Below are 57,671 nucleotides of genomic sequence, written 5' to 3' on the forward strand. Positions count from 1 at the left end.
CTTAAGATGAGAAATTGGAGCGACATATCAGGTTCGAACTGATGACCTATACCTTGGCAAGGTATCGCTCTACCAACTGAGCTAATGTCGCATATCAATTTTATTTTGAAGCTTTTGAAATTGGAGCGACATATCAGGTTCGAACTGATGACCTATACCTTGGCAAGGTATCGCTCTACCAACTGAGCTAATGTCGCATATCAAATCAATTTTAAAATTTGGAGCGACATATCAGGTTCGAACTGATGACCTATACCTTGGCAAGGTATCGCTCTACCAACTGAGCTAATGTCGCACATAAATTTTAATTTGAAAATTGGAGCGACATATCAGGTTCGAACTGATGACCTATACCTTGGCAAGGTATCGCTCTACCAACTGAGCTAATGTCGCATTTTGGTGTTTCAACTTTCAAACTTCAACCTCTTGCAGTAATGACTCTTACTGTAAAAAGTTGAGGCCGCATTATATGTAATATTCACTACACTGCAACCCTTATTTCAAAAAAAAAGTCTGATCGGTTAAATTTTAAATACTTCGCGGCGATAAAACTGCAATTCTTCGATAGATTCTTTGATATCTTCTAAAGCTTGGTGGGTATTCTTCTTAGTCAGCCCATCCATCACTTCCGGTTTCCAGCGCTTGGTAAGCTCTTTAATCGTACTGACATCAATATTGCGATAATGGAAGAACTCTTCCAGCTCCAACATGTACTTGTTCAAAAAGCGGCGATCTTGGCCAATGGTATTGCCACACATAGGTGACGCACCTTTTGGCACATACTGCTCTAAAAAGGCAATCGTCTGTCTAATGGCATCTTCTTCAGTGTATGAACTCGCCTTTACGCGATCAATTAAACCTGATTGTCCATGGTGAGTTTGATTCCATTCATCCATACCGGCTAACACTTCATCTGATTGATGAATCGCAACCACAGGGCCTTGGGCTAATACGTTTAACTCTTGATCTGTCACAATAGTGGCAATTTCAATTACACGATCGACGCTAGGTTCTAGACCCGTCATTTCTAAATCAACCCAAATTAGATTGCTTGAGTTTACAGCCATAATATCTGCCTTATTCTGTCAAAAGCCCATAATTCAGGCTTTTTTATTAAAGAGGGTGTATCATACTGTTTTTTTAAGCGACACAAAAACACCAAATTAATGAAGATTAGCCTGTGAGTAAAAAGAAACCACTTAGCCAAGGTCAAAAGCGCAGAATGCGCGACAATCAGAGTAAACGCCTAAAACGCAAAGACACACAAGATTCTGCTAACGAGTTACAGGATAGTCTACTAGGGCCTGAACAGCAGGGTATTGTTATTTCACGTTTCGGTCAGCATGCTGATATTGAAACCGAAGATGGCACTGTCGCCCGTTGTAATATTCGCCGTAATATCACTAGCCTTGTAACCGGTGATAAAGTGCTAGTGCGCCTTGCCAATGAAACCGATCGTGGTATTGGGGGCATTGTTGAAGCGGTTCATCCACGGATTTCGTCGCTAACTCGTCCAGATTTATATGATGGCGTAAAAATCATTGCTGCCAATATTGATCAAATTTTGATTGTATCGTCGATTTTACCCAGCTTTACCACCCAAATTATTGACCGCTACTTGGTTGCCGCTGAAGACACCGATATTCCACCAGTCATCATTCTTAATAAAATGGATTTATTAACCGATGACAATCGTGAAGAAGTCGAAGTGGCATTAGAGCGTTACCGCCAGATTGGTTACCCCGTCTATATGGTCAGTAGCCATACTGGTGAAGGTGTTGATCAAATTAAAGCCTTACTTGCTGATAAAATTAGCGTATTTGCAGGGCAATCAGGTGTAGGTAAATCATCGCTGATTAATGCCCTGATGCCTGATGCAGAGCTAGCAATTGGCGATGTATCCAATAACTCAGGCCTAGGTCAGCACACTACAACGACGGCAAAGTTACTTCACTTTCAAAGTGGCGGCGACTTAATTGACTCTCCAGGTGTACGAGAGTTTGCGCTATGGCACTTACCTGCCCCGCGCGTAGGCTGGTGCTTTATTGAATTTAGAGATTACATCGGTACCTGTAAGTTTAGAGACTGCAAACATGGTGATGATCCAGGTTGCGCCTTGCAAGCGGCGCTAGCTGATGGGAAAATAACCCAAGATAGATTTAGTAATTACCAGCGCATTATTGCCAGCCTAGATGAACAGCGACATGCTCGCCACTTCCGCGCCGCTGACGAGTAACGTCGCTGACGTACAAATATTAACTGTTATATTATAACAACCTCAACAACTCAAAAGGGTATTCAATTGGACTCTGTTAAAATTGCTTTGCAATACATCTTACCTAAACACTTACTTTCACGTCTTGTGGGTAAACTTGCTGCCGCTGAAGCTGGCGCAATCACCACTGCAGGTATTCGATGGTTCATCAAGCAGTATAAAATTGATATGTCTGAAGCGGCTCAAAGTGAGCCTGAAGCCTATAAAACATTTAATGCCTTTTTTACCCGCGCATTAAAACCGGGTCTTCGCCCAATTGTTGAAGATGCGAAAACAGTCGCTCACCCTGTTGATGGCGCAGTAAGTCAATGTGGTCCAGTACAAGCTGGCAAAATTGTCCAAGCAAAAGGCCATGACTACACCACCTTAGCCCTGTTAGGCGGTCAGATTAAGGATGCTGAACGTTTTAATGATGGCGAGTTTGCAACGATTTATTTAGCACCCAAAGATTATCACCGAATTCACATGCCAATCACTGGCACCTTGTCGAAAATGACTTATATTCCTGGTGATTTGTTTTCGGTTAACCCGTTAACTGCGCAAAATGTACCAGGGCTATTTGCCCGTAACGAACGTGTTGTCGCTATTTTTGAAACTGAAGTAGGCCCACTTGCCATGGTATTAGTTGGCGCAACGATTGTGGCAAGTATTGAAACTGTTTGGGCAGGCACAGTGACCCCGCCTTGTGGTAAGCAAGTCTTCACATGGGATTACCCAACTGAAGGTCCTGAAGCACTGACGTTAGAAAAAGGCGCCGAAATGGGCCGCTTTAAGTTAGGCTCTACCGTAGTAATGTTATTTGCTCAAGACGCTATTGAAAGCTTTGCCGAAGGCGTTGAGCCAACGCAAACCACACGCATGGGTCAAGCCTTCGCTCATTTAAAGTAATCGTTATTGCCCACAACATGGTTAGTTGAACGAGTATGATGCCAACAGGCGCTTTCAAAGGATCGAATCCAAACTCAGGGTTAATTCAATTGCATATCGCAGTACTGCTATTTGGCGGTACTGCACTATTTTCTAAAATTATCCCCCTCAATGCGCTAGACATCACAGTACTGCGTTGTGTTATCGCCTTTTTTGCACTTGGCTGTATCGTCAAATTAAGCAAGAAAAAGCTACAATTACAGCAATTCAAACATTACTTAGTCGCCCTAGGCCTCGGTATTCTTGTTAGCTTGCATTGGGTGACCTATTTCGCCTCAATGCAACTGTCATCAGTTGCCATTGGCATGATTGCTTTTTTCACCTACCCCGTCATGACTGTGCTTATAGAGCCGCTAGTCAATAACACACGGCTTAAATTAGTGGATGTTATTTCAGGTTTAGTGGTATTAATCGGAGTGATGTTACTTATTCCCGAGGCCAACCTCGAAAATGATGTCACCTTAGGCATTGCTACAGGTATTTTATCTGCTGCGTTATTCACTGGCCGCAATTTGCTCCATAAACGCTACTTCAGTGGTTATAGCGGCCCTCAGGCTATGTTTTATCAAACATTCGTAGCTGTAGTCGTGTTAAGCCCGTGGTTAGAAGTGGAATTAGATACTATCAAGGCTGAAATGTGGACAACAATTGTCATTTTAGGGGTATTTTTTACCGCTGCCCCCCACGCCTTATTTGCCTCAGCGCTGCGTCAATTAAGCGCTAAAACTGTCGGACTCGTCTCATGTCTGCAGCCCTTTTATGGCACGGTATTAGCCTTGCTATTGTTAAATGAGCAAGTCAATGTCACTACCACTGTGGGAGGGTTGATTATCTTAGCCACCGCAATTTTCGAAACTCAGCAAAATCATAAAAAAAATAAAGCGTAAACTCAGGTTTTTGTTACCATTGTATTAGTCCCTCTTAAGTAATCATCCAACTATGATACGTATTGCGGTTTTATTGTTCTGTATTATTTCTTTTACTGCCTCTGCAACCTCTCCGCTGCAGTTAGACAAGCGCTTGGGCTTTGCTAAAAATACCAATACAATCGCGGTTGTGGACATTCCAACTCAAATAGACAATGTCCAGCAAAGTATCACAAGGCTGCGTAATGAAGCCCAAAGCTATGATGATCTTGAGTCGACAAGTGCTGGCACAATCAACAGCATTACTGCAAAAATCAATCAGCCCGCAGCGCCAATCATCATCAATGACGATGTTGATATTAGCCAACAAGCCTCAATGGCTTACTACCATTTATCAGAGCAAAAACAATCCGAAAATGATTTAAGCTTGCAGTTAGTTGAGCTTAATAAAAGACAAACAGCCTTACCCACGTTAATACGCCAAGCCAAAGAAGCCTTAAATCAGCATAAGCGTGCCCGACAAGCGCCTTTGGATACCCCTTTAGGCAAGCTGCAAAGCTTACAAGCTGAGTTACTTGAGCAACATATCGCAACCTTATCTTCTGAGCTCTCCAGTGGTCCTAAACAAAAACAAATCGTGCAACTGCAATTACAGCTTTTGCGCTTAGAGCATGCCCAGCAAGAGCGATTAATTGAGCAGTTAAACCAAAAAAACAATCAATATCGCCAACAAAAAGCCGCCAATACCATTGCCAACAACCTGATTGATGAGCAACAACTTGCCGATGAAGCCTCGCAAGAGATAAGCGCACAAAATCAGCAGTATGCTGACGAATTAATCCGTATAAATAATGCCATTTCAGACACCATCGAGTTGCAAGAAAAAGCAGAGAAACAATACCAATCCCATGCGCTACAGCTGGCTAATGTTGAGGAGCAAATCACCTGGGTAGAAACTAACTCTGCATTTGGCGACCGTTTTTTACAGATGCTGCAGTCCTTACCTAAGCCGACAAACCAAGATAAATTACTGGCATCCGTTGCTGACTCACGCCTAAAGCGTTATCAGGCTGAGCAACAAAAAGCGTTAAATAAGCAACAATTGAGCAATCAGAAGTATCTTAATAATACCCAAGTAAAATTACTTACCTCTCAGCAAAGCCTAATCGAACAAGTAGTACAAAGCTATGATGTATACCTCAATGAGCAAGCTAAACTGCGCAATAGTTATGAGCAGCTAACACAGATTTATCTTGATCTTAAAAACACCCTCAATGAACATTTATTTTGGGTTCCCAATGCGGCGGCAATATCCGGTTTGTGGCTTATTGACTTAAAGAATGCCACCGTATGGATGATGCAAACCCAACAAGGGCAACTGCTTAAACAAGCGTGGGCAGAGCAAAATATATATTGGGCTTGGTGGGTGATCACCTTGATATTGTGCTTAATGGCCCAGGATTTATTGACGCCTAAATTTAATAGAACCATTGAACATTATGGTCAATATGTGGGTAACGTAACCCAAGATAAATTCAAATACACCGCTAAAACCTTAGCGCTAAGTTTATGTTATTCGCTAGTAAAACCATTACCGGTACTACTTGCTGGATGGATTTTATTTGCCTCAGAACTGAACTTGGTGCATGCAATTGGGGTTGGCGTGTTATCTGTGGGTGGCAGCTACTTGGTGTACCGAGTCTTTGCATTACTTGCCTGTGATAATGGCATTTTAGTCTGTCACTTTAGAAGACCTGAAACCTTAATTAGGCGCCTTCAAGAAAAAACCCTGCGCTTTATTGTCTTAAGCTGGCCATTAATTGGCATTATCGGTTTTACTGAAGCCCTTGATAGCTCGCTTATTCGTAACAGTATTGGTCGTTTGGCATTTTTCTTATTCACCATCTCGCTATTGATGCTATATAAAGATTTATATGCCTTTATTAATGATTTTCGTGCCAACGCCAATGATGGCAAGAACATGAAATTACTCCATAAAGTCATTTGGGCATTTTTAATCACAGTGCCTTGCGCCAGCATTGTTTTCGCCCTAATAGGTTACTATTTTAGTGCCTTTCAAGTATTACTGCAGCTGCAATTAGCCTTATTGCTAGGCTTAGGCTTTTTATTGTTGTACCAACTACTAAAGCGTTGGATGCTAATCGAGCGCCGTTTAATTGCCTTTGATCGCGCTAAAACCAAACGAGCAGAAAGACTGGCGCAACGTGAGCGTGGCGAACTAAATAATACCCCCGATGTCTCTGAAAACTATGAAGAGCCCAAAGTCGACCTGGAAACTATCTCGAGTCAGTCGCTGGGGTTAGTACGTTCGCTACTGATTTTAGCCTTTTTTGCTAGTTTACTTGGGCTTATTTCTCAAACCCATACTGCACTGTTTTCTTTCCTTGATGGCATTACCTTATGGAGCACCCATTCGGTAGTTAACGGTATAGAGCAGCAAATTCCGATCACCTTAAAGTCAATTCTGTTTGCCTTTATCACCGTTGGCTTTTCCGCCATGATTGCTAAAAATCTGCCGGGTTTACTAGAGCTGACCATTTTACAACGATTAGAGCTATCGCCAGGTACAGGGTTTGCTATCACCACCGTAAGTAGTTACGTGGTGGTATTTCTTGGCATGTTAATCGGGTTTTCCACCGTCGGGGTTGAATGGTCGAAATTACAATGGCTTGTTGCAGCGCTATCGGTGGGCCTTGGTTTTGGCTTACAAGAAATTTTTGCTAACTTTATTTCTGGTTTGATTATCTTATTTGAAAAACCGATTCGAATAGGCGATACGGTGACCATTCGCGACTTAACCGGCACCGTCAGCAAAATTGAAATTCGAGCCACAACCATTGTCGATTGGGACAGAAAAGAGATTATTGTCCCCAATAAAGCCTTTATTACAGAACAACTGGTCAACTGGTCGTTATCTGATCCTATTACCCGAGTTATCGTTTATGTGTCAGTGCAGCGTGATGCAGATCCATCAAAAGTTGAAGCCTTACTCCATCAAGCAGTAAGAGAATGTGACTTATCATTGACCTTCCCTGAGCCTGAAGTCTGGTTTGCAGGTTTTGGCCAGCACACCCAAGATTATGAAGTCAGATCCTATGCTAAAGACATGAACGATCGTTGGCCCTTAAGGCATAACCTTCACAAACGTATTTGTAAAAAACTAAAAGAAAACCAAGTTGAATTGGCGTACCCACAAATGGAAATCCATATCAATAATGGTCAGAGTCGTGAATTGAATAAAATTATCAAAGGTTAAATAAATGCTGATTTTTGCTCACCGCGGTGCGAGTGGTTATGAAGTAGAAAACACCCTTGCGGCAATGGAAAAAGCACTGGCGTTAAAGGTTAGTGCCATTGAACTTGATGTTTATAATGTGGAAGGGCAACTGATTGTATTTCATGATCGCCGCCTAGAAACCAAAACCTCAGGACAAGGGTTAGTGCATCTAAGTAGCTTAGACACTATCAATAATGTGACTATCAAGCAGCATAAACTACCGACGCTATGGCAAGTCATGGGCCTGATTAAAGGTCGCTGTATTGTCAATATTGAGCTTAAAGGCTATCACACCGCCGCGCCTCTTATTGCTTGCTATAACGACATGATTGAGCAGCTTGGCTTTAGCCCAGATCAGCTACTGATCTCATCATTTAATCAGCCTTACTTACTCGAGGTTAAACAACATCTCCCCCATGCTAGAGTGGCACCCATTTTAGCGGGCGTGCCGCTAAACTATGCTGAATCAGTATCAGCCCTTGATGCCTATTCTATCCATGTTGATATACATTTTGTCACCCATAAAATGGTCAATGATGCCCATCAACGCGGCGCTAAAATTTATGTCTACACCGTCGATAATGCCGAAGACATTCAAGCTTTGAACGCCATTGGCGTAGATGGGATATTCAGTAACTATCCCGATAAAGCCGCCGAAGTAATCCAGCAATTAAATCAACAAGACACTGATTCTCAAGCAACTGACCACCATTTATACTTTGGCTAAATACCCCCTAAAGCAACAGGCAAGTGACACCGTTAAACTTGCCTGTTTCGTTGCGCCCAAGCGCCAACAGCAAAAAATGCCACCAGTAGCAGTAACAGCATCCATTGTGAAGGCATTGATTTAAGTTGCCTAGCTAACCACGGGCTAACGCTGACAATCCCTAAGCCGTAACCAAAAGCATTCACCAATACAAATACCCAAGTTCGGACAAAAAAGCCCTGACCCGATAACGCCTTGCGTAATAGCCGATTAATATCGGTGGCAAACACCACAATACAACAGGCCACTAACGCAGTGGCAATTTCACTCATCCACGGATGAAGCATTGCGCCAAGCTGGGCAATAAATGCTATTATTTGATCCATTAACTTCCTCAATTTAATCGACTTACAGGGATTTTATGGCACACAAGTTATTATTGTTAACCCAAGATAACGACAGGTTTCGTCAATTATTAGCGGCTCACCACCTCAAGGATCTGACAATTTTAGGCGATGAGCCTAGTAGTATTACTGAGGCTGATATCTGGTTTGCAGAGCCACATCTTGCGGCGCCATTACTTAACTTAGGTCGCAACTTAACTTGGATGCAATCCACTTTTGCTGGTGTTGATCGCCTTACAGGTTCTAGACAACGACGGGATTACGTCCTAACCAATATCAAAGGGATTTTTGGCCCTTTGATGAGTGAATATTTATTTGGTTATTTACTTGCCCACCAGCGAGAGCATGCAAAATATAAACAACAGCAGCAACATAAGCAATGGATCCCTGGTAGCTACAGAACCTTACAAGGCCAAGGCTTACTGTTACTCGGTACCGGCTCGATTGCCCAGCATATTGCTAAAACGGCGAAGCATTTCGGCATGACGGTTACCGGCCTGAGTCGTAGCGGCGAGCCAAAGGCGCATTTTGACCATGTTGATACTATTGAGCACTTAGCTAACTATTTGCCTAGTGCACACACCATCGCCAGTACGCTACCTAGCACCTTAGAAACTGAGAATGTATTAAGCAAAACCATGCTGGCATTACTACCTGATGAATGTGTGCTGTTCAACCTTGGCCGCGGAAATGTGCTCGATTTAGATGCCTTAGCTGCGCAATTACTCAATAAGCCACAACAAAACGCAATCCTTGATGTCTTTAATCAAGAGCCATTGCCCGCAGACCACCCTATTTGGCATTGCCCTAATGCCATTATCACCCCCCATATTGCCGCCCCAAGCTTTCCTGAACAAGTGGTAGAAGTGTTCGTTGAAAACTTCCATTTATGGACAACACAGCAACCTTTAAAGCATCTGGTCGATTTTTTTAAGGGCTATTAATCTTTATTATTAACCGCCAGCATAATGCCTAACAATTAAGTCATACTGTAATTTAAATCTCATGGATGAGCTGATATTGAATAAAAGTAACCCCCTCTGGAGTCTATATCCTCCCGACTTGAAAACCCTAAGACCTCTTCCTTTTAATCCAATTGATAACGCCGATATTGGCATTAAACTCCCATTGCAGCAGTAATTGTGAGCAAGTTAGCAATTTTTAATAACTAATATTCTTGGCACCAATTAAGAAATTGATAAAAAGTTATTAGCAATGAGAACGGTTTTCATTTAGAATTGCATTATAGTCAACGAGCGATCATCTCTTAGCCTTATGAATTGTCTAAGTTAAGATATGAATCAGATTAATTGAAGAGGCTTTATGTACGTTTGTCTTTGTCACGGAATTACTGATACCCAAATTAAAGAAGCGGTAAGCAAACATGGCGATAGCTCTTTAGCTGACGTTAAAAAACGCTTAGGTGTTGCTGATCAATGTGGTAAATGTGCACGTATGGCGAGCAACATTATTCAGGCTCAAGTTGACGTAGAACCTAAATTTTACGAAGTGGCGTAAGCTGCTGCTAAAAAGCAAGGCTAACTCAAGCCTTAAGTTCATCCTCAGGTTAAAATCAAATTCTCATAAAAAATGCTGCCCATTGGCAGCATTTTTTATGTCTTTCTTTTATGGCTATTCTGCTGCGCGATTAATCGCTTGATGGCTCAATGTCAGCATCCGTTTGCGCACCGAGCTCGATATCAACACTATCGACCCGTTGTAAACCACGAGGTAGTTTCGCGCCTCTACGGCCTCTCTCACCACGATAATGCTCAAGATCAGATGGTTTTAAAGTTAGCTTACGTTTACCAGCCCACAGGGTAACTGACGCCTCTTGTGGAATAACATCAAGATGGATCAATAGCTCTTCTCTGCTCTTAGCGCGATCCGTTGGAATACCAATGATCTTGTTACCCTTACCTTTCGATAACTGCGGCAAGGCATCAACATCAAAGATAAGCATTCGGCCTTCATTGGTTATCGCCATAATTGACTGAGGCACGCCTTTTTTAACCAATTTAGGCACTAAGGACTGCGCATTCGCAGGCAGGCTTAATAATGCTTTACCAGCCTTATTACGACTCACCATATCTGCATAAGAGCCGATAAAACCGTAACCGGCATCACTGGCTAATAAATAGCATTGTGAATCAACGCCCATCAACACATGGCGCATTACCGCCCCTGGCGCTAAATTAAAGCGTGTCGTGATTGGTTCACCCTGACTTCTAGCAGAAGGTAGCGTATGTGTATCGGTTGCAAACGCCCGCCCTGTCGAGTCGATAAACACTGATGGCTGATTACTCTTACCGCTGGCACTACATAAGAAGCTATCACCGGCTTTATAATTTAACCCTTCGCCATCAATATCATGACCTTTCGCGCAGCGTACCCAACCTTTGTCAGATAACACTACGGTCACTGACTCTGCTGGGGTCAACTCTTGCTCAGTTAAGGCTTTTGATTCAATACGCTCAATGATAGGCGAGCGGCGATCATCGCCATAGGTTTCACCATCTTGTATGAGCTCTTTTTTAACTAAGGTTTTTAAGCGGCGCTCAGAACCCAAAATAAGTTGCAGCTTATCGCGCTCTGCAGCTAACTCTTCTTGCTCACCTTTAATTTTAAATTCTTCAAGCTTGGCCAAATGACGTAACTTAAGCTCTAAAATCGCTTCGGCTTGCTTATCTGATAAATCAAACCGTGACATTAACTCTTTTTTCGGCTCATCATTGAAGCGAATGATCTCGATGACTTCATCAATATTTAAGAAGGCAATCATCAAAGCATCAAGAATATGCAGCCTTGCAAGTACCTTATCAAGACGGTATTGCAAACGACGGGTCACGGTTGAGATGCGGTAACTGAGCCACTCAGTTAGCATCTCTTTCAGGCCTTTAACCCTTGGGCGACCATCAAGGCCGAGCACATTTAAGTTAACTCGAAAGCTCTTTTCTAAATCCGTAGTGGCAAACAAATGCGCCATTAACTGATCGCAATCAACACGATTTGAGCGAGGCACAATGATTAATCGTACTGGGTTTTCGTGATCAGATTCATCACGTAAATCTGCCACCATCGGCAACTTTTTAGCCTGCATTTGGTTAGCAATTTGCTCTAAAATCTTGCCGCTACCAGCTTGATGTGGCAAACAAGTAATGACAATTTCGCCGCTATCAATCTCGTAAACCGCGCGCATTTTAATCGAGCCACGACCTGTTTCATAAATCTTGGCAATGTCTTTACTTGGGGTAATAATTTCAGCTTGGGTCGGATAATCTGGCCCTGGTACCAGCTCCATTAGGCGCTCAAGTTCCGCTTTAGGATTATCCAATAACTCCACACACGCAGACACTAATTCACGCACATTGTGTGGTGGGATATCGGTTGCCATACCCACGGCAATACCGGTAATACCGTTTAATAAAATATGCGGTAAGCGTGCAGGCAATGATTTCGGCTCTTTTAAAGTTCCGTCAAAGTTAACGCCCCATTCAACCGTGCCTTGGCCTAATTCAGATAAAAGCACTTCTGAAAATTTTGATAAGGTCGCTTCGGTATAACGCATGGCTGCGAATGACTTAGGGTCGTCTGGCGCCCCCCAGTTACCTTGACCTTTGACTAAGGGGTAACGATAGGAAAATGGCTGCGCCATTAATACCATAGCTTCATAACACGCACTGTCACCATGGGGATGGTATTTACCTAATACGTCACCCACGGTTCTAGCAGACTTTTTAGGCTTAGATTGAGCTGATAATCCAAGCTCGCTCATAGCGTAAATAATACGACGTTGAACAGGCTTTAAACCATCGCCAATATGTGGCAAAGCACGATCCATGATTACGTACATTGAATAGTTTAAATAAGCCTCTTCTGTAAAACGGCGTAGGGGCATTTGCTCTACACCATCAAGGCTTAATTCAATCGCATCACTCATTAGTTAATATTCCTGTGATTATTCTGGCGCTTTATAAAACAAGCGATATACATTGCCTTTTAGGTCATCAGAGATGAACACTGCACCATCGGGTGCATTTATCAGGTCATAAGGTCTAGCAACGGGAAACTCACCGTCTAAAAAGCTGACGACTCTTTCGCGCTTGATAATTTGGTCATCTTCAAGGGCTAACATCACCACCTGATAACCAATTTTACTTGAGCGATTCCACGAGCCATTTTCAGCAACAAATAATTGATGATGGTAACGCTCAGGAAAATTATCACCTTGATAAAAAAGTAGGCTGGTTGGTTTTACATGCGCTGGTAATTCAAATTCTGGTGTTGAAACATTGAGGTTGTCTGGTTTCTTAAAAGAAGGCTCAACAACATTGGTTCCATGAATATAGGGAAAACCAAAATGGCTACCCTTTACGTCTATGCGGTTTATTTCATCGGCTGGCATGGTATCACCCATCCAATTTCGGCCTTGATCAGCAAACCATAATTTAGCGCTGCTCGGCGACCAGTCAAAACCAATAACCCGCCTTAATCCTGATGCCACTTGTTCGGTGTCACCCGTCTTAATATCAATGGCTAACATGCTGCTAAATGGCGCTTCTGCTTCACACACATTACACGGAGAACCAATAGAGATATACAGTCGGCCATCGGGTCCAAACTTCATCCCACGAGCATGTTTGCGCTCAACACTTGGCAGCCCTGAGTACACCTCTTTGGGTCTACCAGGACGCCTAAGGCGGTCTTCAATATCTTGATAACGTAAAATACGGTCTTGATCAGCGACATACAAATCACCGTCATGAAACGCGATAGCTTCTGGGTACTCTAAGCCTTTACCAATTAGGTAGCGTTTGTTTACCTGACCATCGTTATCAGAGTCGACTAAAGCATAAATGGTGCCGCTCTTTTTTGAGCCGACAAACAAGGTGCCGTTAGTGCCCATTGCCATTTGTTTGGCATCACCTAAATCTGAGGCATACAGTGTCAGCCCAAATCCTTTAGTCACAGTAATCATCATGGTGTCGGCTGCAAAAGCTTTAACCACAGTCATTTGTGTTAAAGCAAGCACGGACAACGCCTTTAACGCTGTCTTAGCTTGCTTAAAGTCCATTTTAAATTTTATGTTCGACATCTTAGTAATTTTTGCCTTCATTGTTGTTATAAGCAATTGCTATCAGCAATCGTTATGGGCAATTGTTATGGGCATAAAACTGAGTAAATTACAGCTGAGCTAGATCACCTTTAGACTCTAACCAGATTTTACGATCTGGCGAGCGCTTTTTCGCAAGTAACATATCCATGAGTGCGACTGTGTCTTCATTATCATCAATGGTTAATTGCACCAAACGGCGGGTATTAGGATCCATTGTGGTTTCTCGCAGTTGCAATGGGTTCATCTCACCTAGACCTTTGAAACGAGTGACTTGCACTTTGCCTTTTTTCTTTTCTGCCACAATTCGGTCTAATATACCGTTTTTTTCATCTTCATCTAAAGCATAAAAAACTTCTTTGCCTAAATCGATACGAAACAGCGGTGGCATTGCAATATACACATGGCCTTTCTCGACCAACACACGATAATGCTTCATAAATAAAGCACATAATAGGGTCGCAATATGCAGACCGTCGGAGTCGGCATCAGCAAGAATACAAATTTTGCCGTAGCGTAACTCTGAAATATCAGCACTGTCTGGATCGCAGCCTATAGCGACTGAGATATCATGTACTTCTTGCGAGGCTAATACCTGTGACGCGTCCACTTCCCAGGTATTTAAAATCTTACCTCTAAGGGGCATAATCGCTTGAAACTCACGATCGCGCGCCTGTTTAGCACTACCACCCGCAGAGTCACCCTCCACTAGAAATAGCTCACCGCGCATTGGGTCTTGGCCACTACAATCAGTTAATTTACCCGGTAAAGCCGGCCCTGAAGTAACTTTTTTACGGGCTACTTTTTTAGCCGCTTTTAAGCGTTTTTGAGCATTGTTAATACAAAGTTCAGCTAATTGTTCAGCTTGCTCGGTATTAGAGTTAAGCCATAGCGAGAAAGCATCACGAACAATACCAGAAACAAAGGCAGAGCTTTGACGGCTTGAAAGCTTCTCTTTAGTTTGACCGGAAAATTGTGGGTCCTGCATTTTGATAGATAAAATAAATGAGGCTTTATCCCAAATATCTTCAGGTGAGAGCTTAATGCCTCGAGGCACCAGATTACGAAACTCGCAGAACTCGCGCATCGACTCCAATAAGCCTTGTCTGAAACCATTAACGTGAGTCCCGCCAAGTGGCGTAGGGATCAAGTTAACGTAACTTTCATACAAACTATCTCCACCTTCAGGTAGCCAAGTAATGGCCCACTCTGCCGCGTCCATTTTACCGGTAAAACTACCAATGAATGGCTCTTCAGGTAACAAGACCGAATCTTTTACCGCTTCTTTTAAGTAATCAGTTAAGCCACTTTCGTAAAACCACTCATGTACTTCACCGTTTTGCTTATTGCTAAACTTAATCCGTAAACCAGGGCAAAGCACAGCTTTAGCCCGCAATAAATAAAGTAGCTTAGTAAGCGAGAAGTTACCTGAGTCAAAATAACTGGCATCTGGCCAAAAATGAACTCGGGTACCGGTATTACGACGACCACAGGTGCCGGTAACACGTAAGTCTTCGACCTTGTCACCATTTTCAAATGCCATATCATACACTTGAGCATCACGACGAACGGTAATTTCAACCCGAGTCGATAAGGCATTCACCACCGAAATACCTACCCCGTGCAAACCACCAGAGAATTGGTAATTTTTATTCGAGAACTTACCACCGGCGTGCAATTTAGTGAGGATCAATTCAACCCCAGGAATACCTTCTTCAGGGTGAATATCCACAGGCATACCACGGCCATCATCAGTCACTTCCAATGAATTATCGGCGTGCAATACTACTTCAATTTTTGAGGCGTGACCGGCGAGCGCTTCATCGACACTGTTGTCGATAACTTCTTGACCTAAATGATTCGGCCTGGTGGTGTCGGTGTACATACCAGGACGGCGTTTAACAGGGTCGAGTCCATTAAGAACCTCGATAGCGTCAGAAGTATATTGATTGCTCATAGTCCACACATTTGGTCAATTATTGGCCCAATATTACAGGCCGAAAAGAATACTTGTTATTTAATTTGTAAAAAATCACATATCTTATCTAGCTGATTGTTGTAGCCAATAAAACTGTGGTCACCGTTGGCCTCTAAATGAAGCTGACAACAATGATATTTCGATAATGCTTGACGATAATCTAACACTTCATCGCCAGTTTGCAAAAAAACTAAAAATCTATCTGGGCGACGAATGACTTCAGTATTATATTCAGCAACATCAAGTTTATGTTGCGGTAATACTTGGTAATGTTCATCGGTATAGGGGTTATATTGCGGCCCTAAAAACCCATCAAACAATTCAAAGGGTTTTACTGCAGGGTTTATCAACACTGCTTTACCGCCATATTGTTCAGCTAAATAGCTAGCAAAGTACCCACCTAAAGACGATCCAATGTAGGTTAACGGTTCACCTTTGGCTTTCGCTTGTTCCACAATACCACATAACAAGGTCATCGCCGCTTTAGGTGATGAAGGAAGTTGAGGTTGGTGAAAAGGGTAATCCGGAAAACGTTGTTTTATATAGTCAGCCGTTTCCTTGGCTTTATCTGAAAGAGGTGAACTATTAAATCCATGTATATAGAGCAGCATATTTCCTCTCGCTAAGGTGATATTGAAATTCCAACAGCAGAATGAATATCAAGTTAACCAATAACGAAAAAACGTCTAATAACCGCTCGCATCATTATCTGGAGAGAAGTTTTCGCCAGGCACCCGATAAACATTAGTATGAATGCTACCATTGCTAGCTAGCTCCAGCAAACGATAGCCGGGTTGAAGTCCATCTAGGGCAAAATAAGAAGATTTTGGCTTAAATTGTATACAAGTTGACGGGGTCGCCATTAAGTGAATAGCACCATTGGCGCCTTGATATTCACTATCAATAGCTTGATGCACATGGCCCCATAGCGCGGCTTTCACTTGAGGGTATTCCCCCATGCGCTGTAAAAAGTTATCGCCATTAATCATGCAATGCTGATCAAGCCAGCTGCACTGCACTAAAATGGGATTATGGTGCATAACCAGTAACACGTGTTTCTCAGGATCAGCTTTGATAGCAGCATCAATCAATTTAAATTGATCTTCAGCCATAAAGCCACCCGGTTTACCACGCACTGTTGAGTCCAACATCAATATTTGCCAGTTACCAATGATAATGCGCTGCTGACCAAACAATTGTTTGCCCTGCATATGCAAGCTCATCAAGCGTGGGTCATCATGATTACCCGGTAAATAATGACAAGGCATATCGAGTTTTGTAACTGCATTTGAAAAATGCTGGTATGACTGAGGAGAGTAGTCTTGGCTGATATCGCCAGAGGCCAACATGATGTCAGCTTGCTGATCTGATGCTAAAAAAGTGTCTAGTACCGCCTGAAAACTGGCAGCCGTATTCACCCCTAAAAGCTGCGCTTCTGGATCGGCAAATAGATGAGGATCAGTGACTTGAATCAGCCTGACGACATCCGTTTCAGCGATGGGGTAACTCACTGGCTCTTTTAGCACTAATTAATCCTAGACATAAATTAATTCAATGTAGCAGAACTATGTCGAACATAGATGCTGGGGACGGCATCCAATCTTAAGTAGCTCTTCCAAAAATGCATTAACTTGATATTTCTCATCCGTTTGATGCATATGTACATTTGGATAATCATACACTGCTTTTAATCGATAAATCTGTTGACTAGTTAACACTTCTGCTAATTGAGCATCATGATAGACTCGCACACATGCTTTAGGTGTGGTAAGGAAATCTCCCAAAGGAAAATGCCGCTTTATTTCAATTAGTTGTGTATATTTAGTATTTTCAATAATCGTGATATCTAATAGCCCAAATTGGCCTTTAACAGTCCAAGGCTCATTAATTTCACCATCTTCAGGTAACCATTTCAAAATCAGCGCATAATTACGGCCGCACAATGCTAAAAAAGCACTCACGTTTGGCTGGTACTTATTTTTGGTTACTTGCTGACTCAATTCAAACCTCTTTAATTAGCTTTACATTACGCTTAAATATTGATGATAAGCCGCTTAGCCAGTGTGCTGATTGAACGGCTATGAGGTCACTTTATCTAAGTTTAATGCCAACCATTGTAGACCAATCACGGTAGAGGCATTATCAATACGGCCATTGTTGACCATATCCATGGCGACATCAAAATCGACCACATGCACTTTTATATCTTCATGCTCATATTCAAGGCCGTGTATGCCTTGGGCTTTACTGGCATCAACTTTAGCCCAGTAAAAATAAAATCGTTCAGATGAACCACCTGGTGTCGCCAGAAAGCTATTAACGAAATGCATTTCAGTGGCACTAAGCCCTGTCTCTTCCATTAACTCTCGATGGGCAACCTCTTCGGCCACCTCGTCAGCGGCGATCATACCTGCAACCAATTCAAGTAGCCAAACAGAATTGGTGGTCCCTATTGCAGGTAAGCGTATTTGCTCGATAAGGACGACTTGATGAGTGACTGGATCATAGGGCAGTACCACAACCGCATTACCCCTTTCAAATACTTCACGAGAGACAACCTCACTCCAACCACCGTCAAAAAGTTTATGCTTAAATTGATATTCATCCACTTGAAAAAAGCCTTTAAAAACGGTTTTAGTATCAATGATTTCAACATCTGTTTCAGCGTTAAACTGTGCAAGTATTTCATTATTTTTCATATTTTTTTCTTACAATTTGTAAGCCCTTTAAAATATTTCATACACTATTATACGGTGGTTATATTTAAGCAGGGGATTTTAATAAAGTCTGTTACAACTTGAAAGTTGATATTTGCCTTAGAAATGATAACCTTTTTCACGATATACAGCAGAGTCTGTTGATCTTTCATGGTTATTTTTGCAACAACAGCTAAAATCTATCTAGGTAATTGAGCAATAAATGTAACATTGGCATTTTTCATACCAATTAATGCATTATCCGTAGCAATAAATGTTACTGAAACACTGTAAAATTTAAGCTAGAAAGATGAACAGATCCTCGCTGCATAGCGACAACTCAGGATTTTAAGCAAGTGCGATAGTACTAAATGATGCTTACTTAATAATGAGTACCGTAAACACCAAAATTATTTTTCCTCCATTGATGGAGATATTGTCTAAAAGGGCAGCAAATGAAATTTAAAATTAGTTCAATATACGCAGCGCTAACATTAGCAGTTGCTGCACCTGCGGCAAATGCTGACGATTTACTGCAAATTTATCAACAAGCACTTACCAGTGACACCGTAGTACTGCAAGCACAAGCTCAGCGCGATGCATTATACGAAAGCATTGAAGAAAACCGTGCGCCTTTACTGCCGACTATTAGTGCCAACGTGGGTTACTCAAAGGCATGGAATAAAGAAGATGGTCAGGACACCAACAAGCCAGATGGCTTTACTGGTGGTATCAGCTTAAACCAAGTTATTTATGATCACAGCGCTTGGGTCGGTTTAGATTTAGCTGAAATGGCAGCATCACAAGCTGACTCAGCTTATGCATCAACGTTACAATCATTAATTATCCGTGTAACTGATGCATACTTTGCTGTATTAACCGCAAAAGATAACTTTGAGTTCCAAGGTGCTGAAAAACGTGCGATTGAGCGTCAATTGGAGCAAACTAAGCAACGTTTTGCAGTAGGTCTTACCGCGATTACCGACGTTCATGAAGCTCAAGCGCAATATGATTTAGCCTCAGCCACTGAGATTTTGGCCGAAAATACCTTAGCAAACAGTTACGAAGCATTACGTGAAATCACAGGTATAGATCACAAGTCAATTAACATTCTAGATACGACCCGCTTTTCTGCTGGCGCAACCTCGCCAACAACCTCAGCTGAATGGTTAAAAATTGCAGAAACCAACAGTATTGATTTAATGACCCAACGTATTGGCCGTGATATTGCCAGTGAAACCATTAGCCTTTTTAAAGCTGGCCATATGCCATCATTAAACTTGGGCGCTGGTTACACTAAAGGCTTTGATCAAAACCCAGGTCTTGATTACGACAATGCCAACATTGGCATTACCTTAAGCGTACCGATTTTTGAAGGCTTTAAAGTTTCGTCACAAGTAAAGCAAGCTCAATATCAATATGTTGAAGCCAGTGAACTGCTTGAGCAAACTCACCGTAGTGTGGTTAAAAATGTACGCAATAACTTTAACAATGTCGGCGCGTCAATCAGCTCTATCCGCGCTTACGAGCAATCTGTTATATCTTCTGAAAGTGCTTTAAAAGCCACTCAAGCAGGTTTTGAAGTGGGCACGCGTACCATTGTTGATGTATTAAACCGTACTCGTGATTTATACGATTCAAAGCGTCAACTGTCTGATGCTCGTTACGGCTATATCACTTCAATCCTTGCTCTTAAACAAGCAGCCGGTACTTTAAACGAAGACGATATCATCTCAATTAACAATGGCCTTATTTCAGAATAACCTTTGTTACTGAGTAAGCCCTATTGCTGATGCCTTATTCAGGCAACAAAAAAACCGCCAAATGGCGGTTTTTTATTGGGCATTTATAACGCTTATTCAGTCTTTAGAATGTCAGTTCAACACCGGCAAAGGCACCTTTAAACGACATATTCTGAGTTGTGCGAGAAAAATCATCAACATCAAATTTGAACTCGCGGTAACCCACTCGGATTGCCGTGTCTAAAGCAACACCATCAAATTTCCAACCTAAACCAGCGTTGTAGTCATAAACATTTGACTCATCAATGCCTAGCATAACGTCAGCAAATGCATATAAACCCAGCCCTGGCACACCGACTTCAGCACTACCGTAAAGCATAACAATACCGCTATCAACATCGACTTCTGAAGAAATTGCAGAACCAGCATCGGTAGTGCCATTAATTCTTATTGAACCATGCATTTGCTTGTAGGCAGCACCTAAATCTAAAGCTACTAAATCATTATCTAAAATTTCGTAATAAAGTACGAAATCCGTATTACTTAGATCATTATAAGCAGTAGAAGCGCCATCGATAGAAATATCGTTAAAGAAAAAGTTTGAATCAGTTTGCTTGCCTTTACCTTCTAAACGATTTTCACGAATTTTAACGTTAGGCACTAACGGAATTGGGTGCTCAAAAGCAATCCATACACTGCCCTGTGCATCAGAGTCATAGTTATAAGTTTGCCCTACACCATCGTCACTATTGAATGAGCCGCTGGTGTCAGCTTGCCAATAATCACCACCGACTTTAAAACCAAGCACAGTTGCAGCTTGCGCTGAAGAGATGCTTAATAAACCCAATAAACTGGTGGCAAGAAGTGTCTTTTTCATCATTATCCCTGAGAGAGTAAGTTAGTTAAATCGATTACCGCAGCATTCGCGCGGGAAATATAGTTAGCCATGACTAATGAATGGTTGGCGACTAAACCAAAACCATCTCCGTTCAGCACCATTGGGCTCCAAACAGTTTGCTGAGTGGCTTCAAGTTCACGAATAATTTGTCGTAAACTCACCTCAGCATTTTTCTTTTCCAGTACATCTGCAAAATCAACTTCAATTGCCTTCATGAAATTAAGCAAAGCCCAAGCACTGCCTCGGCTTTCATAAAGCACATCATCAATTTTCCACCAGCTGGTTTTAATTTCTGAACTGGCGAGCGATGGCGTTGATTGCCTTGCAGTAGAATCACCGGCTAAATCAGTATTTAAACGCTCTTGACCAACACTGGCAGACAGCCGTTGTGAGATACTGCCTAAACGTTTTTGCACTTCTTTAAGCCATTCATTGAGGTTGTCTGCGCGGGCGTAAAACTGGGCATTACTGTTTTCGGTATCACTGATTTTAGCGCGGTAAAGTTTCAGTAATTTTATCGCTTCACGGTACTCGCCTTCAGCGCTAGGCACCAACCAACTGGTATGCTCAATATTAAGTTTTGAATGCGCAGCCAGTAAATCGCTATCTGCTGTCGATTGAGATTGTGAGCGACTAAACTCTTTACGCATAATCAGCGCTAAATCGCGAGACTGCTCTAATGCACCAAACTCAAATGCTGGCATATTATCCATCATCACTGATGGCGGCATAATATCGTTGGAAAGCCAGCCACCTGGTTTGTCCAATAAGCTTTCGAGAGTGTCTATCAGTGAAGAAGTTGTCGCGTAGCCAATAACGTGCTCGCCACGTTCATTTTGTAGCGTTTCGGGCTCTAGGATGTCTGGCTCAATGCTCCACCAAACCGCAATGACATAGCCGATTAATAGAATAATCCCTATGACACTAAAAATTTTTTTCCTTGTGATTTGCATCAATACAACTCCTTAATGATGATGGTGATGATGGCTTTCTTGCTGATCAGTACTCGCCTTTTTATCAACCATTAATTCAATATTTAACTGCTGACCATCAGCAAAAGTTAATGTTAATGGTACTTTATCACCGACGGTTAACGGCTTAACCAGTGACAACAGCATGATGTGATCACCCGATGGTTGCAATGTTAAGCTGCCATGTGATTCTATATCAAACCCTTCAACTTGGCGCATTTTCACAATGCCATTTTCTTCAATTAGGGTATGTAATTGGGCTTCTTTTGCCACTGGTGTAGTCACAGAGACTAATGTAGCAGTGTTATCTGAATGGTTCATTAAAGTAAGATAAGCTGCGGTGTTGGGCACACTGGCAGGCATGGCTCTAACATGGCCTTCTGAAAGCATAATGCCCGCAGTGGCCGAAATAGAAAATGTGGTTAAAACTAAAAAACTAAACAGCTGTTTGAATATCGCTTTCAATGTCTTAAACTCCATGTACACCCTAGTCGCTTCCCGAAGGAAAACAGCCTATGAGTCAGATTCAGATAAAGGATGATCAAGGCGTACGTATTATCAGTTTCAATCGTCCTGAAAAACGAAATGCCTTTAATCTTAAAATGTACCAACAGCTTACAGAATACCTGATCCAAGGTGAGCACGACAATGCAATTCGCGCCTTTATGTTACGAGGCGAAGGCAATTGTTTCACATCGGGTAATGATATTAGCGATTTCCTCAACAGCGGCGAGTTAAATGAAACCCATCCCACAGTGCAATTTTTGCATTGTATCCTTGAGATAAAAAAGCCATTGATAGCCGCAGTATCTGGCGCAGCTGTGGGCATTGGTACCACTTTATTACTGCATTGCGATTTGGTTTATGCCGATAACAGCGCTACATTTCAGCTACCTTTTGTCAATCTCGCCTTGGTACCAGAAGCAGCATCAAGCTTGTTACTTCCGCTCATTGTCGGGCAGCAAAAAGCGGCTGAACTTATCTTATTAGGTGAAAGCTTTACTGCCAGCACCGCAAAAGAATTAAATATTATCAACCAAGTGGTTGAGCAATCACAATTAGATGATTTTGTATTATCACAAGCAAAGAAATTAGCAGCTCAGCCACCGTTGGCGCTGCAGGCATCTAAACAGTTATTAAGGCATAACCAAGCTGAAGTGAAACAACAAATGCTTAAAGAGTTAGTGTTGTTTAGTGAAAGACTAAAAAGTGATGAGGCCAAAGCTCGGTTCCAAGCTTTTTTAACGAAGTAGTCTCTGGTTTAAGCATTGATATCATTTACGCTGGGATAAACCAGTAAAATAGTCATTTAACACTGAAGTATGAATGATAATGCTGAACTAATCTTGAACGACAGCAGCGTTCATACTTCAGTTTAATATCTGGATTTTTTCTGGGTCATGATAATGGCAGTCACAAAGTAACCAATGAGTCCGATGCTAGGGCTCATTAAAATTGCCACTAGGGTTAACACTCGGGTCCACAATACTGACCAGCCAAATTGTTTTGCTAATCCGTGTGATGCGCCACATATCAAACTGTCATCGGTTGTTAACCATTTTTCTAAGTCTGTTAAGTTCATTTTTGTTCTCCTGCGATCTCCATTGAAGCCAGTTCAGCAGACATTGCCTTGACGCTATTAAATTGGTACCACTGCAACCCACATATCATTATCGAGCATGCGATAAAGCTAAAAACAGGAAGCAGTAGTAAAGAAGTTAATGGATCAGCTAAATGAAATATCATCATTAAATCCATAAATCAGTCCTCATTGCTTGCTAAAGCAGTGTCTGATTGTGTTGCTATTACATCGTCAGTCATTTCAAGCGAGCTGTTTAACTCAAAAACTTGTTCAGCAATTTGGCTATGTAAGCTCAAGCTAATTTCTTGTCTCGCAGTTTGTAGCATTTCAGTGGTTGCATCAGTCAAACGAGCTTCTAATACCTCTACCATGTCAGCACTATTAAGTTCATTTGCTTGAGCACCAATACTTGCGGTGGCGATAACAGCAATTAATGCCAGTTTCTTAAACATGCGATTGCTTGTTGTAGATGATGAACTAACCACTGAATTTTCATTTGATATTGAGTTAAACATGATGTTTTCCTTTCCTAATGTTGGGTACACCATGGTTATTACAAGCTACGTGCCAAGTTTTAAAAAACAATATAAACGACTGATTAATAGTAGTTATATTAACTTCAAACAAAAACAGGCTCACAACAGTCACTGAACAATAATCAAACAATTAGTCATTTTCACCATCCTGATAGTGAATTTAGCTAATACTTAATTAGCTAAGCTACAGGCATAAAAAAAGCGCCTCAATGAGACGCTATTTTTAACGAATAAAGACTTAATCATTACTCATGTTATTAGGGTAGAAAGTCACATCAGCAGGCGGCCTACTTTGATGCATTTTCTCAACCGCATCCCAAATAACCTCAACACCCGCACCCGGCTTATGAGCGTTTTCACTAAGATATCTACGCCAGCCCCTTGAGCCAGGTAGGCCTTGAAATAAGCCAATCATGTGACGAGTGATGTGGTTTAAACGCCCGCCTGACTGTATATGCTGCTCAATGTAGGGCACCATTTGTTCAATCACTTGCTCACGAGTTAACACAGCTTTGTCGTCACCGTAAATACGTTGATCCACTTCAGCTAATATATAAGGGTTTTGGTACGCTTCACGGCCGATCATCACCCCATCTAATTGCTGTAAATGCACCAATGAATCTTCAATGGTTTTAACGCCACCATTAATACTGATATTTAAATCAGCATAATCCCGCTTTAATTGATACACCCGCTCATAGTTAAGCTCTGGAATTTCACGATTTTCTTTTGGGCTTAACCCTTGTAACCACGCTTTTCTGGCATGGACAATAAAAGTATCGCAACCAATAGCTTTAACCGTATCAACAAATTCGGTGAGAAATTCATAACTGTCTTGCTCATCGATACCAATACGGGTTTTAACCGTCACAGGGATATCAGCAACTTGCTTCATGGCATCAACACATTCTGCAACTAACTTAGGCTCAGCCATCAAACAAGCGCCAAACCGTCCGCTTTGGACTCTATCTGATGGACAACCCACATTTAAATTGATTTCATCATAACCGCGCTCAAAAGCCAGTTTGGCACAGGTGGCTAAATCTTTAGGGTTAGACCCACCAAGCTGCAAAGCAAGCGGATGCTCTTCTTGGTTATAAGCTAAGTAATCAGCCTGACCATGAATGATCGCCCCTGTCGTCACCATTTCGGTATAAAGCACAGTATGTGCAGACATCAGGCGCGCAAAGTAACGGTAATGCCTATCGGTCCAATCAAGCATGGGGGCGATAGAAAGCGAGCGGTTGAGTGTTGTTAGAGCCAAAATGGTACCTTATCGAAGAAAATCAACGATTAATAAAATATGATGCTTACTAAAAAACGAACTAGTGATTATATCATTAACAAACGGCTAATTAATATCAGCAGCCACTAATTTCATCACCAAGAAACTAAAATGCTTGATTAACCATAACCCAAAACTGACTTTCATCACCGCCAGTAACAAAGTCGGTTCTTATCACTATACCTTCAACTTCAAAACGTATGCCTGCGCCGTAGTTAGTTTTCATATCATCATGCAGTTCAGTTAAAGTAAATTCATCAGCCACATTGCCAGCTTCGGCAAATAATACCCACTGCCACCAAGGAATGTTATATAGATTAAACACCGGCAGTGATTGTAGTGGCTGCCATTGAGGTGTGACTCGATACTCTAGGGCATAATTGACTGCGCTGCGGCCAGTAAACTGCTTTGAAGAGTAACCGCGCAAACGATCAAAGCCACCTAATGACACCCCAGCAAAACTAGGAGGCTGCTGAAATTGCTGTTGTTTATAATCTTGCTCCCAACTTGGGGTATCCGCTAAGTAGAAATTAATCCCGAGCACTTGTTGCTCAAACCAACTGTTACTCCCAAAAGACATAAATGCGCTTTGTTCAAATTCCCACATCAACCAGCTTGGATCATCATCGACACTAAAGCCTTTGGTGATGGTTAGATTTGTTTGACCACCCTCGGTGCTATTTAGTTTGGCATCGCGGTTATCCCAATTAAAAGCAAGCTCAACACCACGGGCTTCGTCGGCTAAATAGGCTAATGCTTCAAGCTCTCGATACTTGCTAAACGGGGTTAAGCTGATAGAGCTAACACCTGACTCTAATGGGTTCCAGCTAATTGGTGTGGTGTTTTTCCCAAGCGCGTTTGCAGCGCCATGCTTACCTCTGGCGATGGGTAATACATATTCCATGGTCAGTTTGTTAAAGCCTTCATCCCCGACACTAATGACTCGACTGATGTCATTGGCTTTTGGCTCGTATAGGTCACTATTGGGCAAGTAATATATCCCTTGCTCGTAATGACCACGAAACAATTCGGCACTAAATAACCATTGATCAAGCTCTGGCAATTGATAATGATAAAAACCTGCATAACTTAGCCAACTGTCATTGGCAGAGTATAAGCCAATGCCTAATGCTACGGCTTGCGGTTGACCGGCATGCTTAAGGACACCTGCTGCGCCGAATGTGGTGCTCAAGGTCTCAGTTGAAAAGACAATTGGCACAGCGACAAATTCTGGAGACAGTGCTTTTTCAGAGGGCGTTACCGCAGACGGCTTTTCAGCAGTATTTTGTTGCTGTGACTGTGGGTTTATCTCAGAAATAAGCTCAGTCTCTACAACCACTTCTGTATCAGGGCGATGACTCGTTGTGGTTTTACTGGCAGTCACATACTCTGGATCATTTGAAATTACGGAGTGAATAGCTTCAGACTGGGCGACACTGTCGATACTAAAAAACACGCAATAAATCATAACGACTGATTTATACAACTGCACTTAACACTTCCTATCTATGACTAATTTAAGATTCAAGCTCTAGGCTATAAACCATTAATTAAATTGAGATTAATCTTGTAAATCAACCACGACTCTTGGGGTGAGTTTAGTTACTAACTCATAAGCAATGGTGCCAATGTGCTCTGCCACTTCTTCTACAGCGAGCCCTTTACCCCACAGCTGCACTGAATCCCCGACCTTATCAGTTGCATCAAGCCCCAAATCAACGGTCAGCATGTCCATAGAGACTCGACCAACAATGGGCACTCTGCGGCCATTAAGCAACACGGGGGTACCTTCAGGGGCATTGCGCGGATAACCATCGCCATAACCTATGGCAACCACGCCTAGACGAGTATCTTGTTTTGCAGTCCAATAAGCGCCATAGCCAACACTTTGTCCGGCTTTATGCTCACGTACCGCAATAAGGTTTGACACTAACTCCATTGCGGGAACTAGCCCATGATGAACACCTTTATCACCCAGTACAGGCGATACCCCATAGAGTGCGATACCTGGTCTTATCCAGTCACACTGGCTTTGAGGCCAAAATAACGTAGCGGCAGAATTAGCTAACGTTCGATCGCCAGGTAAATCGTTAATCAACTGCTGAAAAGCATCAATTTGCACTTGGGTTAAGGGATTGTCAGGCTCATCGGCACAAGCAAAATGGGTCATTAAATGAATAGGTTTGGCAACTTGTGGGCAAGCCATTAAGCGTTGATAAACAGCCTTGAATTGTTCAATACCAAAGCCTAAACGATGCATGCCTGTATCAATTTTAAGCCAGACGGTTATGGGCGCAGTAAGTGTCGATTGCTCTAACATCACCAATTGCGACTCATGATGCACCACGGTATCAATTTTATGCTCAACTAATGTGGGTAAGTCAGATTGACGAAAACAACCTTCAAGCAACAGTAGCTTAGCGTTAACACCGCCTTGGCGTAATTCAAGCGCCTCTTCAAGTCGCGCCAGTCCAAATCCATCGGCGCAGTCAATACAGTCAGCGACAGACTCGGCCACGTTGAGCAAGCCATGCCCATAACCATTGGCTTTAACCACAGCCATGACTTTACTGTTGGGCGCAATTTCACGCAGCCTTGCAAGGTTAGCCTGCAAAGCTTTACGACTAATTTCAGCACGGGGAAATGGTTTCAAATAACTAACCTTACTGATTGCTTCATTCAAATAATTGAGCAACACAAGACTAAAAAATGAGCCTCTGCGTTAAAACAGAGGCTTTTCGGTACGACTAACGCAAAGACTAAATACCTATCTGATGAGATTAATCTTCATCAAAGACTTGTGCGCCAGAATAATTATCAAAACGCGAGAACTGGCCTTGGAACGCCAGCGGCACGCGGCCAATCGGGCCGTTACGTTGTTTACCAATAATGATTTCAGCGACACCTTTTTGTTCTGAATCATCGTTATACACTTCATCACGATAAATAAACATGATCAAATCCGCATCTTGCTCAATTGAACCTGATTCACGTAAGTCAGAGTTAACTGGGCGCTTATCAGCACGTTGCTCCAACGAGCGGTTAAGCTGTGATAACGCAATGACCGGGATCTCTAGTTCTTTGGCTAAGGATTTAAGTGAGCGCGAGATTTCTGCAATTTCTAAGGTACGGTTATCTTTTAATGAAGGCACCTGCATTAACTGCAAGTAATCAATCATGATCATTGATAAACCGCCATACTCACGCGCAATACGACGGGCACGACTTCGCACTTCTGTCGGCGTTAAGCCTGAACCGTCATCGATATACATTTTGCCTTGCTCAAGCATAATCCCCATGGTTGAAGAAACACGCGCCCAATCTTCATCATCTAACTGACCGGTACGAATTTTAGTTTGATCAACCCGGCCAAGTGATGCCAGCATACGCATCATAATTTGTTCTGATGGCATCTCTAAACTGAAAATAAGCACAGGTTTATCTTCATTCATGGCTGCTTGTTCACACAAGTTCATCGCAAAGGTGGTTTTACCCATTGAAGGACGTGCCGCCACAATAACAAGGTCACCCGATTGGAAGCCGGCGGTCATTTTATCAAGATCGGTAAAACCACTTGATACACCGGTCACACCGTTATGGGGGTTATTGTATAACTGCTCAATTTTGTCGACGGTTTTTTCAAGGATCGATTTAATCCCTTCAGGGCCTTCGTTGGCATTAGCACGCGACTCAGCAATTTTAAAAACTTTAGTTTCCGCTAAATCCAGTAAATCACTGGAGTTACGACCCTCAGGGTTATAGCCTGCATCAGCAATTTCATGGGCAACACCAATCATGTCACGTACAACAGCTCGTTCACGTACAATATCGGCATAAGATAAAATATTACCCGCACTCGGGGTGTTTTTGGCAATTTCACCTAAGTAAGCAAAGCCGCCAGCGTCTTCAAGTTGATCTTCAACTTCCAGGCGCTCTGATACGGTGATCAAATCAATCGGGTGACTGCTTTCAACCAAACGGCTCATCGCAGCGTAAATCATCCGATGGGAGCGAGAATAAAAATCTTCGGGCACAAGCGCTTCAGCCACTCTATCCCAGGCCTCAGCATCAAGCATCAACCCACCAAGAACCGATTGCTCAGCTTCAATTGAATGCGGCGGTAATTTCAGCGCATCAACTTGAGCATCTTTGAACCTTTCTCTGGCTTTAAAAGGACCTTTCTGTGACATTAAAACTCCCAATTCCCAACCTGTTTGTAAATATGGTATAACACCGAGGTCATGCAAACATGTAGTACAATGATATCGCGTAACATTTATCCCAACACGGATAAACAATCAGAATAAATAACAACAATAAATAATAAAAAATAAGGAAAGAACATGCGTTATGCACTCGTTGCAGCCCTTGTGCTGTCTTCTGGATTTGCCTATGCCGATGAAGGTCAGTGGCAACCCTATCAAATGCCTTCTATTGCAGATAAATTAGCACAACGCGGCATCGATATTCCTGCTAAACAGCTTGCAGATTTAACCCAGTATCCAATGAATGCGGTTGTGGGTCTGGGCTATTGTACCGCCAGTTTTGTCTCTCCCCAAGGCTTAGTTGTGACCAATCACCATTGTGCCTATCGAGCCATCCAATATAACAGCAAAACTGAACATAATTACTTAGCAGACGGCTTTCTAGCTAATACTAAAAAAGAGGAGCCATCAGCAGGCCCTAATGAGCGATTATACATCACTGAGAAGGTAACGGATGTCACTTCTCAAGTGAATGCGAATTTAAGTCGCGATCCTCTTAGCCGTTATGAAGATATCCAATCAAACCGTAAAGCATTAATCAAAGACTGCGAAACCGACGAAAACTACCGTTGTTCAGTCAGCAGCTTTCATAATGGACTTGAGTATTACTTAATTAAACAACTCATTATTCGTGATGTCAGACTAGTATACGCACCACCTGAAAGCGTAGGGGCTTTTGGCGGCGATATTGATAACTATGAATACCCACGCCACTCGGGCGATTTTACCTTCTTACGTGCCTATGTGGGCAAAGACGGTCAGCCGGCAAGTTATGCCGAAGACAATGTGCCTTATCAGCCAAAAAGTTATCTTAAAATAAATGCTGATGGCGTTAAAGCCGGAGATGGCGTGTTTGCCGCAGGCTATCCGGGAGCGACCAGTCGTTACCGCCTAACCAGCGAGTTAGAGTTTGCCAGTGATTGGATGTATCCAACCTACGCTAAGCGCTATCAACTGCAAATCGACACCATTAATCAAATGGCTGCCGACAATAACGCCATTGCGATTAAATACGCCGGTAACCTTGCCTCCATGGCAAACAGAATGAAAAAACTGAACGGGTTACTCGATGGTTTTAAAGCCACAGATATTGTCGGTATCAAACAATCACGTGAAGATAACTTCTTAGCTTGGCTTAAAAAAGACGCCAATGCTAACCATCAATTGATTGGTGAATTAGAAGCATTACTGGCTGAGCAAAATAACCTCATTCAAACTGACTATTATTTTAATAATGCCCAATCAAGTGCAATACTTGCCGCAGCTAAAAAGCTCTATCGTTTAGCCAAAGAAAAACAACTGCCCGATGCAGAGCGTGAGCAAGGGTTTCAGCAGCGTGATATGAAAATGTTTGCCGCTAACTTAAAACGCCTTGATAGAAGTTTTGATGCCAGTGTCGATAAAACCTTGTGGCTACAAGACTTGAACGCTTACATGGGGCAAAATCAGCGCGTTGAAATTCTTGATAACGCACTGAATAAGATCTCTGATGCTGAGGCATTATCAGCAAAATTAGATGCCTATTACGCCTTAACCACTTTAATGGATAAAGAGCAGCGTTTAGCTTGGATGGACAAAGACGCCCAAGCCTTTGAAACCAGCTCAGATCCGTTTATTCGCTTAGCGGTAGCGCTGCACGACACCAACATGGCACAGGAAAAAGCCGAAAACACTTTAAAAGGTAAGTTATCAACCGCTCGCCCTGAATACATGAAAGCCATCATCAGCTATTACAAAGCCAATGACTGGCCTGTGTATCCAGATGCCAATCGCACCTTACGGATCACCTACGGCATGGTCGATGGTTATCAGTCTGCAGATGCACTCTATAAGCAGCCTTTTACCCGTCTCGAAGGCATAGTGGCTAAACATACTGGCGAAGATCCATATAACGCGCCACAAAAGCTATTAACGGCAATTAAAGCCAATGATAACGGTGAGCACTCTGTCGCATCGGTTTATCAAGATCCACGCTCATGGATTTGTCGTTTATTCTCTTGTTTAGATACGCCAGAAGAATTTAACTCAGTGCCGGTTAACTTCTTATCCAGTGTTGACACTACAGGTGGTAACTCAGGTTCACCGGTATTTAACGGTAAAGGTGAGTTAGTAGGTTTGAACTTTGATTCAACTTACGAGGCGATTACTAAAGATTGGTTCTTTAACCCAACGATAACCCGTGCAGTACACGTAGACTTTCGTTACATCCTATGGATGATGGATAAAGTTGATCACGCCCAAAACTTGATTGATGAGTTAGAGCTAGTAAGAAATTAGAGTATCACGCCCCAACTTGTGCAAACGAGCTTGGGGTACCCTGACCACTCTCATTACAGGTAAAGCTGAAGCCTTAAAAGCCTAAAATTAAGACATAAAAAAACACCGCCAATTGGCGGTGTTTTTATTTAAATCAATGAGCTATTAATCTTCTGCAACAACAGAGATTTTAACTACTGATTTAACTTCAGTGTGAAGTTGAACTTCAACTTCAAAGTCACCTAGGTTGCGTAAAGCACCTAAAGGTAGACGTACTTCAGCTTTAGCTAGCTCAACGCCTGCTGCAGTAACTGCATCAGCGATGTCGCGGTTGCCCACTGAACCGAATAATTTACCTTCGTCACCAGCTTTAGAAGCGATAACAACTGACTCTAATGCAGCAAGCTTTTCAGCGCGAGCAGTACAAACACTTAATTCAGCAGCTAATTTAGCTTCTAATTCAGCGCGACGTGCTTCGAAAACTTTAACGTTTTCGTCATTAGCGATAACAGCTTTGCCTTGTGGCAAAAGGAAGTTACGAGCATAACCAGCTTTAACAGCAACTTGGTCACCTAAGTTGCCTAGGTTAGCGATTTTATCAAGCAGAATAACGTTCATTATCTAATTCCTCTGATTTAAATACTGCGATTACTGATGTAAATCAGTGTAAGGCAGTAGAGAAAGATAACGAGCACGCTTAATCGCGCGAGCTAGTTGGCGTTGATATTTAGCACTAGTACCAGTAATACGGCTAGGAACAATCTTACCGCTTTCAGTTACGTAGTTTTTTAAAGTAACGATATCTTTGTAATCAATTTCTGCAACACCTTCAGAGGTGAAACGACAGAACTTGCGACGACGGAAATAACGTGCCATGTTGACAGTCTCCTAAGTTTTCAATTCGACATTTTCGGCATGCAAAACCAATTTATTTTGGCCATTTCGCCCTTGTTGTAAAGAGATAAACCCTTCAACTTGGACCTGCACACCTGCTTTTAATTCTTCTGTTACGCTGTTAAAGCGCTTACCACTTAATATGACTTGGATCAGACAATAAACATTTCTCAACATTTGATCGTCATACCGCTGTGTTTTGTGTTCTAGCGTAATCACCTTATGGGGAATGCCGCTGGGACTATCAAAACGCTTTGAACGAGTTATCGTTCCGGTCAACACTAAGTGATTAATCACAGACTAATTATTCAGCAGTTTCTTCAGCGCTTGCTTCAACTTCTTTTTCAGCAGCTGGTGCAGCAGTAGGAGCACGACGTGAATCACGCTCATCTTTTGCTTTAGCCATTGGAGAAGCTTCAGTAACAGCAGTTTTAGTGCGCATTACCATGTTACGCAGAACAGCGTCATTGAAACGGAAAGCTGTTTCTAACTCTTCGATAGACTCTGCAGTTGCTTCTACGTTCATAAGAACATAGTGAGCTTTATGTAGGTCTTGAATTGGGTAAGCCAATTGACGACGACCCCAATCTTCTAAACGGCTGATAGTACCGTTAGCATCAGTGATTACACTGCTGTAACGCTCGATCATACCTGGGACTTGTTCACTTTGATCTGGGTGAACCATAAATACGATTTCATAATGACGCATTTATTGCTCCTTACGGTTAATTAGCCTCACGTGTGGCTCAGTCAGACCAAGTTGGAGGCAAGGAACGGAATTAAATGACTGATTTAAGCGCGGGATGATACATAAAGCCCGCACAAAACTCAAGCAATACTTGTGTGGTGCATGCTTTATTACCTTTAACTGATTAACTCACTCAAGCAGGCGTTGACAGCAATGACGGTAAATAATGAAAATACCCAGCAAAAAACAATAACCAGCGTGAAATTTAATTTGATATTGAATACACAGATGAAGCCATTGAGCGCTTTGCAGCCACTGCGAATACAGGTATTATGGCGCTTCATCCGTATTTCAGGCATTCCTAATAACTATATAGAAACAACGTAATGAAAAAAGTCTGCATCTTCATATCTTCTTTACTCACTACGTCTTCAGCGTGGGCACTTGTTCCCCCTGACTATAAAGAGCCACCAAGTGACTTTAAAGCTGAAATTGAAGCGGGTATGCAACTCAATACCGGTAACAACCAGTCGCAGAACTTTAATGGCCGAACTTATTTAAATTATGATACTGAAAAAGCCCGTCAGGAATTTACCTTTAAGGTGTATTACGCCGCAGATAAAGACTCTACCACTGCAGAAAAGTATGATGTATTTGCCCAGTCAAGTTATAAGCTAGAAAGCGGCTATATTTTTGGCCGAGGGGAATTTACTTGGGATGATTTTGGTAGTTATACCAAACTGTCGACGGTTTCTACTGGTTATGGTTTTGATGTGGTCTCAAATTATAACCAAAGCCTGAGTTTAGAAGTTGGTCCCGGTTTTCGTTATGACTTACCCAAAGCAACGGATTCGGACCTAAACCCAGCAGCCAACCAAGACATCATTTTACGTACTGCAGCCAAGTACAATATTAAATTGCAAGAATATACCAGTCTTAATGCCGATTTAACCTCAGAAATTGGTGAAGATAACAATACCTTGACCTTGGATGTCAGTTATAGAAATACCTTTTTACAGGATTGGGCATTCAAACTGGGTGTAAATGTGAGATACACAGCAGTGGTACCTGAAGACAGTGTAAAAACCGATACCATCACCACATTTAACTTGCTATATACCTTCCAGTAATCCGCACTAATCTAATATTAAGTGATTAGCGTTGGCTTGGTTTCTCAAACCCCAGATAAACAAAAACGGGCCCTAAGGCCCGCTTCAATATCTGCTTAACCGTTCAGTAAATTACTTTACTAAGCGTTGACGCACTGCTTCAAACAAGCAAACACCTGTCGCTACAGACACATTCAAACTCGAAACACTTCCCGCCATCGGGATTGACACTATTGAATCACAGCTTTCACGGGTTAAACGGCGTAAACCTTTATCTTCTGCGCCCATCGCAATGGCTAAAGGCCCTTTTAAGTCTGCTTGGTATAACTCACAATCCGCTTCACCGGCGGCACCAATAATCCACACCCCTTTTTGCTGAATATGACGCATAGTACGGGCAAGGTTGGTAACTTGGAATAATGGAATCGTTTCAGCCGCGCCGCAAGCAACCTTGCTCACGATTGACGTCAGTCCCACCGAGTTATCTTTTGGTACGATAATCCCTTGTACACCGGCAGCATCGGCATTACGTAAACAAGCACCTAGATTATGTGGGTCAGTGACACCATCAAGAATTAACAAAAATGGTAGGTCTGTCTTTTCTAATAAAGCATCTAAGTCCGCTTCAGCCAAGATTTTAGCAGCTTTAACTCGTGCAACAATACCCTGATGCTGAGTGCTCGATGCTTTGTCATCTAGTACTTTACGACCTGAACTTTGTACAGACACACCAAACTCTGTCGCTTTTTTGATTAATGGTAATAAACGCTCGTCATCACGACCTTGTAATACCCAAACTTCAATGACGCGTTCAGGTGAGTTGCTTAGCAAAGCTTCTACTGCGTGAATGCCAAAAATGATATCTTGTTTTTTCATTTACTTATTTTCTCTTGCGCTTTGCTTTAGTCGATGGTTTTTTAGCAGCCGGTGATGTTACACCAGCCGCTGAACTATTTGCAGCTTTAGCTGCAGGCTTGCGCTTTTTTCCGCCTTTAGTGGCAGATTTTTTCGCTTTGCCCGCTGTGCTTTTACCCGCTTTGCCAGAACGCCCCTTTGCTGGCGACTCTGCAGCTGGCTCACCTTTTGCTGATGCGCCCATTTTAGCGCCTTCAAGATTGGCTCTTTCTCTGGCTGTTAATGGCTTCTTATTGGCTTTCTTACGGCTCTTACCGTGATCACCAATCATGATCAGATCGATTTGACGATCATCTAAGTTAACCGCGGCAACTTTGACATTGACCTCGTCACCCACTTGATAAACCTTGCGGGTGTTTTCGCCAATCAAACGCTGACGCATTGGGTCAAACTGATAATAATCGCTGACTAAGCTTGAGATATGCACTAAGCCATCGATATACAAATCCTTTAAACGTACAAACAAACCAAAATTGGTCACTGAAGCAATGACAGCTTCAAATTCATCACCAACATGATCTTGCATGTATTCACATTTGAGCCAGTCGCTGACATCACGTGTGGCTTCATCTGCACGGCGCTCAGTAGTTGAACACTCTTCGCCCAGTTTATCTAGCTCTTCAAGTAGATAATGGTAGCCACCTTCTGGGGTCCACTTCTGCTTCATCTCACCTTGCTCTGCCGCTAACAAATAACGGATAACGCGATGTAAGACTAAGTCAGGGTAACGACGAATAGGCGAGGTAAAGTGTGAATACTCTTCTAATGCCAAGCCAAAGTGACCGTCATTATCAGGGGTGTATATCGCTTGTCTCATTGAGCGCAGTAACATTACCTGGATCAATTCAGCATCCGGTCTATCTGCAATTTTCAGCATTAAGTCCTGATAATCTGACGGCGTAGGTTCAGTGCCGCCATTCATTGATAAACCGCGTTCTGCCAGAAACTCTTTGAAGTTTGCCAACTTGGTTTCTGAAGGTGACTCATGCACACGGTATAACACTTCACCTTTATGCTTTTTGACGAACTTAGCTGAAGCGACGTTGGCTAAAATCATACATTCTTCAATGATTTTATGTGCCTGATTACGGCTACGGGGCACAATTGCTTCAATTTTACGTTGCTCGTTAAACACAAACTGGGTTTCAACGGTTTCAAACGCAATCGCCCCACGTTCTGCGCGGCGCTCATTTAAGGTTAAATATAACGACTGTAAACACTGAAGATGCGGGAACAAAGCTTCATGCTCAGGGGCAATCTTGCCACCTTCTAGCATGGCTGCCACTTGCGTGTAAGTAAAACGCGCATGTGAGTGCATCACTGCCGGATAAAACTTATAACCCGATAGTTTACCCGCAGCTGAAATGGTCATCTCAGCCACCATACAAAGGCGATCAACATGGGGATTTAGTGAACACAAACCATTAGAGATTTTCTCTGGTAGCATCGGGATAACTTGCGATGGAAAATACACTGAGTTACCACGGGATCTCGCTTCATCATCTAATGCCGAGTCTGTACGCACATAGTGACTTACATCAGCAATAGCGACCCATAAACGCCAGCCACCGCTAGGTTTAGTTTCGGCATAAACAGCATCGTCAAAATCGCGGGCATCTTCGCCATCAATGGTCACTAAGGGTAAATGTCTTAAATCGACGCGACCTTGTTTATCTGACTCTGGGACTTCATCCGGAATGCGCTTAAGTTTTTTCTCAATAACAGCTGACCATTTGTGAGGCAAATCGTAATTGCGCAGAGCAATTTCAATTTCCATACCTGGCGCCATTGTTTTACCGAGCACTTCGGTCACTTTGGCTGCCGCTTTAACAAATCGTCCAGGACGACGGGTTAATTCAAGCACAACAACGTCGCCAGCTCTGGCGCCATTAGCGTCTTCTTTGGCAATCAAGATTTCTTGGGTAATTCGTCTGTCATCGGCAATCACAAATGCCATGCCAGCATCAACATGATAACGGCCGACTAATGGCGCGCTGCGCTGCTGCACTAAACGAACGATACGCGCTTCACGTCGTCCACGGCGATCGGAACCTGCTTTTTGCGCCAACACTTTATCACCGTGAAAATACATCTGCATATCACGATTATTAATAAAGAGATCGTCACCGCCTTCATCAGATTTAAAAAATCCGAAACCATCACGATGGCCGATAATCGTACCGGTAAGCAGATCCATTTTTTCAGGAAGACCATAACTATGGCCACGGGTATAAACCAGTTGCCCATCACGCTCCATGGCGCGCAGTCGTCTTCTTAACGCTTCTAAGTGGTCTTCATCAACCATTTTTAGCGCGGCGGCGATATGTTCTCTGGTGACAGGTGACTTTTGCTCACGCAAATACTCTAGTATGTATTCACGGCTTGGGATTGGGTTTTCGTACTTGTCTTGCTCTCTCTCAAAATGAGGATCGATGATCATTCAATTTCCAAATAATTTACTCCCTCGTGGGAGTCTTAGCGGTTGTGCAGCTGTGGCTGCTGTGCTCGCTCTATTATACTGGCGGGCATTTTAGCGGCTAACATCTGCAATAATGATGTGGCTTTTTTCTGTGTCGCGGCATCATTAAATACGCTGTTATATAACCAATGGTAACCTAATTGATAATCAACAGGGCTACCATAACCTTCGCCGTATAGGCGAACTAACATCAATCTTGCAGGCAGATCGCCATTGGCTGCTGCCGGCATCACATATTGCACTGCTCGATTTTTGTCTTGCACTACCATTTCACCGTGATAGTAATATTCGGCCAGTTTCAGCATCGCCTCAGCGCTACCTTGCTCTGCAGCAGTTTGTAATAACGCCATGCCACGGGAAGCGTGTTTATCTACACACACACCATGGTTGAGCATTTCGGCCCATAAAAACTGATACATGGGCTGCTGGAGTACTTCTGCTCTAGCTTCAATATCTTGCACTAGTTGGCAGTCATCGCGTTTAACTTGCTTTAAATAAACATCATTGCGGATCAATTTAATTAATTGCTCATCACCATAGATATCCACCGCGGTTAATTCAGCAACAGCTAAATTCGGCAGTAAGCACAACACCAACAAACATAAACGCAGCATAACGATTCTCAATGACACTTTAGTTACTCTATGCATCGGCATTATAGCCTATATCTTGAGTATTAACTGCACAAACAACAATATTTAGTGGTTATTTGAATTGCCAAAATGATTTTAAAAAAGCAGTAAAAAGAAGAGAAATTGCGCGGAGTTACAGTTTCAATTTTATCGTCTAAGGTTTGTTAATTCTGCATATTAAAAAGGCCGCTAAATAGCGGCCTTTTTATGTGTTAGTTAAATGGATTAACTAATACGATTGTCTCGTTTCTGTCAGGACCGGTTGATACGATATCAACAGGCGCTTCAAGTAACTCTTCGATACGAGCAATATAATTAAGCGCTGCTTGTGGCAGTTGCTCAATTGAAGTCGCACCAAAGGTAGACTCACTCCAGCCAGGCATAGTTTCGAATACAGGAGTAACCTGTTCGTAACCTTCAGCTGCAAGTGGTGTGACAGTTTCTACAGTTCCATCAGGATACTGGTAACCAACACAGATCTTAACTTCTTCAAGACCGTCAAGAACGTCAAGTTTAGTTAGGCAGAAGCCGCTAACACTGTTGATTTGAACTGCACGGCGCATTGCCACAGCATCTAACCAACCTGGACGACGTTTACGACCAGTAGTTGCACCAAACTCTTGGCCTTTATGACCTAAGTAATCACCGATCTCATTCTCAAGCTCTGTTGGGAAAGGACCTGCACCTACACGTGTAGTGTAAGCTTTCATGATACCTAGAACATAATCTAAGTGACGAGGACCAAAACCAGAACCGGTAGCGACGCCACCTGCTGTAGTGTTTGATGAAGTCACATATGGGTATGTACCATGGTCGATATCAAGTAATGTACCTTGTGCACCTTCAAACAAGATAGGCTCACCCGCTTTACGGGCTGTATCAAGTAATTCAGTAACATCAGTACACATACTCTTAAGATAATCAGCAATTGCTAATGCATCATCAAGGGTAGTTTGATAATCAACTGCGTCACAGTCATAGTATTCAGTCAGCATAAAGTTGTGATATTTCATCACTTCTTTTAATTTAACTGCGAATAACTCTGCATTGAACAAATCACCAACGCGTAGACCACGACGAGAAATTTTATCTTCATAAGCTGGACCAATACCACGACCCGTTGTACCGATAGCTTGATTGCCGCGCGCTTTTTCGCGAGCTACATCAAGAGCACAATGGAAAGGTAGGATCAGTGGACATGCTTCTGAAATAAGAAGACGCTCTTCGACAGGAACTCCACGCTCTTTAAGCATGTTGATCTCTTTCATCAAAGCATCAGGAGCCAATACCACACCATTACCGATAATGCATTTCACATTATCACGTAAAATCCCTGACGGAATTAAGTGAAGTACGGTTTTATCGCCGTCAATTACCAGAGTATGACCAGCATTGTGGCCGCCTTGGTAACGAACTACATATTTTGCCTGTTCTGTTAGAAGGTCGACAATCTTACCTTTTCCTTCGTCACCCCATTGAGTGCCGAGTACTACTACGTTTTTGCCCATCGTCTGCTGCAAGGTTGCGGTATAAAGGCGAATTTTAACAGATTTAGGGGGGTAATATGCAAGTATTTTATGCGAAAATTATTAATAGTACTATGCCGGCAGAGACTAGGCAGCCACCTAACCGCCTGAGATTATTCTTATTTTGCATCGAAAATTCGGCTAAATATTTTTTCCATTGCAGCGGAAATAATAAGGGTCCGATACCTTCAAGTACCAAAACAAGCCCCATGGCAAACATCAACATTTGAAAATTCATGGTCTAGTTCCACTATTTGGTTTACACATTAGCAAAAAACATCGACTACACCATAACGCTTCTAAGCGGTCATCGCATTACATCGAATGACTAATTGGCGTTTTTACCTAAAAAAAGCCAATAAAAAACCCAGCATATAGCTGGGTTTTTTGAATTCTGAAAACGTATTAACGTTTTGAGAATTGTGGCTTACGACGTGCTTTACGTAGACCAACTTTCTTACGCTCAACTTTACGAGCATCACGGGTAACGAAACCAGCAGAACGTAAAGAAGGACGTAGAGCTTCGTCTAACTGAAGCAATGCACGAGTAATACCGTGACGAATTGCACCTGCTTGGCCAGTGGTTCCACCGCCCTTAACAGTTACATAGATGTCAAGTTTGTCAGTCATTTCAACTAGCTCTAGAGGCTGACGAACAACCATGCGAGCAGTTTCACGACCAAAATATACATCTAGTGGACGTTGGTTAACAACGATTTGACCACTACCTGCTTTAGCGAATACGCGAGCAGTTGATGTTTTACGACGGCCAGTGCCGTAGTACTGAGTTGCAGACATTAGCTTACTCCCGTATTAGATATCAAGAACTTGAGGTTGTTGTGCAGCATGGTTATGTTCAGTGCCAGCGTAAACTTTAAGCTTACGGAACATAGCACGGCCCAAAGGACCTTTTGGTAACATACCCTTAACTGCTTTCTCGATAATCATTTCAGGCTTATGATCTTGCAGCTTTTCAAAAGAAATCTGCTTAATACCACCGATGAAACCTGTATGTGAGTAGTAAATTTTGCCTTTAGCTTTGTTACCAGTCACAGTAACTTTCTCAGCGTTAATAACGATGATGTAGTCACCAGTGTCAACATGAGGAGTATACTCTGGCTTGTGCTTACCACGTAAACGAGTAGCAATTTCAGTAGCGATACGACCTAAAGTTTTACCTTCGGCATCAACGACGAACCAGTCACGTGTGACTGTTTCTGGTGTAGCAGTAAATGTAGTCTTCATTTTTACAAAAACCCAATGTTTAAAATTCTGTCTCAATGCTGAATGCGGAATGCAAACAACACAATGACCATTTCAAAGCCCCTTCGAGCTGAAATTGGTTTAAATCGTCCACCCAAATTCGGTGGAGTAACGAGGGCAGGTGGCGGATTATAGACAAAGCTGAGTTAAAAATCACCTAATTTCTGATAGTTTTCTAAAAAACTTCTCTGGTGCTTTAGCTGATTTCATCCCTCAATAACTATTTATGGTAAATGCTCCAACATTAAATAGTCATGTGATTGCATTTCAATCAATCTTGAGCGGCAGCGTCTAAACTCAAAACTGAGTAAACCATCTGTGTAAATATCTTCTAATGAAACTTCAGCAGAAATAATTAACTTCACATTACGCTCATAAAATTCATCTACCATCGCGAGAAATCGCCGAGCAATATCATCACCGGTTGTGGCTGAGCCCATTTGTTCAAGCCCACTTAATAGAACGGTATGGTACAAACGAGCCACTTCCATATAGTCGCGCTGGGATCGAGGGCCGTCACATAAGTCTCTAAAGTTGGCCAATAGCACCCCTTGGGATTGCTGGCGAATATTCACCTCACGGCCTTCAATTTCAATGGCGTCAGTGAATACTTCTGATTCTGGAGCAAGCTGGGCAAAATAGCTTAACAAGTTGGTGTCAGCCTGCTCATCCAGTGGGTAGTGGTAAATCTCAGCTTGCTCAAGGGTTCGTAAGCGATAATCAATACCCGAATCCACATTAAGGATCTCGCAGTTTTGGTTTATTAAGGCGATTGCGGGTAAAAATCTTGCGCGCTGTAAGCCATTTTTATAGAGGTCATCGGGAATGATGTTTGAGGTGGCCACTAACGCGACCCCTTCTTTAAATAAGTGTTGGAACAAGGTGCCCAATAACATGGCATCGGTAATGTCAGAAACAAAAAATTCATCGAAACATATGATGTTATATTGCTGCGCCATTTTGTTAGCAATAGTAATTAATGGGTCCTGAACACCGTCAAGTTCGCCTAAGTCATGGTGTAGCTGGTGCATAAAGCGATGAAAGTGGGCCCGCAGTTTTTTCTCTGTTGGCAGCGCATCAAAAAAAGTATCCATCAAGTAAGTTTTACCACGACCTACTCCGCCCCATAAATATAAACCTTTGACGCTAGGGGCTGATTTTTTAAGGCCGATTGAACCTAAAAGCCGACTCAATGAGGACTGCTGAACATCGGCTGCGATAAGTTCTTCATAAACACGTTGCAATGACTTTACCGCTTGCTCTTGGGCTAAATCATGGGAGAAACCTTCACGGGTTAAATCTTGCTGGTAATGCTGCCAAGGGCTTAACTGCGACACGGGGACTACTCTCTATATACTGCTGAAAATTCCACACAACCATAACATATCACCCTTAGCCGGCGTAACGGTAAACCACATAAAAATTAACCTTTGTTAATGATGGCTGAACTTATTGAAACTTAGAACACTCCGAGGTTATATAGTCAATACAGCTAAACTGAAGTTGTATTTACGCCAGTCACCCATAATATGTGTATAAGCAAAGATTAATTTTCAAGGAGCAAGAAACAATGAAACCCAAATTAACCTTAGTTTCAGCAGCGATATTATCCGCCTCTTTATCGTTAATGCCGGCGTTGTCCCAAGCTGCAATTCCACAAACTGTTAATGGTCAAGCGCTACCTAGCCTCGCTCCCATGCTAGAAAAAACAACTCCCGCTGTCGTCTCTGTTGCAGTCAGCGGCACCCAAACCTCTAAACAACAAATTCCCGATGTGTTTCGATATTTCTTTGGCCCTAACGCCCCCCAAGAACAAGTGCGTGAACGCCCTTTTAGAGGCTTAGGATCAGGGGTCATCATTAACGCCAAAGAGGGTTACATCGTCACGAATAACCACGTTATTAATGGTGCTGATGAAATTAAAATTGGTTTACATGATGGTCGTGAGATTGACGCAAAACTCATTGGCTCAGATCCTGAATCTGATATTGCGCTATTACAAATAGAAGCGAAAAACCTTACCCAAGTGAAACAAACCAACTCTGATGATATCCGTGTCGGCGATTTTGCTATCGCCATTGGTAACCCATTTGGTTTAGGGCAAACCGTGACTTCAGGTATTGTTAGCGCCTTGGGCCGTAGCGGTTTAGGGATTGAAATGCTGGAGAACTTTATCCAAACTGACGCCGCGATTAATAGTGGTAACTCAGGCGGCGCCTTGGTTAATCTTAACGGTGAGTTAATCGGTATTAATACCGCCATTGTGGCCCCCGGTGGTGGCAACGTCGGTATTGGCTTTGCTATTCCGGCTAATATGGTTAACAACCTAATTAATCAAATTATTGAGCATGGTGAAGTTAAACGTGGCGTGCTTGGCGTTATGGGCCGAGACTTAGATAACGAATTGGCCAAAGCATTTGGTCTAGAAACCCAGCATGGCGGTTTTATTAGTGAAGTCATGCCTGATAGCGCCGCAGACAAAGCAGGTATAGAAGCGGGTGACATCATTGTCAGTGTCAATGGTAAGCAGATTAAAAACTTCCAAGCCTTGCGAGCAAAGGTCGCCACTATGGGCGCTGGTGCTAAAGTTAAAATTGGCATCATTCGCGATGGTGATAATGAAACCATTAATGTCACCCTTGGTGAGTCAAATAGCAGTTCAGGCACCAGTGCTGATGCATTACACCCAATGCTTGAAGGGGCTGAGTTAAGTAATAGCCGTAAAGGTATTGAAATTGCTGAAGTGGCTCAAGGATCGCCAGCCGCCAGAAATGGACTCGAGAAAGGCGATTTAATTGTCGGGCTAAATCGCAGTAAAGTAAAAAGCCTTAAAGACTTAAAAGAGCAGCTAAAGACTCAGCAAGGCGCGGTCGCATTGAAAATATTTCGTGACAATAAGCTGCTTTACTTGGTACTGCGTTAAAGCAGCACCGAATAAACCCTGTTGTTTTACCCAATAAGCATCGTAGCCCTGTTACGATGCTTAATTTTTTTAATCATGATAATATCTTGGGTACTTTTTCATAATTTAGTCAGCCAATGAATTTCAAAGACACAATTTTATATTTGACCAAAGCTGTGGCATTTGGATTAGTCATGGCGGCCGCTTTCATATTTGTTACTTCGATAACCAACAACAGTAATTTCAATAATGGCTTAACCACTACCCAGCACCACAATGACTTATCCTTTGCTAAAGCCGTTCGTCGAGCAGCCCCTGCTGTGGTCAATATTTATAGCCTTAGTTTAGATCAAAATAGCCCATTAAATTCAAGCTCGCTTCAAGGCTTGGGTTCTGGGGTTATCATGAGTAAAGAAGGCTACATTTTAACCAATTACCATGTAATTAAAAAAGCCGATGAAATTGTTATCGCGCTACAAGATGGCCGAAAATTTACCTCAGAAGTTGTCGGTTCAGATCCAGTCACCGATTTAGCGGTCCTTAAAATTGAAGGCGATAATCTACCTATCGTGCCGATCAATTTATCCAAACCTGCACAAGTGGGCGATGTGGTACTTGCCATTGGTAACCCTTACAACTTAGGCCAAACCATTACCCAAGGTATTATCAGTGCAACCGGCCGAAACGGCTTAAGTTCAGGCTATCTTGATTTCTTACAAACCGATGCAGCCATTAATGCCGGTAACTCTGGCGGTGCACTTATCGACACCACTGGCGAACTAATTGGTATTAATACTGCGGCATTTCAAATCGGTGATGAAGGTGGCGGGCACGGTATTAACTTTGCCATCCCAATTAAACTGGCTCACAGCATTATGGGAAAGTTGATTAAAAATGGCCGCGTTATTCGTGGCGCGTTAGGGATTTCAGGCGAGCCGTTAAGCCCTGTTATGGCGCAAATCCTCAACTTACCGGATTTAAAAGGCGTATTGGTCACCGCTGTTGATCCCAAAGGGCCTGCGGCAGATGCGAAACTGCGTCCAAGAGATGTGATTATCGCTTATGCAGAAGAGAGTGTTCCTGGGGTTGAAATGCTGATGGATAGAATTGCTGAAACAGCGCCCGGAGATAGCATCACAATGACCATCATCCGCGAAGGTAAGTCTTATGATGTGCCAGTGATTATTGGTGAGAAGGCTGTCGAACCTTAAGCACAAATTACAACTTAACCATTTAATCATAAAAAAGTCAGCTACCTTAGGTAACTGACTTTTTATTCTTTACTATAAAGCTTTGGCAAACAACTTAAGCAATCTACAGCTTATGCAATACGAACCACTTCACCGCCGATGGCTTTAAACTTATCTTCGATATGCTCATAACCACGATCTAAGTGATATATACGATCAACGGTTGTCGTACCGTCAGCCATAAGGCCTGCAATCACTAAACTCGCTGAAGCGCGTAAATCTGTCGCCATCACTTGCGCACCGTTCATGCGCTCAATACCATTAATGATGCAGGTGTTACCCTCTAGCTCCATTTCAGCGCCCATACGGCTTAACTCAGGTACATGCATAAAACGATTTTCAAAAATCGTTTCAGTCACATGACTGGTGCCTTCAGCTAATGCGTTTAACACACAAAATTGCGCTTGCATGTCCGTCGGAAAAGCAGGATATGGCGCAGTTTTAATATTAACCGCTTTAGGGCGCTTGCCTTGCATATCAAGTTCAATCCAATCGTCGCCAGTATTAATCACCGCGCCAGCATCTTCAAGTTTTGCCAGAACTGCTTCTAGGCTTGAAGGATCGGCGCTTAGACAGCGAATTTTTCCGCGCGTCACGGCTGCAGCCACTAAAAATGAGCCGGTTTCGATGCGATCAGGCATCACTCTGTGGTTACAACCAGAGAGTTTCTCAACCCCTTGAATACGCAAGGTTGCGCTGCCAACACCGGTAATTTTTGCGCCCATTGCAATTAAGCAATGTGCTAAATCATTAATTTCAGGTTCGCGAGCGGCATTTTCAATAATGGTTTCACCATCAGCTAAGGTCGCAGCCATCAATAGGTTTTCAGTGGCACCAACGCTGACCATATCCATAAAGATATGCGCGCCTTTTAAGCGGCCATCAACTCTGGCTTTAATATAACCTTCTTTTACCTCAATAGTAGCGCCCATTTGCTCTAGCCCTTGCAAATGCAAGTTCACAGGTCTTGCGCCAATCGCGCAGCCACCAGGCAATGAAACATCAGCGGTACCAAATCGAGCCAGTAACGGCCCTAAAATCAAAATAGAGGCGCGCATGGTTCTAACCAAATCGTATGGCGCACAAAACTCTTTGAGATTAGTGGTTGAGATCCGATATTGGCTATTGCCTAACTCAGTGACATCAGCACCAAGGCAGCGAAGTAATTCACAGGTTGTTTTTACATCGCGAAGGTTAGGTACATTCGAAATATTAAAGTCAGTTTCAGCTAAAACACCAGCAAACAGGATCGGCAAAGCCGCATTCTTGGCGCCAGAGATGGTCACATCTCCGGCAAGGGGCTTGCTGGCTTGTATTGTTAATTTATCCACACTAATTCTCTACACTCAGTATTACGCTTACATATTAAATAATTTTTCACGCTTCCACTGAGTCGGCGTAAAAGTCTTGATAGTAAGCGCATGTAACTCACCACTGGCAATATGTTCATTCAGTGGTGCATAAATGGTCTGCTGCTGCTTCACTTTACTCATAGCGTCGAACATTTCGCCAACTGCAACCACTTTGTAGTGGCTACCATCTGAAGTCACATGTACTTCATCTAGGGTTAACGCCTCTGATAAAATCTGCTCAATTACTTTGCAATCCATGAAATGTGCTACCTTAAATTCAATGCTATTGTTCTATGAAAAAGGACTCTAAATCATACAACTCGATAAGTTTTTTTAGATGCTTACTCGGATTAGCCAAGCTCCTTGGCTGAGTGTTGTCCCCATGACAATGACCTAAACATATTAGTTCAAGCAATAAGGCCACGCCTGCACTGTCAACATACTCTAAAGCAGACAAGTCTAACACTTGAGTCGTATCAGTAAACAATTGTTGTTGATTTGGCCACAATTCTCTGACCTCAACCTGAGTTAATTGCCCTTTTAGGTGACAAATATCACCTTGCTGTGAAAATTCAATCACGCAGCATTGCCCTCGTCCTGATCTAAGCGAATATTTTGGTTGGTGCGCTCATAAAGCATGTCGATGACCTTATCGACGCCTTTTTGGCGAATTAAATTGGAAATTTCTGATTGCTTTGACGCCAGTAAACTCACGCCTTCCGCCACCAAATCAAACGCTTTCCAGCTGTCATCTTTTAGACGTCTGGCTTTAAACACCACTTTAATGGGCGGGCGACCATCTTCAATAATTTCGACGCGGACATCGATCATTTTCTCGTTACTAAAATCAGCAGCCGGGAAAAACTGTACTTGCTGACCAGTGTACTCAGTAAAGGCTTGGGCATAGGTAGCCACTAAATAACCTTCAAAAGCATCCACAAACCGCTGACGTTGTTCAGGAGTCGTGTCACGCAGGTATTGCCCCATCACTTTATACGCGGCGTATTTATAATCAACATAGGGCATAAGCTCTTCGCGAACGATAACTTTTAAATAGCTTAAATCATTGTCAATGAGGGCTTTGTCTTTATCAAAACGCGCAAAGGTTTTCTCTGATACTTGCTGCACCAGCTTGAACGGATCATGGGTATCTATGTCATCAGTCGTCAGCTCTGCAGCACCAAGCTGGCTGATGCTTAACCATAAAAAGACACTTAACATAACGCGAATAAACTGCTTCATATACCGCTCCTACTTATCATCCGATGACATGCTATAGATTAACTGACCGATTAAGTCTTCCAGTACTAATGCTGAGCGCGTGTCATAAATTTTATCGCCATCAGCGAGCATCTCAATATCATCATCCATAAAGCCTGGGGTTAACCCCAAAAACTGCTCACCCAATAAACCTGCAGTTAAAATCGATAAGCTGCTGGTCTCTGGAAATTGATCATATTGCTTATCCATAGTGATGCTCACTATCGGTACAAGCTTTTTGGGGTCGAGCTGAATATCAGTTACCCTTCCGACAACCACCCCGCCCACTTTCACTGGCGAGCGTACTTTTAAGCCACCGATATTGCTAAATTCAGCGTGTAAACTGTAAGTTGCCTGATTAGGCTTAAGCTCAACATTGGCCACATTAAATACCAGCACACAAAATGCCACTAAGCCTGACAATAAGAACAATCCAACCAATAACTCTATTTTCCGTGTCAACATACGACTAAACCACTTTAATTAATGAATGCAAAATTTACCCAACTTACCTCCCGCTAACACTCAGCAGTTAACATCAATTGCCGAACATAATCGCTGTCAGTAAAAAATCGAGCGCTAACACTGCTAAACTCGCCTGAACCACAGTGGATGTGGTCGCTCGGCTAATGCCTTCGGGGTTGGGAATGACTTCATAACCACGATATAAAGATATCCAGGTTACCACTACGCCAAAAAGCACACTTTTGATTAAACAATTTACAATATCTTGGCGCCACTCAACCGATGCTTGCAGAATTGACCAAAAAGAGCCGCTATCAATGCCTTTCCATTCAACTCCCACTAAATGACCGCCGATAATGCCAACAAGACAAAACATCATCACTAATAATGGCAGGGTGATAACCCCCGCCCAAAAACGTGGCGCTATGATTTGGTGTAAAGGGTCAACCGCCATCATCTCTAAGCTTGATAACTGCTCGGTTGACTTCATTAAGCCAATTTCAGCGGTTAATGCCGAGCCTGCGCGCCCTGCAAAAAGTAATGCCGCAACCACAGGACCAAGCTCTCTTAATAAGCTCAATGCCACCATGGGCCCTAGGCTTTCGACCGTGCCAAAATCAGCCAGTACCGTATAAGCTTGTAATGCCAGCACCATACCGATGAACAGGCCAGAGACTATGATGATCACCATGGAGCGAACACCCAACACATAAACTTGCTTGGTGATTAAGCCAATATCTTTTTTAACATTCGGCCAACGGGCAATAGCGCCCCATAACATCAGCCCTGCTCGGCCTAGACCTGAAATAAAATCCAAAGCAAAGCGGCCAATATTACTGATAAAGTTAATCACGTCCACTTAACATCTCCTGTTGATAGTCTTCAGCTGGATAATGAAAAGCCACCGGCCCATCGGGTGCTCCATGAATAAATTGCTCAATTTGTGGATTGGTTGAAGCCCGTAATTCAGCAGGCGTGCCTGAAGCGATTACTTTTTTCTCGGCGATAACATAAACATAGTCGGCAATACTCAATACTGCATCCACATCGTGGGACACGACCACCGAAGTCAGCCTCAATGTTTCAGATAATTCGCCAATCAATTTCACCAGCACCGCCATCGAAATAGGATCTTGACCGGCGAAAGGCTCGTCATACAAAATCATTTCAGGCTCAAGTGCTATCGCCCGCGCCAATGCAACTCGGCGCTGCATGCCGCCGGATAACTCATTGGGCATCATCAGAGCGGCGCCCCGCAGCCCCACGGCTTGCAGCTTCATCAACACAATCTTACGAATAATAGTTTCAGCTAACCCTGAGTGCTCACGCAGCGCAAACGCCACATTATCAAACACATTCATATCGGTAAAAAGCGCCCCACTTTGAAACAACATACTCATGCGCTTTCGCTGCTCAAATAATTGTTGCCGCTTCAGTTGGTGAATGTTTTGCCCAGCAAAAAGCACCTCACCACTATCAGGGGTTAATTGACCGCCGATAAGTTTAAGTAAGGTGGTTTTACCTATGCCACTTGGCCCCATAATGGCGGTCACTTTGCCAGTTGGAATGCTGAGACTGATATCATCAAAGATAACCTTAGTCCCTCGGCTAAAGCCCATGTTCTTAACTTCTACAAGGGCTGACCTAGTGGGCTCTAAACTTGGAGTAGACATGTCTATAGAGGAAATAATAGCCTTCCTAGAGAACGAGATGTAGAGCTGAAGTGTACGAAATTGTGTAAGAACCTACAACAAATCAATCACCATGCGTTACAATCCCTAACAATTTTCGCAATAGCGACGATTTTTGTTAATATCTGACAAAAATATCGCCATAACTCAAATAATTGGAACAAGATGCTTTTTAATATCATGATGCTCATCGTCGGATTGGGCGCATTAGTTTGGAGCGCAGATCGCTTTGTTTACGGAGCTGCCGCCTTTGCTAGAAACTTAGGCCTGCCACCAATGTTAATCGGTTTAACCATTGTGGCCATGGGCAGCTCAGCGCCAGAAATGCTGGTTGCTGCCACCGCATCAATGGAAGGCATGAGCGATACTGCAATTGGTAACGTGCTCGGCTCAAACGTGGCTAACATCACCTTGATATTAGGGGTTACCGCATTGTTTGGGGCTATTTCAGTTCGCTCAGAAACCTTAAAGCGTGAAATTCCAATCATGATTGCGGCAACCGTATTAGCTGGCTACCTTATTCACGATGGCATGCTCACCCGTGTTGAAGGAGGGGTATTATTAATCGCATTTTTCGCCTTGATGGGCTATTTCATTTGGAGCGCGATGCGAAATAAGAAAAAAGATGTCCTAGCTGATGAGTCTGACGCAGAGATCCCTAAAAATGTACGCACATTACATGCTATTATCTGGATCATTGTTGGTATGGTGTTATTGCCACTCTCGGCAGACTGGATGGTGACGGGCGCGGTAGGCATTGCCAAGACATTTGGCTTGTCAGATCTGGTCATCGGCTTGACCATTATTGCCATTGGCACCAGTTTACCGGAACTAGCAGCATGCATCGCTGGCGTCCTAAAAAAAGAAGACGACCTCGCGATTGGTAATATTGTTGGCTCAAACATTTTTAATATTTTAGCAGTGCTGGCCATTCCAGGGCTGATTGCCCCAGGTGAAATCGACATAAATGCAAGCGGTCGAGATTTTTACATGGTACTAGCAACCAGCACCGCATTAGCAGTACTGGTATTATCGAGTGGCGCTAAAAAGCAGCTTACTCGCTGGCATGGAGCCCTTTTATTAATCGTCTTTATTGCGTACCAAGTTGTCTTATTTCAATCACAATAATGGGGCATAAAGATGTGTGACTCACCAAAGCGTAACCCGAAATCGCTTTGGACAATAGAGAGATACATATGACAGAACAAACACAATTGCGCCAATGGGGTCGTCAAGTCATTGATATTGAAAAGGCAGCATTAGATAACCTTTATCAATATGTAGACTCAGACGAGTTTGGCCAAGCCTGTGAACTCATTTTAGAATGTAAAGGCAAAGTCATTGTCATGGGCATGGGCAAATCTGGCCACATTGGCAATAAGATTTCTGCCACACTCGCCAGCACAGGCACGCCTGCATTTTTTGTTCACCCTGGCGAAGCAAGCCATGGCGACTTAGGCGCTCTGGCAAAAAATGATATTATTTTAGCCATATCAAATTCTGGTGAAGCCAGTGAAATTCTCACCTTAATGCCCGTTATACAGCGCATGGGGGTCCCGGTAATCGCGATTACGGGTAAACCAGAATCCAATATGGCCAAGCTATCTAAACTGCATTTATGTATTGAAGTGCCTGAAGAGGCCTGCCCATTAGGGCTAGCACCAACATCAAGCACTACCGCAACCTTGGTGATGGGTGACGCCTTGGCCGTAGCATTATTGCAAGCGAAAGGCTTTACCCGTGATGATTTCGCCCTATCCCACCCTGGTGGATCTTTAGGTCGTAAACTATTACTTAAAGTCAGCGATGTAATGCACAAAGGCGCTGATATTCCACAGGTGAAAAGTGAGCTCTGCATTACTGAAACCCTATATGAGATCTCAAATAAAGGTTTAGGTATGACTGCAGTGATCGATAATGCAGACAAGCTAGTCGGGATCTTTACTGACGGTGATTTACGCCGCGTCATCGATGCTGAAGTGAACCTGCGTACTACCGCTATTGCCGATGTAATGACAACCAACTGCATTACCATCAGCCCAGGTATTTTAGCCGCGCAAGCATTACAGATTATGGAAGAAAAAAGTATTAACGGTTTAATTGTCGTAGACGAGAACCAACGCCCAGTCGGCGCACTTAACATGCTCGATATGGTTAAAGCTGGAGTCATTTAACATGTCATTACACGAAACACTGCACCAAGGTTTTTACGGCCCAATCTCTGATGATGTTTGGCAAAAAGCCAAAAAAATTAAGCTGCTTATTTGCGATGTCGATGGGGTATTTTCCGATGGCCGTATTTATTTAAGTAATGCAGGGGAAGAGTTAAAAGCATTTCATACCCGTGATGGTTATGGCATTCGCTCTATTTTAACCAGTAATATTCATGTTGCTGTGATAACCGGGCGTAAATCTGCCATTGTGGAAAATAGAATGACCGCTTTAGGTGTCACTCATATTTATCAAGGTGTTGATGATAAACTAGTGCCTTACCAAAGCCTGTTAGATACCTATGGCGTTAGCCCAGATGAAGTCGCCTATATTGGTGATGACATGGTTGACTTACCTGTGATGAAACAGGTTGGCCTTGCAGTTTGTGTGGCTGATGGCCATCCTTATGTTAAACAACATTGCCATATGACCACCACCATTAACGGCGGAAATGGCGCATTACGTGAACTCACCGATTTGCTATTACTTAGCCAAGATAAGTTTGAAAATGCCCACGGAATGAGTATATGAGCCGAGTGACCTTCGCTATTATCGGATTTTTTGGCGCAGCCTTAGTCCTTTATTGGCAAGTACAAATTAAACGTAGTCAGATGGAGGCAAGTAAATTGCCTGCCCCTGCTCGCCCTGATTTTATCGCCAATGACTTACGCACCACTGAATTTAATGAGCAAGGTTTAGTGCAAAGCCGAGTCTCAGCGAAATACATGGAGCACTTTCAGCAAAGTAATGAAACCATGTTTACTGAGCCTGTCTACCTTATTTATCCTGAAAATGGTGAAGCCGAATGGCAATTAAGCGCAGATTTAGGCAAGCTGAATAATGAAACAGGCAAAGTAGTTTTAGAAAATAATGTTATTATTGATGCAATAAACATCGACGAGCCATTACAATCTTTGACAACCACCATGTTGGCACTCGATATGAACACCATGATTTTGACCTCAGATAGACAAATTTTTGTTACTGGGTCAGATTTTAATATACAAGGTTTAGGCCTGTATGCTGATTTAAATGCTCAAGAACTTGAACTTTTAAGTCAAGTAGAAGGAACGTATGAAGCAAAGTAAACTTTTGATTGCCTCACTACTCAGTGTAGTCAGTATTGCCAGCGCCTATGCAAAAGAAGGCGATTTACAGCAAGAGCTTAAAGTCGCAGCTGTGAGCCAAAAAGCTGACATAAAAAACAATCAGGTCATCTTCTATGGCCCAGTTAATGTGACTCAAGGGTCGATTAACATTAATGCCGACGAATTACGCGCATTTGGCACCGAAAGCGGCACCCAAAAAACCATGATTGCCACAGGTAACCCTGCGACATTTTCCCAAGAGTTAGATGATGGCCGTATTGGTACTGCCAGTGCCGATGAAATTAAATATGAGCTTGCCACTAGCATTTTAACCTTAACGGGTAATGCTAAATTGGACCAAGCTGGCAGCCAGGTTACTGGTAACCTAATTAGCTACAACATTGAAAAGCAGCAGTTAATTGCTGAAAGCACCGGTACTGGTGAAGATCGGGTTATCACTATTTTTCAACCAGAAAGTCACCCAGACTTGATTGATTCTGAAAAGAAAAAAGATGAGCAACCACATTTACCAGACAGCGCTAAACCCGGTGATGACACGCCACCAGCTATAATTGAAAACAACAATTTATCTGCTGTAGAGGCTGTGAACTCAACTGAAACACCCGAAGTAACTGAATCACTTAACGCTGAGGCGCAGGCGACATTGTCAGCCCCAGCAGCTGAGCAAAATGACTAATGACCCAAATTACGTTAACCGCTGAAAATCTCGCTAAGAGTTATAAAAGTCGCCAGGTAGTAAAAGATGTCAGCCTGACGGTAAAAACCGGCCAAATTGTTGGCTTACTTGGCCCTAATGGTGCGGGTAAAACCACCACCTTTTATATGGTCGTAGGCCTAGTCAAAAGTGATAAGGGCCGCATTCTGATCGATGAAGATGATTTAACCGCAGATCCAATGCATTTGCGCGCCCGAAAAGGCATTGGCTACTTACCTCAAGAAGCCAGTATTTTTCGTAAGCTCACAGTACACGATAATATAATGGCAGTGCTTCAAACTCGCAAAAGCTTATCAAATGAGCAGCGCATTGAAGAACTGGAACATTTATTAGAAGAATTTAACATAACTCATATCCGTGATAGCCAAGGTATGGCGTTATCGGGAGGCGAGCGTCGCCGAGTTGAAATTGCACGCGCATTAGCGGCAAATCCTAAGTTTATTTTATTAGATGAACCTTTTGCAGGGGTAGATCCTATCTCAGTAATCGACATCAAGAAAATTATTCAACAACTTAAAAGCCGTGGTTTAGGGGTGCTAATTACCGACCATAATGTCCGTGAAACACTTGATGTGTGTGAGCGAGCATATATTGTGAGTCACGGAAACTTGATTGCTGAAGGAACACCTGCTGAGATCTTAGTCAATCAGCAAGTTAGGTCGGTATACTTAGGTGAACAATTCAAGCTATAGTTAGCACTATTCAGTTTTTAGTATGGCATTCGCGGCCAACAACAAACCTTAATCTAGTCTATTTTTCTAGGATCATAAACTAGCGCCCACACTGTTCGTCGCGATGATGTAATTCAATTAGGGACAAGCGGTACATGAAAGCCTCACTCCAACTCAAAATGGGTCAACACTTAACCATGACCCCACAGTTGCAACAAGCGATTCGCTTATTGCAACTTTCCTCATTGGAGCTACAGCAAGAAATTCAACAAGCACTTGATTCAAACCCGCTATTAGAGCTTGAAGACGAATTCACTAAAGCCAAAGAGCCCGTAAAAGAAAACGCCCTGCAAACTGACACCGATTTTAGTGATAATAGCCAAGTCACCATAGAAAAAGACACCTCAACGGTTGATACCACTGAATCGCTCACTAAAGATTCTATGCCTGAAGAACTCCCTATGGATACCACATGGGATGAGGTGTATACCGCCTCGCCTACTTCTGGCTCTGGCGCAGTATCGAGCGGTAATGATATGCCGTTTCAAGGCGAAACCAGTGAAGGCTTGTATGAGCATCTTGAATGGCAAAAAAACCTCACTCCCTTTTCTGAAAATGACTTAGTGATTGCAACCGCCATTATTGATGCCATTGATGAGCGCGGTTACCTCACCCAGAGCGTTGAAGACATTTTGCAATCCTTAGGCACTGACGATATCGAACTCGATGAAGTTGAAGCTGTACTTAAACGGGTACAACACTTCGATCCCGTCGGCATTGCAGCGCGAGATTTAAGTGAGTGTCTATTAATTCAATTAGGCCAATACCCTAATGAAATTCCTTGCATAGATAATGTTAAGTTACTGATTAAAGATCATCTTGATTTAATCGCCGGTCGTGACTTTAGGTTACTGATGCGTAAAACCAAGCTTAAAGAAGATGATTTACGTGAAGCCATTGAATTTATTCAAACGCTCAATCCACGTCCAGGCTTGCAAATTACCCCCATTAAAGATGAGTACGTCATTCCTGATGTTACTGTACTTAAAAAGAATGGTCGCTGGGTGGTCGAGCTAAATCCCGATAACATGCCTAAAATTGGCGTTAATCAGCAATATGCAGCTATGGCCAAAGGCGGTTCAAGCCAAGCTGACAGCCAATTTATTCGTGGTCATTTACAAGAAGCTAAATGGTTTATCAAAAGCATCGATAGCCGTAATGAAACCTTACTAAAAGTGGCTAACTGTATCGTACAATTTCAGCAAGGTTTCTTTGAGTTCGGTGAAGAAGCCATGAAGCCGATGGTGCTCAATGATATTGCTGAAGCGGTTGAAATGCACGAGTCGACCATTTCACGGGTCACGACCCAAAAATACATGCATACCCCCCGTGGACTTTTTGAACTAAAATATTTTTTCTCAAGCCATGTAAGTACCGATGATGGTGGAGAATGCTCTTCTACAGCAATTCGCGCATTTATTAAAAAGCTCGTAGCTGCAGAAAACCCGAAAAAGCCTCTTAGTGATAGTAAAATGGCGACACTATTGGCTGAACAAGGGATTAACGTTGCTCGACGTACGATAGCCAAATATCGAGAGGCAATGCTCATCCCTCCCTCAAACCAACGCAAAAGCTTATAACTTTTGTTATTGGAGGATGACCTATGCAAATTAACCTGACTGGAAACCATATTGAAATAACTCAATCTTTACGGGAATACGTGCAAACAAAATTTTCAAAGCTTGAACGACACTTCGAACAGATCAATAATGTTCACGTTGTGCTCGATGTTCAAAAGCTACAACAGATTGCCGAAGCCAAACTGCACCTAAAAGGCGGTGAAGTGTTTGCTGTATCGCGTAACGCTGATATGTATGTGGCAATAGACGCCCTGATAGATAAGCTAGACCGTCAGGTAATTAAACATAAAGAGAAACTCACTAAGCATTAACGATGGAACTTCGTACCATCCTGCAGCCGGCGTGCACTACCTGTGCCACTCCGGGCAGTAAGAAAAAGGTACTGGAATTAATCAGCAATTTAATGGCTGCCCAGTACCCAACCCTTTCTTCACAGGCTATTTTTGAAAGTCTAATAGCGCGTGAAAAAATGGGCAGTACAGGTATAGGAAATGGCATAGCAATTCCACATGGGCGCTTAGATAATATCGAAGAACCCATTGCTATTTTAATCAAATGCGAAGAGCCAATCGCCTTTGATGCCATAGACAAGCAACCTGTAGATATTTTATTTGCGCTTCTTGTACCTGCAGATCAGTGCCAGCAACACCTAAGCACATTATCTAGCATGGCAGAGAAACTCAGTGATAAATTGATACTTAAACGACTTCGAAAGAGTCATGACGCTACAGAACTTTATCAGGTTATTACTGCATGAAACTTGTCATCGTATCGGGACGTTCAGGTTCAGGAAAATCAGTCGCACTGAGAGTGCTTGAAGATTTAGGTTATTACTGTGTTGATAACCTGCCACTGCCACTGATTGGCAGCCTGCTTGAACAGCTTAAAGATAGTAACGAGCTTGTCGCCATTAGCGTCGATGTGCGTAATATCGAAGAGCAAGGCAAAGTACTCAAAGAGCAAATTGCTTTACTGTCTGACGATACCAGCATTACCAGTTTCTTTTTAAACGCCAACGATAAAGTGTTACTGAAGCGTTTTAGTGAGACCCGCCGATTACACCCACTGTCTAAGAATCAAATTTCGTTACAAGAAGCCATT

60 protein-coding genes and 4 tRNA genes (1 of these 64 running past the window's edge) are annotated in these 57,671 nt (G+C 42.8%); 23 read left to right on the forward strand and 41 right to left on the reverse strand.

What is annotated here, in order from left to right:
- Nucleotides 1–15: 15 nt before the first annotated feature.
- The 5 genes from BCU91_RS14030 to orn all read right to left on the reverse strand — a co-directional run bounded on the left by BCU91_RS14030 (nt 16) and on the right by orn (nt 1,067).
- Nucleotides 16–91 (reverse strand) — tRNA-Gly (locus tag BCU91_RS14030).
- A gap of 30 nt (nt 92–121) precedes the next feature.
- Nucleotides 122–197, reverse strand: a tRNA-Gly gene (locus tag BCU91_RS14035).
- A 22-nt stretch (nt 198–219) separates the two neighbouring features.
- Nucleotides 220–295: transfer RNA gene (locus BCU91_RS14040), tRNA-Gly, on the reverse strand.
- Between the two features lie 22 nt (nt 296–317).
- Nucleotides 318–393, reverse strand: a tRNA-Gly gene (locus BCU91_RS14045).
- A gap of 128 nt (nt 394–521) precedes the next feature.
- Nucleotides 522–1,067 (reverse strand): oligoribonuclease, encoded by a 546-nt coding sequence (gene orn / locus BCU91_RS14050; RefSeq protein ID WP_102439938.1) that lies wholly within the window; start codon nt 1,065–1,067, stop codon nt 522–524.
- A 113-nt stretch (nt 1,068–1,180) separates the two neighbouring features.
- On the opposite strand from orn, the gene rsgA reads away from it, so the two are divergent.
- From rsgA to BCU91_RS14075, 5 genes are all read left to right on the forward strand, one after another.
- Nucleotides 1,181–2,236: a small ribosomal subunit biogenesis GTPase RsgA gene (rsgA, locus tag BCU91_RS14055; protein WP_102439939.1), complete on the forward strand. Its 1,056-nt coding sequence runs from the start codon at nt 1,181–1,183 to the stop codon at nt 2,234–2,236.
- Nucleotides 2,237–2,302: 66 nt separating this feature from the next.
- On the forward strand, nt 2,303–3,163 hold the full coding sequence (gene asd, locus BCU91_RS14060; RefSeq protein WP_102439940.1) for an archaetidylserine decarboxylase: 861 nt from the start codon (nt 2,303–2,305) through the stop codon (nt 3,161–3,163).
- A 35-nt stretch (nt 3,164–3,198) separates the two neighbouring features.
- Nucleotides 3,199–4,089, forward strand: a complete 891-nt coding sequence (locus BCU91_RS14065) for a DMT family transporter (protein ID WP_241903573.1) — start codon at nt 3,199–3,201, stop codon at nt 4,087–4,089.
- A gap of 52 nt (nt 4,090–4,141) precedes the next feature.
- Nucleotides 4,142–7,345, forward strand: a complete 3,204-nt coding sequence (locus tag BCU91_RS14070; RefSeq protein WP_102531740.1) for a mechanosensitive ion channel domain-containing protein — start codon at nt 4,142–4,144, stop codon at nt 7,343–7,345.
- A gap of 4 nt (nt 7,346–7,349) precedes the next feature.
- Nucleotides 7,350–8,093: a glycerophosphodiester phosphodiesterase gene (locus BCU91_RS14075; protein WP_102531741.1), complete on the forward strand. Its 744-nt coding sequence runs from the start codon at nt 7,350–7,352 to the stop codon at nt 8,091–8,093.
- A gap of 32 nt (nt 8,094–8,125) precedes the next feature.
- Here BCU91_RS14075 and BCU91_RS14080 read toward each other — a convergent pair whose 3' ends face one another.
- The gene (locus BCU91_RS14080) at nt 8,126–8,458 is read right to left on the reverse strand and encodes a DUF3392 domain-containing protein (protein WP_102439943.1); all 333 of its coding nucleotides are present in this window, start codon (nt 8,456–8,458) and stop codon (nt 8,126–8,128) included.
- 35 nt (nt 8,459–8,493) lie between these two features.
- Between BCU91_RS14080 and BCU91_RS14085 the strand changes: the two genes are divergently transcribed.
- Both BCU91_RS14085 and BCU91_RS14090 read left to right on the forward strand, forming a co-directional pair.
- Nucleotides 8,494–9,420, forward strand: coding sequence for a D-2-hydroxyacid dehydrogenase (locus BCU91_RS14085; RefSeq protein ID WP_102520514.1), 927 nt, complete (start codon nt 8,494–8,496; stop codon nt 9,418–9,420).
- A gap of 379 nt (nt 9,421–9,799) precedes the next feature.
- Nucleotides 9,800–9,994 carry a bacterioferritin-associated ferredoxin gene (locus BCU91_RS14090; RefSeq protein ID WP_076539068.1) on the forward strand — a complete coding sequence of 65 codons (195 nt, stop codon included), beginning with the start codon at nt 9,800–9,802 and terminating at the stop codon, nt 9,992–9,994.
- A gap of 130 nt (nt 9,995–10,124) precedes the next feature.
- Here BCU91_RS14090 and parC read toward each other — a convergent pair whose 3' ends face one another.
- The 7 genes from parC to nudF all read right to left on the reverse strand — a co-directional run bounded on the left by parC (nt 10,125) and on the right by nudF (nt 18,266).
- The gene (gene parC, locus BCU91_RS14095; protein WP_102439945.1) at nt 10,125–12,416 is read right to left on the reverse strand and encodes a DNA topoisomerase IV subunit A; all 2,292 of its coding nucleotides are present in this window, start codon (nt 12,414–12,416) and stop codon (nt 10,125–10,127) included.
- A gap of 18 nt (nt 12,417–12,434) precedes the next feature.
- Entirely contained in the window at nt 12,435–13,490 is a 1,056-nt protein-coding gene (locus BCU91_RS14100; RefSeq protein WP_241901088.1) for a PQQ-dependent sugar dehydrogenase, read from the reverse strand.
- Nucleotides 13,491–13,659: 169 nt separating this feature from the next.
- Nucleotides 13,660–15,546 (reverse strand): DNA topoisomerase IV subunit B, encoded by a 1,887-nt coding sequence (parE, locus tag BCU91_RS14105; protein WP_102439947.1) that lies wholly within the window; start codon nt 15,544–15,546, stop codon nt 13,660–13,662.
- A gap of 56 nt (nt 15,547–15,602) precedes the next feature.
- Nucleotides 15,603–16,178 carry a YqiA/YcfP family alpha/beta fold hydrolase gene (locus BCU91_RS14110; RefSeq protein ID WP_102531742.1) on the reverse strand — a complete coding sequence of 192 codons (576 nt, stop codon included), beginning with the start codon at nt 16,176–16,178 and terminating at the stop codon, nt 15,603–15,605.
- A gap of 75 nt (nt 16,179–16,253) precedes the next feature.
- Complete coding sequence (gene cpdA, locus BCU91_RS14115; RefSeq protein ID WP_076539079.1) at nt 16,254–17,093, reverse strand: 3',5'-cyclic-AMP phosphodiesterase; 840 nt, start codon at nt 17,091–17,093, stop codon at nt 16,254–16,256.
- A 39-nt stretch (nt 17,094–17,132) separates the two neighbouring features.
- Complete coding sequence (locus BCU91_RS14120; protein ID WP_102439950.1) at nt 17,133–17,567, reverse strand: DUF1249 domain-containing protein; 435 nt, start codon at nt 17,565–17,567, stop codon at nt 17,133–17,135.
- A 78-nt stretch (nt 17,568–17,645) separates the two neighbouring features.
- Nucleotides 17,646–18,266: an ADP-ribose diphosphatase gene (gene nudF / locus BCU91_RS14125; protein WP_102475901.1), complete on the reverse strand. Its 621-nt coding sequence runs from the start codon at nt 18,264–18,266 to the stop codon at nt 17,646–17,648.
- 452 nt (nt 18,267–18,718) lie between these two features.
- Between nudF and tolC the strand changes: the two genes are divergently transcribed.
- Nucleotides 18,719–20,026, forward strand: a complete 1,308-nt coding sequence (tolC, locus tag BCU91_RS14130) for an outer membrane channel protein TolC (protein WP_102439952.1) — start codon at nt 18,719–18,721, stop codon at nt 20,024–20,026.
- Between the two features lie 103 nt (nt 20,027–20,129).
- On the opposite strand, the gene BCU91_RS14135 is transcribed toward tolC, so the two are convergent.
- The 3 genes from BCU91_RS14135 to BCU91_RS14145 are packed head-to-tail and all read right to left on the reverse strand — an operon-like array spanning nt 20,130 to nt 22,354.
- Nucleotides 20,130–20,882 (reverse strand): TIGR04219 family outer membrane beta-barrel protein, encoded by a 753-nt coding sequence (locus BCU91_RS14135; protein ID WP_102475900.1) that lies wholly within the window; start codon nt 20,880–20,882, stop codon nt 20,130–20,132.
- Nucleotides 20,883–20,884: 2 nt separating this feature from the next.
- Nucleotides 20,885–21,856 (reverse strand): DUF2333 family protein, encoded by a 972-nt coding sequence (locus tag BCU91_RS14140; RefSeq protein ID WP_102439954.1) that lies wholly within the window; start codon nt 21,854–21,856, stop codon nt 20,885–20,887.
- Nucleotides 21,857–21,868: 12 nt separating this feature from the next.
- Nucleotides 21,869–22,354 carry a copper chaperone PCu(A)C gene (locus BCU91_RS14145; RefSeq protein WP_102439955.1) on the reverse strand — a complete coding sequence of 162 codons (486 nt, stop codon included), beginning with the start codon at nt 22,352–22,354 and terminating at the stop codon, nt 21,869–21,871.
- A gap of 35 nt (nt 22,355–22,389) precedes the next feature.
- On the opposite strand from BCU91_RS14145, the gene BCU91_RS14150 reads away from it, so the two are divergent.
- Nucleotides 22,390–23,127, forward strand: a complete 738-nt coding sequence (locus BCU91_RS14150; protein WP_102439956.1) for an enoyl-CoA hydratase — start codon at nt 22,390–22,392, stop codon at nt 23,125–23,127.
- Between the two features lie 122 nt (nt 23,128–23,249).
- Here BCU91_RS14150 and BCU91_RS14155 read toward each other — a convergent pair whose 3' ends face one another.
- The 6 genes from BCU91_RS14155 to dnaB form a co-directional block, all read right to left on the reverse strand.
- Complete coding sequence (locus tag BCU91_RS14155; RefSeq protein ID WP_102439957.1) at nt 23,250–23,456, reverse strand: PspC domain-containing protein; 207 nt, start codon at nt 23,454–23,456, stop codon at nt 23,250–23,252.
- A 179-nt stretch (nt 23,457–23,635) separates the two neighbouring features.
- A complete protein-coding gene (locus BCU91_RS14165; RefSeq protein WP_133126612.1) occupies nt 23,636–23,971 on the reverse strand; it encodes a hypothetical protein in 336 nt (111 codons plus the stop codon).
- 259 nt (nt 23,972–24,230) lie between these two features.
- Nucleotides 24,231–25,256 (reverse strand): tRNA dihydrouridine(20/20a) synthase DusA, encoded by a 1,026-nt coding sequence (gene dusA / locus BCU91_RS14175; protein WP_102520509.1) that lies wholly within the window; start codon nt 25,254–25,256, stop codon nt 24,231–24,233.
- Nucleotides 25,257–25,383: 127 nt separating this feature from the next.
- On the reverse strand, nt 25,384–26,769 hold the full coding sequence (locus tag BCU91_RS14180; protein ID WP_102475898.1) for a hypothetical protein: 1,386 nt from the start codon (nt 26,767–26,769) through the stop codon (nt 25,384–25,386).
- Nucleotides 26,770–26,838: 69 nt separating this feature from the next.
- Nucleotides 26,839–27,930, reverse strand: coding sequence for an alanine racemase (gene alr / locus BCU91_RS14185; RefSeq protein WP_102440117.1), 1,092 nt, complete (start codon nt 27,928–27,930; stop codon nt 26,839–26,841).
- Between the two features lie 127 nt (nt 27,931–28,057).
- Nucleotides 28,058–29,467, reverse strand: coding sequence for a replicative DNA helicase (gene dnaB / locus BCU91_RS14190; RefSeq protein WP_076539121.1), 1,410 nt, complete (start codon nt 29,465–29,467; stop codon nt 28,058–28,060).
- A 153-nt stretch (nt 29,468–29,620) separates the two neighbouring features.
- Here dnaB and BCU91_RS14195 point away from each other — a divergent pair, with 153 nt between their 5' ends.
- Nucleotides 29,621–31,819, forward strand: coding sequence for a S46 family peptidase (locus BCU91_RS14195; RefSeq protein WP_102440116.1), 2,199 nt, complete (start codon nt 29,621–29,623; stop codon nt 31,817–31,819).
- Between the two features lie 144 nt (nt 31,820–31,963).
- Here the strand turns inward: BCU91_RS14195 and rplI are convergent, their stop codons facing one another.
- Genes rplI through rpsF form a run of 4 tightly spaced genes read right to left on the reverse strand, consistent with a single transcriptional unit; the run spans nt 31,964 to nt 33,401 of the window.
- Nucleotides 31,964–32,416, reverse strand: coding sequence for a 50S ribosomal protein L9 (gene rplI, locus BCU91_RS14200; protein ID WP_076539126.1), 453 nt, complete (start codon nt 32,414–32,416; stop codon nt 31,964–31,966).
- Between the two features lie 30 nt (nt 32,417–32,446).
- On the reverse strand, nt 32,447–32,674 hold the full coding sequence (rpsR, locus tag BCU91_RS14205) for a 30S ribosomal protein S18 (protein ID WP_055023454.1): 228 nt from the start codon (nt 32,672–32,674) through the stop codon (nt 32,447–32,449).
- Nucleotides 32,675–32,686: 12 nt separating this feature from the next.
- Nucleotides 32,687–32,989, reverse strand: a complete 303-nt coding sequence (gene priB, locus BCU91_RS14210) for a primosomal replication protein N (protein WP_076539129.1) — start codon at nt 32,987–32,989, stop codon at nt 32,687–32,689.
- Between the two features lie 7 nt (nt 32,990–32,996).
- Nucleotides 32,997–33,401, reverse strand: coding sequence for a 30S ribosomal protein S6 (gene rpsF / locus BCU91_RS14215; protein ID WP_076539132.1), 405 nt, complete (start codon nt 33,399–33,401; stop codon nt 32,997–32,999).
- A gap of 365 nt (nt 33,402–33,766) precedes the next feature.
- On the opposite strand from rpsF, the gene BCU91_RS14220 reads away from it, so the two are divergent.
- Complete coding sequence (locus BCU91_RS14220; RefSeq protein WP_102520508.1) at nt 33,767–34,510, forward strand: DUF481 domain-containing protein; 744 nt, start codon at nt 33,767–33,769, stop codon at nt 34,508–34,510.
- Nucleotides 34,511–34,621: 111 nt separating this feature from the next.
- Here the strand turns inward: BCU91_RS14220 and rlmB are convergent, their stop codons facing one another.
- The 8 genes from rlmB to zapE form a co-directional block, all read right to left on the reverse strand.
- Nucleotides 34,622–35,365 (reverse strand): 23S rRNA (guanosine(2251)-2'-O)-methyltransferase RlmB, encoded by a 744-nt coding sequence (gene rlmB / locus BCU91_RS14225; RefSeq protein ID WP_102520507.1) that lies wholly within the window; start codon nt 35,363–35,365, stop codon nt 34,622–34,624.
- A gap of 4 nt (nt 35,366–35,369) precedes the next feature.
- Nucleotides 35,370–37,844, reverse strand: a complete 2,475-nt coding sequence (gene rnr / locus BCU91_RS14230; protein WP_102475896.1) for a ribonuclease R — start codon at nt 37,842–37,844, stop codon at nt 35,370–35,372.
- Between the two features lie 35 nt (nt 37,845–37,879).
- A complete protein-coding gene (locus BCU91_RS14235; RefSeq protein ID WP_102440124.1) occupies nt 37,880–38,533 on the reverse strand; it encodes an SEL1-like repeat protein in 654 nt (217 codons plus the stop codon).
- A gap of 194 nt (nt 38,534–38,727) precedes the next feature.
- The gene (locus BCU91_RS14240; protein ID WP_076539144.1) at nt 38,728–40,023 is read right to left on the reverse strand and encodes an adenylosuccinate synthase; all 1,296 of its coding nucleotides are present in this window, start codon (nt 40,021–40,023) and stop codon (nt 38,728–38,730) included.
- Between the two features lie 67 nt (nt 40,024–40,090).
- A complete protein-coding gene (locus tag BCU91_RS14245) occupies nt 40,091–40,279 on the reverse strand; it encodes a DUF2065 family protein (protein WP_102440112.1) in 189 nt (62 codons plus the stop codon).
- Between the two features lie 167 nt (nt 40,280–40,446).
- Nucleotides 40,447–40,839, reverse strand: a complete 393-nt coding sequence (gene rpsI / locus BCU91_RS14250; protein WP_076539149.1) for a 30S ribosomal protein S9 — start codon at nt 40,837–40,839, stop codon at nt 40,447–40,449.
- A 15-nt stretch (nt 40,840–40,854) separates the two neighbouring features.
- On the reverse strand, nt 40,855–41,286 hold the full coding sequence (gene rplM, locus BCU91_RS14255; RefSeq protein ID WP_076539151.1) for a 50S ribosomal protein L13: 432 nt from the start codon (nt 41,284–41,286) through the stop codon (nt 40,855–40,857).
- A 242-nt stretch (nt 41,287–41,528) separates the two neighbouring features.
- Nucleotides 41,529–42,641 (reverse strand): cell division protein ZapE, encoded by a 1,113-nt coding sequence (zapE, locus tag BCU91_RS14260; protein WP_102440111.1) that lies wholly within the window; start codon nt 42,639–42,641, stop codon nt 41,529–41,531.
- A gap of 233 nt (nt 42,642–42,874) precedes the next feature.
- On the opposite strand from zapE, the gene BCU91_RS14265 reads away from it, so the two are divergent.
- Together BCU91_RS14265 and degS are read left to right on the forward strand one after the other, a co-directional pair.
- Nucleotides 42,875–44,227, forward strand: a complete 1,353-nt coding sequence (locus BCU91_RS14265; RefSeq protein ID WP_102531743.1) for a DegQ family serine endoprotease — start codon at nt 42,875–42,877, stop codon at nt 44,225–44,227.
- 116 nt (nt 44,228–44,343) lie between these two features.
- Nucleotides 44,344–45,417, forward strand: a complete 1,074-nt coding sequence (gene degS, locus BCU91_RS14270; protein WP_102440109.1) for an outer membrane-stress sensor serine endopeptidase DegS — start codon at nt 44,344–44,346, stop codon at nt 45,415–45,417.
- A gap of 110 nt (nt 45,418–45,527) precedes the next feature.
- Here the strand turns inward: degS and murA are convergent, their stop codons facing one another.
- From murA to BCU91_RS14305, 7 genes are all read right to left on the reverse strand, one after another.
- On the reverse strand, nt 45,528–46,787 hold the full coding sequence (gene murA, locus BCU91_RS14275) for a UDP-N-acetylglucosamine 1-carboxyvinyltransferase (RefSeq protein ID WP_102531744.1): 1,260 nt from the start codon (nt 46,785–46,787) through the stop codon (nt 45,528–45,530).
- 27 nt (nt 46,788–46,814) lie between these two features.
- Nucleotides 46,815–47,066: a BolA family protein gene (locus tag BCU91_RS14280; protein WP_076539160.1), complete on the reverse strand. Its 252-nt coding sequence runs from the start codon at nt 47,064–47,066 to the stop codon at nt 46,815–46,817.
- 25 nt (nt 47,067–47,091) lie between these two features.
- The gene (locus BCU91_RS14285) at nt 47,092–47,388 is read right to left on the reverse strand and encodes an STAS domain-containing protein (RefSeq protein ID WP_076539162.1); all 297 of its coding nucleotides are present in this window, start codon (nt 47,386–47,388) and stop codon (nt 47,092–47,094) included.
- The gene (locus tag BCU91_RS14290; RefSeq protein WP_241904092.1) at nt 47,385–48,029 is read right to left on the reverse strand and encodes an ABC transporter substrate-binding protein; all 645 of its coding nucleotides are present in this window, start codon (nt 48,027–48,029) and stop codon (nt 47,385–47,387) included. Before BCU91_RS14290 ends, BCU91_RS14285 begins: the two co-directional genes overlap by 4 nt.
- A 30-nt stretch (nt 48,030–48,059) precedes the next feature.
- Nucleotides 48,060–48,533, reverse strand: coding sequence for an outer membrane lipid asymmetry maintenance protein MlaD (gene mlaD / locus BCU91_RS14295; protein ID WP_102440106.1), 474 nt, complete (start codon nt 48,531–48,533; stop codon nt 48,060–48,062).
- Nucleotides 48,534–48,606: 73 nt separating this feature from the next.
- Nucleotides 48,607–49,392: a lipid asymmetry maintenance ABC transporter permease subunit MlaE gene (gene mlaE / locus BCU91_RS14300; RefSeq protein ID WP_102440105.1), complete on the reverse strand. Its 786-nt coding sequence runs from the start codon at nt 49,390–49,392 to the stop codon at nt 48,607–48,609.
- Complete coding sequence (locus BCU91_RS14305) at nt 49,379–50,206, reverse strand: ATP-binding cassette domain-containing protein (RefSeq protein ID WP_102440104.1); 828 nt, start codon at nt 50,204–50,206, stop codon at nt 49,379–49,381. The genes mlaE and BCU91_RS14305 overlap by 14 nt, the downstream gene beginning before the upstream one ends.
- A 183-nt stretch (nt 50,207–50,389) precedes the next feature.
- Between BCU91_RS14305 and BCU91_RS14310 the strand changes: the two genes are divergently transcribed.
- The 10 genes from BCU91_RS14310 to rapZ all read left to right on the forward strand — a co-directional run.
- The gene (locus tag BCU91_RS14310; RefSeq protein WP_102531746.1) at nt 50,390–51,352 is read left to right on the forward strand and encodes a calcium/sodium antiporter; all 963 of its coding nucleotides are present in this window, start codon (nt 50,390–50,392) and stop codon (nt 51,350–51,352) included.
- 68 nt (nt 51,353–51,420) lie between these two features.
- The gene (locus BCU91_RS14315) at nt 51,421–52,398 is read left to right on the forward strand and encodes a KpsF/GutQ family sugar-phosphate isomerase (protein WP_076539174.1); all 978 of its coding nucleotides are present in this window, start codon (nt 51,421–51,423) and stop codon (nt 52,396–52,398) included.
- 1 nt (nt 52,399) lies between these two features.
- Nucleotides 52,400–52,966, forward strand: a complete 567-nt coding sequence (gene kdsC, locus BCU91_RS14320; protein ID WP_076539176.1) for a 3-deoxy-manno-octulosonate-8-phosphatase KdsC — start codon at nt 52,400–52,402, stop codon at nt 52,964–52,966.
- On the forward strand, nt 52,963–53,523 hold the full coding sequence (gene lptC / locus BCU91_RS14325) for an LPS export ABC transporter periplasmic protein LptC (protein ID WP_102440101.1): 561 nt from the start codon (nt 52,963–52,965) through the stop codon (nt 53,521–53,523). The genes kdsC and lptC overlap by 4 nt, the downstream gene beginning before the upstream one ends.
- The gene (gene lptA, locus BCU91_RS14330) at nt 53,510–54,220 is read left to right on the forward strand and encodes a lipopolysaccharide transport periplasmic protein LptA (RefSeq protein ID WP_102531747.1); all 711 of its coding nucleotides are present in this window, start codon (nt 53,510–53,512) and stop codon (nt 54,218–54,220) included. Before lptC ends, lptA begins: the two co-directional genes overlap by 14 nt.
- A complete protein-coding gene (lptB, locus tag BCU91_RS14335; RefSeq protein ID WP_076539182.1) occupies nt 54,220–54,951 on the forward strand; it encodes an LPS export ABC transporter ATP-binding protein in 732 nt (243 codons plus the stop codon). The genes lptA and lptB overlap by 1 nt, the downstream gene beginning before the upstream one ends.
- Nucleotides 54,952–55,085: 134 nt before the next feature.
- Nucleotides 55,086–56,570, forward strand: a complete 1,485-nt coding sequence (locus tag BCU91_RS14340; protein ID WP_102440099.1) for an RNA polymerase factor sigma-54 — start codon at nt 55,086–55,088, stop codon at nt 56,568–56,570.
- 23 nt (nt 56,571–56,593) lie between these two features.
- On the forward strand, nt 56,594–56,881 hold the full coding sequence (gene hpf / locus BCU91_RS14345; protein WP_076539186.1) for a ribosome hibernation promoting factor: 288 nt from the start codon (nt 56,594–56,596) through the stop codon (nt 56,879–56,881).
- 2 nt (nt 56,882–56,883) lie between these two features.
- Nucleotides 56,884–57,327 (forward strand): PTS IIA-like nitrogen regulatory protein PtsN, encoded by a 444-nt coding sequence (ptsN, locus tag BCU91_RS14350; protein WP_102440098.1) that lies wholly within the window; start codon nt 56,884–56,886, stop codon nt 57,325–57,327.
- Nucleotides 57,324–57,671: the 5' portion of an RNase adapter RapZ gene (rapZ, locus tag BCU91_RS14355; protein ID WP_102475893.1), read on the forward strand. It continues 501 nt past the right edge of the window; the window shows 348 of its 849 coding nt (coding positions 1–348); its start codon is at nt 57,324–57,326; the stop codon falls past the right edge of the window. The genes ptsN and rapZ overlap by 4 nt, the downstream gene beginning before the upstream one ends.

This window comes from Shewanella sp. 10N.286.52.B9, from assembly GCF_002873635.1.
Taxonomy (GTDB): domain Bacteria; phylum Pseudomonadota; class Gammaproteobacteria; order Enterobacterales; family Shewanellaceae; genus Shewanella.

What these genes read in the sequence shown, in the direction of transcription:
- orn (WP_102439938.1), bottom strand. Translation starts at nt 1,067, where the DNA reads ATGGCTGTAAACTCAAGCAATCTAATTTGGGTTGATTTAGAAATGACG.
- BCU91_RS14065 (WP_241903573.1), top strand. Translation starts at nt 3,199, where the DNA reads ATGATGCCAACAGGCGCTTTCAAAGGATCGAATCCAAACTCAGGGTTA.
- BCU91_RS14070 (WP_102531740.1), top strand. Translation starts at nt 4,142, where the DNA reads ATGATACGTATTGCGGTTTTATTGTTCTGTATTATTTCTTTTACTGCC.
- BCU91_RS14075 (WP_102531741.1), top strand. Translation starts at nt 7,350, where the DNA reads ATGCTGATTTTTGCTCACCGCGGTGCGAGTGGTTATGAAGTAGAAAAC.
- BCU91_RS14080 (WP_102439943.1), bottom strand. Translation starts at nt 8,458, where the DNA reads ATGGATCAAATAATAGCATTTATTGCCCAGCTTGGCGCAATGCTTCAT.
- BCU91_RS14085 (WP_102520514.1), top strand. Translation starts at nt 8,494, where the DNA reads ATGGCACACAAGTTATTATTGTTAACCCAAGATAACGACAGGTTTCGT.
- BCU91_RS14090 (WP_076539068.1), top strand. Translation starts at nt 9,800, where the DNA reads ATGTACGTTTGTCTTTGTCACGGAATTACTGATACCCAAATTAAAGAA.
- parC (WP_102439945.1), bottom strand. Translation starts at nt 12,416, where the DNA reads ATGAGTGATGCGATTGAATTAAGCCTTGATGGTGTAGAGCAAATGCCC.
- BCU91_RS14100 (WP_241901088.1), bottom strand. Translation starts at nt 13,490, where the DNA reads ATGACTGTGGTTAAAGCTTTTGCAGCCGACACCATGATGATTACTGTG.
- parE (WP_102439947.1), bottom strand. Translation starts at nt 15,546, where the DNA reads ATGAGCAATCAATATACTTCTGACGCTATCGAGGTTCTTAATGGACTC.
- BCU91_RS14110 (WP_102531742.1), bottom strand. Translation starts at nt 16,178, where the DNA reads ATGCTGCTCTATATACATGGATTTAATAGTTCACCTCTTTCAGATAAA.
- nudF (WP_102475901.1), bottom strand. Translation starts at nt 18,266, where the DNA reads ATGAAAAATAATGAAATACTTGCACAGTTTAACGCTGAAACAGATGTT.
- tolC (WP_102439952.1), top strand. Translation starts at nt 18,719, where the DNA reads ATGAAATTTAAAATTAGTTCAATATACGCAGCGCTAACATTAGCAGTT.
- BCU91_RS14135 (WP_102475900.1), bottom strand. Translation starts at nt 20,882, where the DNA reads ATGAAAAAGACACTTCTTGCCACCAGTTTATTGGGTTTATTAAGCATC.
- BCU91_RS14140 (WP_102439954.1), bottom strand. Translation starts at nt 21,856, where the DNA reads ATGCAAATCACAAGGAAAAAAATTTTTAGTGTCATAGGGATTATTCTA.
- BCU91_RS14145 (WP_102439955.1), bottom strand. Translation starts at nt 22,354, where the DNA reads ATGGAGTTTAAGACATTGAAAGCGATATTCAAACAGCTGTTTAGTTTT.
- BCU91_RS14150 (WP_102439956.1), top strand. Translation starts at nt 22,390, where the DNA reads ATGAGTCAGATTCAGATAAAGGATGATCAAGGCGTACGTATTATCAGT.
- BCU91_RS14155 (WP_102439957.1), bottom strand. Translation starts at nt 23,456, where the DNA reads ATGAACTTAACAGACTTAGAAAAATGGTTAACAACCGATGACAGTTTG.
- BCU91_RS14165 (WP_133126612.1), bottom strand. Translation starts at nt 23,971, where the DNA reads ATGTTTAACTCAATATCAAATGAAAATTCAGTGGTTAGTTCATCATCT.
- dnaB (WP_076539121.1), bottom strand. Translation starts at nt 29,467, where the DNA reads ATGTCACAGAAAGGTCCTTTTAAAGCCAGAGAAAGGTTCAAAGATGCT.
- BCU91_RS14195 (WP_102440116.1), top strand. Translation starts at nt 29,621, where the DNA reads ATGCGTTATGCACTCGTTGCAGCCCTTGTGCTGTCTTCTGGATTTGCC.
- rplI (WP_076539126.1), bottom strand. Translation starts at nt 32,416, where the DNA reads ATGAACGTTATTCTGCTTGATAAAATCGCTAACCTAGGCAACTTAGGT.
- rpsR (WP_055023454.1), bottom strand. Translation starts at nt 32,674, where the DNA reads ATGGCACGTTATTTCCGTCGTCGCAAGTTCTGTCGTTTCACCTCTGAA.
- rpsF (WP_076539132.1), bottom strand. Translation starts at nt 33,401, where the DNA reads ATGCGTCATTATGAAATCGTATTTATGGTTCACCCAGATCAAAGTGAA.
- BCU91_RS14220 (WP_102520508.1), top strand. Translation starts at nt 33,767, where the DNA reads ATGAAAAAAGTCTGCATCTTCATATCTTCTTTACTCACTACGTCTTCA.
- rlmB (WP_102520507.1), bottom strand. Translation starts at nt 35,365, where the DNA reads ATGAAAAAACAAGATATCATTTTTGGCATTCACGCAGTAGAAGCTTTG.
- rnr (WP_102475896.1), bottom strand. Translation starts at nt 37,844, where the DNA reads ATGATCATCGATCCTCATTTTGAGAGAGAGCAAGACAAGTACGAAAAC.
- BCU91_RS14235 (WP_102440124.1), bottom strand. Translation starts at nt 38,533, where the DNA reads ATGCATAGAGTAACTAAAGTGTCATTGAGAATCGTTATGCTGCGTTTA.
- BCU91_RS14240 (WP_076539144.1), bottom strand. Translation starts at nt 40,023, where the DNA reads ATGGGCAAAAACGTAGTAGTACTCGGCACTCAATGGGGTGACGAAGGA.
- BCU91_RS14245 (WP_102440112.1), bottom strand. Translation starts at nt 40,279, where the DNA reads ATGAATTTTCAAATGTTGATGTTTGCCATGGGGCTTGTTTTGGTACTT.
- rpsI (WP_076539149.1), bottom strand. Translation starts at nt 40,839, where the DNA reads ATGTCTGCAACTCAGTACTACGGCACTGGCCGTCGTAAAACATCAACT.
- rplM (WP_076539151.1), bottom strand. Translation starts at nt 41,286, where the DNA reads ATGAAGACTACATTTACTGCTACACCAGAAACAGTCACACGTGACTGG.
- BCU91_RS14265 (WP_102531743.1), top strand. Translation starts at nt 42,875, where the DNA reads ATGAAACCCAAATTAACCTTAGTTTCAGCAGCGATATTATCCGCCTCT.
- degS (WP_102440109.1), top strand. Translation starts at nt 44,344, where the DNA reads ATGAATTTCAAAGACACAATTTTATATTTGACCAAAGCTGTGGCATTT.
- BCU91_RS14280 (WP_076539160.1), bottom strand. Translation starts at nt 47,066, where the DNA reads ATGGATTGCAAAGTAATTGAGCAGATTTTATCAGAGGCGTTAACCCTA.
- BCU91_RS14290 (WP_241904092.1), bottom strand. Translation starts at nt 48,029, where the DNA reads ATGTTAAGTGTCTTTTTATGGTTAAGCATCAGCCAGCTTGGTGCTGCA.
- mlaD (WP_102440106.1), bottom strand. Translation starts at nt 48,533, where the DNA reads ATGTTGACACGGAAAATAGAGTTATTGGTTGGATTGTTCTTATTGTCA.
- BCU91_RS14305 (WP_102440104.1), bottom strand. Translation starts at nt 50,206, where the DNA reads ATGTCTACTCCAAGTTTAGAGCCCACTAGGTCAGCCCTTGTAGAAGTT.
- BCU91_RS14310 (WP_102531746.1), top strand. Translation starts at nt 50,390, where the DNA reads ATGCTTTTTAATATCATGATGCTCATCGTCGGATTGGGCGCATTAGTT.
- BCU91_RS14315 (WP_076539174.1), top strand. Translation starts at nt 51,421, where the DNA reads ATGACAGAACAAACACAATTGCGCCAATGGGGTCGTCAAGTCATTGAT.
- kdsC (WP_076539176.1), top strand. Translation starts at nt 52,400, where the DNA reads ATGTCATTACACGAAACACTGCACCAAGGTTTTTACGGCCCAATCTCT.
- lptC (WP_102440101.1), top strand. Translation starts at nt 52,963, where the DNA reads ATGAGCCGAGTGACCTTCGCTATTATCGGATTTTTTGGCGCAGCCTTA.
- lptA (WP_102531747.1), top strand. Translation starts at nt 53,510, where the DNA reads ATGAAGCAAAGTAAACTTTTGATTGCCTCACTACTCAGTGTAGTCAGT.
- lptB (WP_076539182.1), top strand. Translation starts at nt 54,220, where the DNA reads ATGACCCAAATTACGTTAACCGCTGAAAATCTCGCTAAGAGTTATAAA.
- BCU91_RS14340 (WP_102440099.1), top strand. Translation starts at nt 55,086, where the DNA reads ATGAAAGCCTCACTCCAACTCAAAATGGGTCAACACTTAACCATGACC.
- hpf (WP_076539186.1), top strand. Translation starts at nt 56,594, where the DNA reads ATGCAAATTAACCTGACTGGAAACCATATTGAAATAACTCAATCTTTA.
- ptsN (WP_102440098.1), top strand. Translation starts at nt 56,884, where the DNA reads ATGGAACTTCGTACCATCCTGCAGCCGGCGTGCACTACCTGTGCCACT.